Annotated in this window: 38 protein-coding genes, 12 tRNA genes, 1 pseudogene and 1 riboswitch (1 of these 52 running past the window's edge); of the genes and pseudogenes, 37 read left to right on the top strand and 14 right to left on the bottom strand. The window is 43.0% G+C overall.

The features are described 5' to 3' along the window. From ACX9YW_RS11935 to ltrA, 13 genes and pseudogenes are all read left to right on the top strand, one after another. Nucleotides 1-76 (top strand) — tRNA-Lys (locus ACX9YW_RS11935). Between the two features lie 86 nt (nt 77-162). Then, nucleotides 163-236 (top strand) — tRNA-Met (locus ACX9YW_RS11930). Between the two features lie 15 nt (nt 237-251). After that, nucleotides 252-344, top strand: a tRNA-Ser gene (locus ACX9YW_RS11925). 94 nt (nt 345-438) lie between these two features. Further along, nucleotides 439-512, top strand: a tRNA-Met gene (locus ACX9YW_RS11920). 42 nt (nt 513-554) lie between these two features. Further along, a tRNA-Asp gene (locus ACX9YW_RS11915) sits at nt 555-630 on the top strand. A 43-nt stretch (nt 631-673) separates the two neighbouring features. After that, nucleotides 674-749: transfer RNA gene (locus ACX9YW_RS11910), tRNA-Phe, on the top strand. Nucleotides 750-761: 12 nt separating this feature from the next. Continuing rightward, a tRNA-Tyr gene (locus ACX9YW_RS11905) sits at nt 762-846 on the top strand. A 41-nt stretch (nt 847-887) separates the two neighbouring features. Beyond that, nucleotides 888-963, top strand: a tRNA-His gene (locus ACX9YW_RS11900). 19 nt (nt 964-982) lie between these two features. Further along, nucleotides 983-1,057 (top strand) — tRNA-Gln (locus ACX9YW_RS11895). A 6-nt stretch (nt 1,058-1,063) separates the two neighbouring features. After that, nucleotides 1,064-1,138 (top strand) — tRNA-Gly (locus ACX9YW_RS11890). Between the two features lie 10 nt (nt 1,139-1,148). Then, nucleotides 1,149-1,222, top strand: a tRNA-Gly gene (locus ACX9YW_RS11885). Nucleotides 1,223-1,226: 4 nt separating this feature from the next. Further along, nucleotides 1,227-1,300, top strand: a tRNA-Ile gene (locus ACX9YW_RS11880). Nucleotides 1,301-1,912: 612 nt separating this feature from the next. After that, nucleotides 1,913-3,174: pseudogene (ltrA, locus tag ACX9YW_RS11875) on the top strand (group II intron reverse transcriptase/maturase). A gap of 135 nt (nt 3,175-3,309) precedes the next feature. On the opposite strand, the gene ACX9YW_RS11870 reads toward ltrA, so the two are convergent. The 4 genes from ACX9YW_RS11870 to ACX9YW_RS11855 all read right to left on the bottom strand — a co-directional run bounded on the left by ACX9YW_RS11870 (nt 3,310) and on the right by ACX9YW_RS11855 (nt 7,822). Continuing rightward, on the bottom strand, nt 3,310-4,668 hold the full coding sequence (locus tag ACX9YW_RS11870) for an Ig-like domain-containing protein (RefSeq protein ID WP_460346574.1): 1,359 nt from the start codon (nt 4,666-4,668) through the stop codon (nt 3,310-3,312). A 242-nt stretch (nt 4,669-4,910) separates the two neighbouring features. Beyond that, nucleotides 4,911-5,774: a 3D domain-containing protein gene (locus ACX9YW_RS11865; RefSeq protein WP_460346572.1), complete on the bottom strand. Its 864-nt coding sequence runs from the start codon at nt 5,772-5,774 to the stop codon at nt 4,911-4,913. A gap of 254 nt (nt 5,775-6,028) precedes the next feature. After that, nucleotides 6,029-7,135 (bottom strand): plasmid pRiA4b ORF-3 family protein, encoded by a 1,107-nt coding sequence (locus tag ACX9YW_RS11860; protein ID WP_460346570.1) that lies wholly within the window; start codon nt 7,133-7,135, stop codon nt 6,029-6,031. Nucleotides 7,136-7,225: 90 nt separating this feature from the next. Then, nucleotides 7,226-7,822 (bottom strand): TetR/AcrR family transcriptional regulator, encoded by a 597-nt coding sequence (locus ACX9YW_RS11855; RefSeq protein ID WP_460346568.1) that lies wholly within the window; start codon nt 7,820-7,822, stop codon nt 7,226-7,228. 86 nt (nt 7,823-7,908) lie between these two features. Between ACX9YW_RS11855 and ACX9YW_RS11850 the strand changes: the two genes are divergently transcribed. From ACX9YW_RS11850 to ACX9YW_RS11830, 5 genes are all read left to right on the top strand, one after another. Further along, complete coding sequence (locus tag ACX9YW_RS11850) at nt 7,909-8,460, top strand: 2TM domain-containing protein (RefSeq protein WP_460346566.1); 552 nt, start codon at nt 7,909-7,911, stop codon at nt 8,458-8,460. Between the two features lie 2 nt (nt 8,461-8,462). After that, nucleotides 8,463-8,999, top strand: coding sequence for an HXXEE domain-containing protein (locus ACX9YW_RS11845; RefSeq protein WP_460346564.1), 537 nt, complete (start codon nt 8,463-8,465; stop codon nt 8,997-8,999). Nucleotides 9,000-9,099: 100 nt separating this feature from the next. Then, on the top strand, nt 9,100-9,690 hold the full coding sequence (locus ACX9YW_RS11840; protein WP_460346562.1) for a YitT family protein: 591 nt from the start codon (nt 9,100-9,102) through the stop codon (nt 9,688-9,690). A gap of 145 nt (nt 9,691-9,835) precedes the next feature. Then, on the top strand, nt 9,836-10,492 hold the full coding sequence (locus tag ACX9YW_RS11835) for a hypothetical protein (RefSeq protein WP_460346560.1): 657 nt from the start codon (nt 9,836-9,838) through the stop codon (nt 10,490-10,492). Between the two features lie 180 nt (nt 10,493-10,672). Further along, entirely contained in the window at nt 10,673-11,881 is a 1,209-nt protein-coding gene (locus ACX9YW_RS11830; protein WP_460346557.1) for an AimR family lysis-lysogeny pheromone receptor, read from the top strand. An 87-nt stretch (nt 11,882-11,968) separates the two neighbouring features. Here ACX9YW_RS11830 and ACX9YW_RS11825 read toward each other — a convergent pair whose 3' ends face one another. Both ACX9YW_RS11825 and ACX9YW_RS11820 read right to left on the bottom strand, forming a co-directional pair. Next, nucleotides 11,969-12,133 (bottom strand): hypothetical protein, encoded by a 165-nt coding sequence (locus ACX9YW_RS11825; RefSeq protein ID WP_460346555.1) that lies wholly within the window; start codon nt 12,131-12,133, stop codon nt 11,969-11,971. A gap of 18 nt (nt 12,134-12,151) precedes the next feature. Then, on the bottom strand, nt 12,152-12,799 hold the full coding sequence (locus tag ACX9YW_RS11820; protein ID WP_460346553.1) for a two-component system sensor histidine kinase NtrB: 648 nt from the start codon (nt 12,797-12,799) through the stop codon (nt 12,152-12,154). A 293-nt stretch (nt 12,800-13,092) separates the two neighbouring features. On the opposite strand from ACX9YW_RS11820, the gene ACX9YW_RS11815 reads away from it, so the two are divergent. Continuing rightward, nucleotides 13,093-13,662, top strand: coding sequence for a sigma-70 family RNA polymerase sigma factor (locus tag ACX9YW_RS11815; protein WP_460346582.1), 570 nt, complete (start codon nt 13,093-13,095; stop codon nt 13,660-13,662). Beyond that, the gene (locus tag ACX9YW_RS11810; protein ID WP_460346551.1) at nt 13,659-14,855 is read left to right on the top strand and encodes a hypothetical protein; all 1,197 of its coding nucleotides are present in this window, start codon (nt 13,659-13,661) and stop codon (nt 14,853-14,855) included. The genes ACX9YW_RS11815 and ACX9YW_RS11810 overlap by 4 nt, the downstream gene beginning before the upstream one ends. A 63-nt stretch (nt 14,856-14,918) precedes the next feature. On the opposite strand, the gene ACX9YW_RS11805 is transcribed toward ACX9YW_RS11810, so the two are convergent. After that, entirely contained in the window at nt 14,919-15,695 is a 777-nt protein-coding gene (locus ACX9YW_RS11805) for a DUF1385 domain-containing protein (protein WP_460346549.1), read from the bottom strand. A gap of 255 nt (nt 15,696-15,950) precedes the next feature. Here ACX9YW_RS11805 and ACX9YW_RS11800 point away from each other — a divergent pair, with 255 nt between their 5' ends. The 7 genes from ACX9YW_RS11800 to ACX9YW_RS11770 all read left to right on the top strand — a co-directional run bounded on the left by ACX9YW_RS11800 (nt 15,951) and on the right by ACX9YW_RS11770 (nt 22,247). After that, complete coding sequence (locus ACX9YW_RS11800; RefSeq protein ID WP_460346547.1) at nt 15,951-16,292, top strand: PadR family transcriptional regulator; 342 nt, start codon at nt 15,951-15,953, stop codon at nt 16,290-16,292. Next, complete coding sequence (locus ACX9YW_RS11795; RefSeq protein ID WP_460346545.1) at nt 16,289-16,801, top strand: DUF2812 domain-containing protein; 513 nt, start codon at nt 16,289-16,291, stop codon at nt 16,799-16,801. The genes ACX9YW_RS11800 and ACX9YW_RS11795 overlap by 4 nt, the downstream gene beginning before the upstream one ends. A gap of 115 nt (nt 16,802-16,916) precedes the next feature. Further along, nucleotides 16,917-17,789, top strand: coding sequence for a YitT family protein (locus ACX9YW_RS11790; RefSeq protein ID WP_460346543.1), 873 nt, complete (start codon nt 16,917-16,919; stop codon nt 17,787-17,789). A gap of 61 nt (nt 17,790-17,850) precedes the next feature. Next, nucleotides 17,851-18,474 carry a GNAT family N-acetyltransferase gene (locus ACX9YW_RS11785; protein ID WP_460346541.1) on the top strand — a complete coding sequence of 208 codons (624 nt, stop codon included), beginning with the start codon at nt 17,851-17,853 and terminating at the stop codon, nt 18,472-18,474. A 556-nt stretch (nt 18,475-19,030) separates the two neighbouring features. Continuing rightward, a complete protein-coding gene (locus ACX9YW_RS11780; RefSeq protein ID WP_460346539.1) occupies nt 19,031-19,642 on the top strand; it encodes a transposase in 612 nt (203 codons plus the stop codon). A 39-nt stretch (nt 19,643-19,681) separates the two neighbouring features. Continuing rightward, entirely contained in the window at nt 19,682-20,518 is an 837-nt protein-coding gene (locus ACX9YW_RS11775; RefSeq protein WP_460346537.1) for an arginase family protein, read from the top strand. Nucleotides 20,519-20,588: 70 nt separating this feature from the next. Beyond that, on the top strand, nt 20,589-22,247 hold the full coding sequence (locus tag ACX9YW_RS11770; protein ID WP_460346535.1) for a M20/M25/M40 family metallo-hydrolase: 1,659 nt from the start codon (nt 20,589-20,591) through the stop codon (nt 22,245-22,247). 149 nt (nt 22,248-22,396) lie between these two features. On the opposite strand, the gene ACX9YW_RS11765 is transcribed toward ACX9YW_RS11770, so the two are convergent. Continuing rightward, a complete protein-coding gene (locus ACX9YW_RS11765) occupies nt 22,397-23,593 on the bottom strand; it encodes a CynX/NimT family MFS transporter (RefSeq protein ID WP_460346533.1) in 1,197 nt (398 codons plus the stop codon). 254 nt (nt 23,594-23,847) lie between these two features. On the opposite strand from ACX9YW_RS11765, the gene ACX9YW_RS11760 reads away from it, so the two are divergent. Further along, nucleotides 23,848-24,300 carry a VOC family protein gene (locus ACX9YW_RS11760; RefSeq protein WP_460346531.1) on the top strand — a complete coding sequence of 151 codons (453 nt, stop codon included), beginning with the start codon at nt 23,848-23,850 and terminating at the stop codon, nt 24,298-24,300. 135 nt (nt 24,301-24,435) lie between these two features. Here the strand turns inward: ACX9YW_RS11760 and ACX9YW_RS11755 are convergent, their stop codons facing one another. Both ACX9YW_RS11755 and ACX9YW_RS11750 read right to left on the bottom strand, forming a co-directional pair. Beyond that, nucleotides 24,436-25,818: a DUF4179 domain-containing protein gene (locus tag ACX9YW_RS11755; protein ID WP_460346529.1), complete on the bottom strand. Its 1,383-nt coding sequence runs from the start codon at nt 25,816-25,818 to the stop codon at nt 24,436-24,438. Further along, nucleotides 25,815-26,336 (bottom strand): sigma-70 family RNA polymerase sigma factor, encoded by a 522-nt coding sequence (locus ACX9YW_RS11750; protein ID WP_460346527.1) that lies wholly within the window; start codon nt 26,334-26,336, stop codon nt 25,815-25,817. Before ACX9YW_RS11750 ends, ACX9YW_RS11755 begins: the two co-directional genes overlap by 4 nt. A gap of 527 nt (nt 26,337-26,863) precedes the next feature. On the opposite strand from ACX9YW_RS11750, the gene ACX9YW_RS11745 reads away from it, so the two are divergent. Both ACX9YW_RS11745 and ACX9YW_RS11740 read left to right on the top strand, forming a co-directional pair. Then, nucleotides 26,864-33,817, top strand: a complete 6,954-nt coding sequence (locus ACX9YW_RS11745; RefSeq protein WP_460346525.1) for an InlB B-repeat-containing protein — start codon at nt 26,864-26,866, stop codon at nt 33,815-33,817. Nucleotides 33,818-34,082: 265 nt separating this feature from the next. After that, nucleotides 34,083-34,334 (top strand): hypothetical protein, encoded by a 252-nt coding sequence (locus ACX9YW_RS11740; RefSeq protein WP_460346523.1) that lies wholly within the window; start codon nt 34,083-34,085, stop codon nt 34,332-34,334. A gap of 109 nt (nt 34,335-34,443) precedes the next feature. Here the strand turns inward: ACX9YW_RS11740 and ACX9YW_RS11735 are convergent, their stop codons facing one another. Beyond that, nucleotides 34,444-34,848: a cupredoxin domain-containing protein gene (locus ACX9YW_RS11735; RefSeq protein ID WP_460346521.1), complete on the bottom strand. Its 405-nt coding sequence runs from the start codon at nt 34,846-34,848 to the stop codon at nt 34,444-34,446. Nucleotides 34,849-35,093: 245 nt separating this feature from the next. Here ACX9YW_RS11735 and ACX9YW_RS11730 point away from each other — a divergent pair, with 245 nt between their 5' ends. The 5 genes from ACX9YW_RS11730 (at nt 35,094) to ACX9YW_RS11710 (ending at nt 40,319) form a co-directional block, all read left to right on the top strand. Then, nucleotides 35,094-36,182 carry a DUF7847 domain-containing protein gene (locus tag ACX9YW_RS11730; protein WP_460346519.1) on the top strand — a complete coding sequence of 363 codons (1,089 nt, stop codon included), beginning with the start codon at nt 35,094-35,096 and terminating at the stop codon, nt 36,180-36,182. Between the two features lie 6 nt (nt 36,183-36,188). Then, complete coding sequence (locus ACX9YW_RS11725) at nt 36,189-36,836, top strand: DUF4129 domain-containing protein (protein ID WP_460346517.1); 648 nt, start codon at nt 36,189-36,191, stop codon at nt 36,834-36,836. Then, complete coding sequence (locus tag ACX9YW_RS11720; RefSeq protein ID WP_460346515.1) at nt 36,829-37,953, top strand: DUF4350 domain-containing protein; 1,125 nt, start codon at nt 36,829-36,831, stop codon at nt 37,951-37,953. The genes ACX9YW_RS11725 and ACX9YW_RS11720 overlap by 8 nt, the downstream gene beginning before the upstream one ends. 112 nt (nt 37,954-38,065) lie before the next feature. Then, a complete protein-coding gene (locus ACX9YW_RS11715; RefSeq protein ID WP_460346513.1) occupies nt 38,066-39,007 on the top strand; it encodes an AAA family ATPase in 942 nt (313 codons plus the stop codon). Nucleotides 39,008-39,050: 43 nt separating this feature from the next. After that, nucleotides 39,051-40,319 carry a DUF58 domain-containing protein gene (locus ACX9YW_RS11710; RefSeq protein ID WP_460346511.1) on the top strand — a complete coding sequence of 423 codons (1,269 nt, stop codon included), beginning with the start codon at nt 39,051-39,053 and terminating at the stop codon, nt 40,317-40,319. A gap of 139 nt (nt 40,320-40,458) precedes the next feature. On the opposite strand, the gene ACX9YW_RS11705 is transcribed toward ACX9YW_RS11710, so the two are convergent. Further along, nucleotides 40,459-41,439 (bottom strand): stage II sporulation protein M, encoded by a 981-nt coding sequence (locus tag ACX9YW_RS11705; RefSeq protein ID WP_460346509.1) that lies wholly within the window; start codon nt 41,437-41,439, stop codon nt 40,459-40,461. 74 nt (nt 41,440-41,513) lie between these two features. Between ACX9YW_RS11705 and ACX9YW_RS11700 the strand changes: the two genes are divergently transcribed. After that, entirely contained in the window at nt 41,514-42,287 is a 774-nt protein-coding gene (locus tag ACX9YW_RS11700; RefSeq protein ID WP_460346507.1) for an RDD family protein, read from the top strand. A gap of 52 nt (nt 42,288-42,339) precedes the next feature. Here the strand turns inward: ACX9YW_RS11700 and ACX9YW_RS11695 are convergent, their stop codons facing one another. Next, the gene (locus ACX9YW_RS11695; protein ID WP_460346505.1) at nt 42,340-42,504 is read right to left on the bottom strand and encodes a hypothetical protein; all 165 of its coding nucleotides are present in this window, start codon (nt 42,502-42,504) and stop codon (nt 42,340-42,342) included. A gap of 45 nt (nt 42,505-42,549) precedes the next feature. Continuing rightward, nucleotides 42,550-42,639: riboswitch (cyclic di-GMP riboswitch) on the bottom strand. 295 nt (nt 42,640-42,934) lie between these two features. Between ACX9YW_RS11695 and ACX9YW_RS11690 the strand changes: the two genes are divergently transcribed. Then, nucleotides 42,935-44,920: an Ig-like domain-containing protein gene (locus tag ACX9YW_RS11690; protein WP_460346503.1), complete on the top strand. Its 1,986-nt coding sequence runs from the start codon at nt 42,935-42,937 to the stop codon at nt 44,918-44,920. A gap of 129 nt (nt 44,921-45,049) precedes the next feature. Here the strand turns inward: ACX9YW_RS11690 and ACX9YW_RS11685 are convergent, their stop codons facing one another. Then, nucleotides 45,050-45,397, bottom strand: the 3' portion of a protein-coding gene (locus tag ACX9YW_RS11685; RefSeq protein WP_460346501.1) for a GNAT family N-acetyltransferase. Its footprint extends 159 nt past the window's final position; the window shows 348 of its 507 coding nt (coding positions 160-507); the start codon falls outside the window, past its right edge; it ends in the stop codon at nt 45,050-45,052.

Here is a 45,397-nt window from a genome sequence, read left to right as displayed (position 1 = left end):
GAGCCATTAGCTCAGTCGGTAGAGCATCTGACTTTTAATCAGAGGGTCGAAGGTTCGAGTCCTTCATGGCTCACCATTTATTTTTAATATACGCGATGTGTTGGATCTAGTAGAAACATAAAGAATTTTCACGTTGCAGTGTATTTACTATTTTAGAATTATGGCGGTGTAGCTCAGCTGGCTAGAGCGTACGGTTCATACCCGTAAGGTCGGGGGTTCGATCCCCTCCGCCGCTACTTTCATTATTACACGGAGGAATACCCAAGTCCGGCTGAAGGGATCGGTCTTGAAAACCGACAGGCGGGTTAAACCGCGCGGGGGTTCGAATCCCTCTTCCTCCGCCATATTTTTTATAAATATGTGCTTGTTCTAAATTAGCTTTTCTGAAATCGGTACAGTTTTGAAAATGTATGGCATAATTTCTTTGTTTTTTATCGTCGCGGGGTGGAGCAGTCCGGTAGCTCGTCGGGCTCATAACCCGAAGGTCGCAGGTTCAAATCCTGCCTCCGCAATTAATGTAAGTTATTTTCAATAAATACACTTGAAATAACTCTGGTTCCGTGGTGTAGCGGTTAACATGCCTGCCTGTCACGCAGGAGATCGCGGGTTCGATTCCCGTCGGGACCGCCATTTATCCCAGCAGGTTGCTGCTGTTGATATATATTTTTTGTGTGGCTCAGTAGCTCAGTCGGTAGAGCAAAGGACTGAAAATCCTTGTGTCGGCGGTTCGATTCCGTCCTGAGCCACCATTTGTTTGTTTTGGTGGGGTAGCGAAGTGGCTAAACGCGGCGGACTGTAAATCCGCTCCCTGTGGGTTCGGCGGTTCGAATCCGTCCCCCACCACCATTTTTGGATAGAATCCATTTTATGAATAATTATTCATTATGGCGGTCGTGGTGAAGTGGTTAACACGCCAGATTGTGGCTCTGGTATTCGGGGGTTCGATTCCCCTCGATCGCCCCATTAAATTTTATACTATGATTGGGCTATAGCCAAGCGGTAAGGCATCGCACTTTGACTGCGACATGCGTTGGTTCAAATCCAGCTAGCCCAGCCATTTTTCGCGGAAGTAGTTCAGTGGTAGAACACCACCTTGCCAAGGTGGGGGTCGCGGGTTCGAATCCCGTCTTCCGCTCCAATTATATTATGCGGGTGTAGTTTAGTGGTAAAACCTCAGCCTTCCAAGCTGATGTTGTGAGTTCGATTCTCATCACCCGCTCCATATTGGGCCTATAGCTCAGCTGGTTAGAGCGCACGCCTGATAAGCGTGAGGTCGATGGTTCAAGTCCATTTAGGCCCACTACCTATAAGAAAATAAATAAAAATCCGCCTTGTCGCAAAACAAGGCGGATTTTTTGTTGTGCGCCCAGCATGGGTGCAATCTATAGGGTGTAAGTCCCGAACTGTGAAGGCAGAAGTAGCAGTAGCTTAACGCAAGGGTGTCCGTGGTGACGCGGAATCTGAAGGAAGCGAGCGGCAAACCTCCGGTCTGAGGAACACGAACTTCATATAAGGCTAGATACCATTGGATGAGTTTGCAACACAAAACAAAGTCCTTTCTGCCGAAGGTGGTATAAAGTAAATGAAGCAGATAGATGGAGGGAAAGATTGCACTCTTACCTGGGGAGGTCTGATTGACATGCCAAGTACACTTGGTAACCTATCTAGTGATAGATAGCTGAACAATCAGAAGTCAGCAGAGGTCATAGTACCTTACCTACTCGAGATGGTGAGGGAAGGACTGAACAATTAGGAAGAACGGGAACTAGGCGTACAATTCCTGTGAAGAAGCAGACAATCCGTATAGGACTTACTTAAAGGAGGACGTGGTGAATCCCACTGGGGACTTTAAGAGGGTGGAGCAGGAATAACACAAACAGAATTCTACGTTCACGTCGAAAGGAAATATCAAATGTTAATGGATAAGATTCTGTCACGGGAAAACTTAATAGAAGCACTTAAACGTGTGGAGAGAAACAAACGGAAGTCACGGCGTAGATGGAATGTCCGTTAAAAGCCTACGAAGACATCTCTACGATAATTGGGATTCACTTTGTAATTCTTTAAAGGATGGTACCTTTGAACCGTTCCCTGTCCGTCGAGTCGAAATCCCGAAACCGAACGGCGGGGTACGATTACTAGGGATACCTACCGTGACAGACCGATTCATTCAACAAGCCATTGCCCAAGTGCTAACCCCATTATTTGACCCATCCTTTTCGGAGCATAGTTATGGTTTCAGACCAAATCGAAGAGGACATGACGCTGTACGCAAGGCAAAGGGATATATAATGGAAGGCTACAGATGGGTAATAGATATGGACTTAGAGAAATTCTTTGACAAGGTAAACCATGATAAACTAATGGGGATATTGGCTAATAGAATTGAAGACCGCATGGTCTTAAAACTCATTAGAAAATATCTCCAAGCTGGGGTCATGATAAACGGTGTGAAATATGATGTCGAGGAAGGAACACCGCAAGGTGGTCCATTAAGCCCTTTACTCTCTAATATCCTGTTGGACAAACTCGATAAAGAGTTGGAACAGTGAGGTCACAAATTTGTTCGGTACGCGGACGACTGCAACATCTACACGAAGTCCAAGAAAGCGGGCGAACGAGTAATGAACTCAATAACACACTTTATAGAAGAAAGGTTAAAACTTAAAGTGAATAGGGAGAAATCGGCAGTTGACCGTCCGTGGAAAAAGGAAATTTCTGGGTTTTAGTTTCACTTTCAATAAGAACCCGAAGGTTCGTATTGCAAAAGAAAGTATTAATAGACTAAAATCTAAAATTCGTGACCTAACCTCGCGCTCTTTCTCAATCCCTATGGAACTGAGAATAGAGAAACTAAACCAATACCTTACTGGCTGGTGTGGTTACTTTGCATTAGCAGACACACCAAGCAAGTTCAAAGAATTCGATGAGTGGATAAGAAGACGACTTCGTATGATTGTTTGGAAACAATGGAAAACACCAAAGACAAGGGTAAGAAAACTCAAAGGTTTGGGTGTTCCAGAAAACAAAGCATATGAATGGGGAAACTCTAGAAAGAAATACTGGAGGATATCTTGTAGTCCTATTCTACACAAAACCCTTGATAACTCATATTGGAGTAATCAAGGGTTGAAAAGTTTATATCAAAGATATGAATTTCTGCGTCAAACTTAATTGAACCGCCCTATACCGAACGGTATGTAGGGTGGTGTGAGAAGTCGGAGGTTAGTCACCCCCTCCTACTCGATTGATTGTCGAGTATGAAATAGATTTGGATATTTTTAGGTGATTGGTGACAGGCACCAGCTTTTATTTATACCCTTCCGAAGAAAAAATCCAGATTTTTGATCCATCTGTGTAGGTTCCTTTGCTGTCCCACATGAGTTTGATGTAGCCTTTTTTGCTGTCGTGGAAGGTGACGGCGATGTCGTGGCCGTCTTCGGAGGCTTTAGGCAAGATAATCGAAATAGGGTGATTATAGACTTCTCCTGCTTTTGCTACTCGCCACTTTTCTTTTTTCCCATTCAACAGGTATGTGCCATCCTTATTAATCGTAAGCGCTCCATTTGAGGCACCCTTTGTGTACTCACCACCTGCATATTTACCTGTATCTTTATAAAAGTATTCTAGCATGGAACCAGGGATCCATAGTTTCCATTTCCCATGGAGTTTTGCGTACTCTTTTGTTTGGTCTTGTTTTAGAGATACCGTCGTTTTAAAACTAGCAGTTGTTCCTTGATACGATGCAGTGATGGTAACAGTTCCGTTCTGGCCGGTAAAGGTAACAATCCCTGTTGAGGTGACCTTTGCCACAGCAGTGTTGCTAGATTTCCAAACAACCCCCGTTTGTACGGTTTGTTTTTTACCATCCGCATAGGTGGCGGTAAGGACAATCTTCACTGGTTTATTACTATAGGCTAGCTTTGTCGCGGTTGTTAGTGATTTTACTACATTCCCGACGGTTGTAGTGACGCTAGCCGTTTTGCCTTGATAGGTGGCTGTGATCGTTACCTTTCCAGGTTTTCCAGTAAAGGTTACAACGCCTTTAGAGCTAATATTTGCGACATTGGTGTTGCTGGACTTCCAAGTGACAGCATCAGACTTTATTTCTGCCGTCTTTTTATTGCTAAAAGTGGCCACTACCTTCAAGGCAACTGGGTTTGCATTGTATTTTAGTGTTTGGCCAATTTTAATAGACGATAAAGTGGCTGTATCGGAAGACGGTGATCCGACCAAGGCATATTCGAGCGAAATTATCGAGTTGGAATACTGAATCATCTTCAATTTTGCCAGGGAGCCGTTCGCCCGCTTGATTAGGTAAACATGTCCAGGTACGGCATCAACCATTGTGAGGTAGCCAATTTCCTGGTTCCCATCGACATTTGTAAAATCCACTTCACCAAGGTCAACAATCGCGTTCGCTCCCATATTGTTTCCATCAAGGGAAAACGCAATATCTGCATCTTTGCCACGAGTCATCTTACCAGTCGACAGGTTCATGCCTCCCTGTCCAAGGGGATCAGACCAGAAAATACCTGTCCCTGGGATTGAGGTATCATAGTTTGCTTGTTTCGTGTCGCCCCAGGAAACTGCTGCTGTTACCAAACCGCCGAAACTAAAACACTGAAAAAACAATAAAAAAATTAATAAGCGACTTATAGACCTCATATTTTTCCTCCTTAAGCCATAGTAATATTGGCTTGTAAAAATGATCCTTACCCATATCTTAATGTCCTTTTTAGCCCGTAGCTAGTGTGAAATTCACATTTCACGAAAAGAAAAGATCAATACGGAAAGAAACTCCAAAACTCCAATAGAAAAAGGGACACGGATTACTTCCGTGTCCCAATTATTAGGAGATTGGTGACAGGCACCAGTCTACTATTTTTTAGGAGATGAGTGACAGGCACCTAATCGATTATTGTTACTTTCAAATTTTTTACTCCAAATTTGATGGCGCGTTTTTTGTTTGGGATGAAGACGTCGATTCGTTTTCCTTTGATGGCACTGCCGATGTCTGCGGCGACGGCTGTACCAAAGCCTTCGACGTGTACTTTGGTTCCTAGTGGGATGACTTTAGGGTCAACGGCGATGACTTTTTTCTTCGGATTTTTTTTCAAATTAATTCCCGTTTTGGTGATACCGGAGCATCCTTTGCAGTAGGCAGTATAGGCTGTGGCTTTTACGGTAATAACCTTTGATTTTTTCTTCTTGTTTGATAAATCGGATTTATCATTTTTGGTTTTTGACTCAATTTCTTTATTATCTTGAGTTTCCTTATTTGGTGAGTTATTTTCTGCGGCTTGTGCATCCGAATTGTCTTTGGTGCTTTTCTCTTCTACCCCTAGAATTGATGAACTGGATTCCTCTTTTGGTGGTGGATTAGATTCAGCATCTGACTTGGAATTTTCTGAAATAGATGCCGCAATTGATTCTTCCTTCTGGGATAGGACTGCTTGGTTCTGAACGAATAGTTCTACCCCCGGGTGGATCAAATCAGTGCTTAAGTTGTTCCATTTCATGATTTGTTCCACACTAACTTTGTACTTTTTTGCGATGATCCACAGTGTATCACCTTCTTTTATCATGTGCCTGGGTGTCGTTGCTAACACTTCACCCTTATTGATGACGTCTATTGGCTTTCCGTTGGTTTCTGTTTGCTCCAATAGGGCACTTTCCGTTGGTGCTGTTACAGATGCCGCTTGGACATTAGCACTTACAGTTCCTGAGAGTACAGCAACTGCTAACAATGATGTTAATTTCTTCTTAAGCATTTCTTTTACCCTCCATGTTCCTTGGCTGCTAATTCTTCAAGCATTTGCTTAATGATTAATGCCAGTGTTTACCCTACAAAATTCGACAAAGGGAGGCTTTTTATGTCGGTATTTTGGTGACAGGCACCGTTCGTGGACAATTTAGGTTAATTTGTCCACGAGTCGTGGACATTTTTTAAGGTGTATGCCAAATCCTCAATATGAAGAAAAAGCAGAAGGACTAAGCCTCCTGCTTTAAACTAGCTCGTGGAATATTATACGCGCTGAAGTCTTCTATTTACGGATTCAATATCAAACTCTTCGTAGAACTGTCTGGTTCCCCAAGATTTCATAAATTCATGTTCCGGATGGCTTGGGTCGGCCAGGATGGCGAGAAATTCTTCATATCCGCCTTCTCCACCGACATCTTCTGGTGGGGTATTACCTTCTCCGCCAAGACATATGGGATGATTCATTTCAAAATTGTCGATCATTTTTTCAAGTGTAATATGGTGCTGCCAATCATCGCTTAAGTCATATCTATAGATGATTTCAGCAGGAAAATAGTCAATGAGATTCTCGCCAGTTTCAAGTTTCATCGGGATTCCAAAGTCATAACTCAATGCCTCCTCATTACAGACTAAATTCAGAATTGGCATTCGGTTTTCCCATTTGCCTATTTCATCGAGGGGAATGGGTGGTCCGTCATAAATACTAAACTCATGGAGGTGATAATCCTTCCAACCGAAAGCAATTTGCAAGGTTTCATGTAGCCCCGGAAAAGTTATCCTTTTTGGGACGGCAATTTTTCGCGATACTTGATGATTTTCTAAGAGTAATTTTACATGAAGAATAAAGCCCTCTGAATTAAAAATTGGTCCACCAACCAAGGCCTCTAACTCACGATATAATTTTTCATTTGGATTAATGTAGTTCTTTCCATCCCCCACCATTAAGCGGCTAGCCTTTTTGGCGATAGCAGGTTGATGAATGGAATGTGGGTTAATGTCATTTTCGAAAAAATAAACATGGTCACAAGCTTTATTCAGTCTGGCAACTAGTGATTTATTTTTCGTTGTGGTGAATGAGATTTCCTTGGACTGAGAAATATATGCCTCAATCACCTCATCCTTGATTTCCTCTAGACGAAAGGTTTCCGTTATGGCTTGTAAAATGAGCTCATTTATATTTTTAAAATCCTTCGCTTTTAAGCTATAAAGAACAAGGATGTACCGATTGCTATCATTCATAAGGACAACCGTTTTTCTTCGATTCATCGTCATTATATTAGCATGCCAAGAAAACAGCTCCGCTTCCTCTGAAACAGCTGATGGTGCTATCTTTAACTCAATTAAAAGCTTTTTTGTACATTGAATTATCATGAATATGACTCCTAAGGCATAGTGGTAAAATGTTAAACACAAAATCCATTAATAAATTTTCAACTTAATCATGTAGATGATTCCCTTATTTTAGGAGAATGGTGACAGGCACCGGATATGGTGCAAAATAGTATTCTTTATGATTTCTGGTGTGACTTGTTGTGGTCTCATGATGGCTTGTAGTGTTAGGCCGTCGATTAGGGCGTATAGGGTTTGAATTTCTGTTTCTCTGTTTATGTTGTTTTTGGTTAAACCTTGGTTAATGAATGTGTCGATAATGTAGGTTATTGCTTGTTTTGTTTCAAGGTACAATTGTTCTACAAGGTTTTGAAGAGAGGAGTCAGAGAGTGCTTTGATGTTAAATATGAGCCAAACCTCCATTTCCACACTTTTCTCTTCATCAATTGGCAATAATTCAAATAAGAGCAACTGGGCGTCATGAACCGGATCTCCTGTAAATTCGATTCTCTGTACCCTTTTCTTTACACGTTCGGTGACCAGGTTCATTGAATAGAGTAGTAAATCGGATTGGGTCGGGAAATAGTGTCGCATCGATCCAGGTGAGATTCCAGCCTCTTCGGCTATTTTCCTTACCGATGCACCTTCGAGACCCTCTCTTCGAATCACTCTCCAGGCAGCTTCAGCTACTTTTTCCTTTTGTTTATCGTGATTAACTATTTTTGGCATATTTTTATTATAACCTGCATTGTCTTTTTTAATACAGTCGTGTTAAATTGTTTTTAGTACATTTGTATTAAAAAGGAGATTACAAAATGATTGGTTGGCTCATTGTTGCTTGCGAAATTGGATTTTGGCTCTTTGTCATCGCTGGTTTGGTTACTCGGTATATTTTTAAACAAAAGAAACCAGGGGCAATTCTTCTATGGTGTACACCTATCATTGACCTGTTATTAATTATTGCAACTATCCTCGATTTAAGGAATGGTGGGGAAGCTACCATATTACACGGATTAGCAGCCTATTATATTGGGATGACGATTGCTTTTGGAAAGCGTATGATTCATTGGGCCGACGAAAGATTTGCCTATAAATTTTCAGATGGACCTAAACCAACGAAAAGAGTCACATTTGGGGTGGAGCATGCGCGAATGGAGCGAAAAGGTTGGTATCGTCATCTGCAGGGATGGGCGATTGGCAATGGGATGCTTGGAATCATGATTCTTCTAGTCGGTGATAAAAGTCGTACGGAGGCACTCCTAAACATTCTCTTTCTATGGACGGTTATTCTAGTCATCGATTTTCTGGTGAGCTTTAGTTATACGATCTTTCCTAAAAAAGAATCCGTTAAAGAAGGACGGATGTGAAAATGATTGATTGGTTGAATGCAAACACCAGCTTCGCGACACTGTTGTGGCTCTTTCCAATTACGTTTATGATTCATGACTTTGAGGAAATAATTTTTGTTGAGGCGTGGTTTAAGAGGAACTTTCATAAGGTGCATCACCGTGTTCCGGCTAGACTGAAGCAGACGTTTCAAGATATGTCTAAAATAACCGCTGCACAGTATTCAATTCCAGTGTTCTTTCAGTTGGTAATTTATATCGTAGCTACATACATAGCGGTTGATTACGATTTCTACGGACCTTTTGTTGAATTTAATGCTCTAATTTTTCTACATGTATTCATGCATATTGGTCAATCACTTGTGCTTGGCACATACGCACTTGGGGTAGGGAGTGCCATTTTTGTTACCCTTCCATATTCCATATATTTGTTTATTCGACTCATTACAGAAAACGTAATTCAATTTAGTGACATCCTCACCTCCTTACCCTATGGAATATTAACCGTACTCGTCCTCTACCTTGGACATAAAATTGCACCGAAAATCGTGCAGAGATGATTTTTTTCCTTATTTTAGGAGGTTGGTGACAGGCACCATATTTTTAGACAGCTAATCATATACATAAAACATGTCCAACGAAATGTGGAGTGTGGTTTCTATGTATTTGGTGAAGAAAGTGATAGCTATTATTGTTGGGAGTTTTCTTGTTTCAATTGGTATTAATCTCTTTTTAGTCCCGTATGAGCTACTTGATGGAGGTATTATTGGATTAGGTCTTATCCTGAAGTATTTACTAGGGATTAAGGTAGGTTTAGCAATCATTTTAATGAGTATTCCTATTTTTGTGATTGCATGGTTTTATAATAGAGACTATTTTTTAAATAGCTTAAATGGAATGCTGTTTTTATCGTTTAATATTGATTTTTTGGTGCCAGGCCATTCTCGAATGTTGTCTTTCATAAGATTTGAGCCATTCCTAAGTTCTATTATTGGCGGAATTTTGGTCGGACTGGGGATTGGGATTATGCTGCGTCAGGGCACAAGTACAGGAGGAACGGACCTACTGGCGCAATTTCTGTCAAACATCGTCCATATTAATGAATGTGGGAATCCTTATCTTCCTATTAGATGCTATAGTCATCTGCCTTGGTGGCCTGCTCATATCAAAAGAAACCTTCTTCCTTTCCCTAATCACCATCCTATTCGTCGGCGTCTCCACCACCATCTGCACCTGGAACACACCAAATAAACGTATCCCACTTTAACACTTTAAAGCATGTGGGGACTGTCCCCACATGCTTTAAAGTGTTAAAGTAAGTATAGTTACATATTACGTTGCTGTTGTTTTGTAAAATAAAAATATCGATAATGCTTTATTAAAGGAGAGGACTAGAGTGGAAATGACTGATAAGCTTGTGCAAAGGGCGTATCATTTATACCTTGAACAAAAAAATGATGAGAGGGACTCTTTAGCCTTAAAGACGATTAATGATTTTCATCGGAAAATAGCTAGATGGGATGAGAGTATTCCGGGTTTTAAAAGGCTTGGATTTTTTCAACATTATTTGGTTGGGCCTCATATGGAGGCAATTGCGTCAAGTGGATCTGCTGCTGCCAAACATGACAATTTCAAGTCACTGATGATTAAGCCTTCAACGTTAGCAAAGATTAGAAGTTTATTTGTCTTGAGAAAAGCTGGTCCTGTGGAAGAAAACATGATTAGTCAGCTGGCCGAGATTGATTTGATTAATCACGTCACGGAACATCCAAATCGGACGGGAAATCGGCCAAGTGCCTATATCAATCGGTTTCTCATTTGTATGTTTATCGAAATCATGACGACGATTGCAGATAAGGGTCAATTAAGTAAAACGGCAAGATTGCTTGGTAAAAATCCAGATAACGTCTCATTTGAACGACTGCAGGTTCAAGTACGGGAAAGTGTGGATGAGGCTCTAGACAGGCTTGGCATCGGTCAGGAATTAAACCTGTTCACGCGAGCAACAATTGCCTATTTTATAGAGGCAGCAGGAAAAGAAATGGCAGGCTAAGCCTATCGAAAACGGCTACCGCCCGCCTCCTAAAATATTAAGCACCAAAGCGCTTTAACGCTTTAACGCTTTAAAAAACTCGGGGACTGTCCCCACATGCTTTAAAGTGTTAAAGGATGGAGTTTTGGGTAATACTTATGGTAATTTATTGGAAAATGCATTTAGCAGGAGTGTGTGGTTATGGATAGGGAGCTGTTGTCGCGGTTAAATCAGGAGATAGGGAAGAAGGATTTGTCGATTAGTCAGTTGAGTGAGGTATTGGGGATTGATCGGAGTATTTTTAATAAGTTTATTAATGGGCAGCGGGTGCCGAATTTTGAGGATGTTTATCGGATTCTAAACTATTTCTTTCCTCATAATCTTGAATCCTACGAATGGCTGAAACGGTTAATTCCTAGCTTTAAATCAATCCAATCCATCAAGGGAATGCTGGAACTCGCGACCTTGCAGCGGGATAATCAAACCATCTGTACAATCGCGAATATGTTGAAAACAACGTCATCGACGAAACATAAGGAATGGGCGGATTGTTTTATCCTATGGAATGATTATCGGCTCCGAAAAATCGATCATGATTCCTATTTGCACGCACTTTTGACCGCACCGGTGCAAACAGATGAACTAAAGGCGATTCGTGATATCCGGTTGATGCATTATTATTATACGACGGCTAGTCGTTTCGACCTGGCCCAGCAATACGGTGCTAAGGCGAAAGAGATTCTCGACGCCCTTCCCAATGGGGCTATTAAAAGTAGTTACCTATCCAAATATTACCTATATTGTGGACATATCACGTTGTTAGGCAATTATCAGTTCATTGATTCCTGTGTGGAACATTTCCACCAATCGATGGAACACGCGATTTCGCCCATTGTTATAGGGATTAACCTGTATAATTTGGGGGTTACCTTTCAATATCACAATCACGAGAAGGCTTGCCACTATTTTACCCAAGCCGAAAACATCCTTAGACATTGCGCTACCTATGATGACAGTTTGCGGTATATTGCTGATTTTATTTTGGACCCGATCATTCCGAGGAGCAAGTTAATTGGCAATGACCTAGAGGGAATACGGGAAGAGGACTTGAAACATCCCCAGGTGAAAGTGCTGTATTATATTAAAATAAATAATTTAGCCATGGCAAAGGAAATTCTTAATAACCTCAGCCCCGAGGAACGCGAAGACGAAATTCTGCTTTGGTGTCGTGGTGTGATCGAGAATAGCATCCCAATCCTTATGAAATCGCTGTTAAAATGTATTGAATTGAACCAGATCAATGAAGGATACTTGGCTATTAAGGATTTGACCCGGCTCGGCTTTGATCAGTCAATGATTGATTTGATGCTAAGGATTAGGGAAAATTCCCCGTTGCCTGTTTATACATAAAGATGATTCCGAAGGTGGCAAGGGGTTTATTTTAGTAAAATAAACCCTCTTAGCCATTCGGAAAAAGCATTAACAAAATGTAAACGCTTACGTTTGACCAAATAGTTTAGTTAATTTTTCAATCATGATGCCCCGTTCACCGGAAACGATATGAAACAGCTGGTTATCGATAAAAAAGGCCACCGTTAAAGTCTCCTCCGTTTCGGATATGACTTGATAAGATACTTCCACTTTCTCATCATGATTATCCAAAAAACATCTCTCCCATTTCTAAGTTGTTAAAGGTAAACAAATATGAAAAGTGGTGCCTTTTCCGATTTCGCTCTGGACAGATATCCGGCCATTATGGTGATGGACGACGGAAAAAACCTGGCTTAAGCCCATTCCAGTCCCATCCCGTTTCATAGTGAAGAAGGGCGTGCCCAACTTGGTTAGGTTCTCCTTGGCAATCCCTATTCCGGAATCGGTAATTTTCAGATTGATTCGGTCATCTTTTACAAACTGTTCAATGACGATTTTGCCGTTATGACTAATCGCTTCGATGGCGTTTTTCATCAGGTTGAAAATCGCTTTGATGAGTGCATTTCTTTTCCCGACGACCATGACTCCAGGGTTTTGATAGAGTTTAACAATTTCAATGTTATAAAGTTTCTCTTGAAAAAGGTAGGCGATGGAGTCGAGTTCCTTGCATAGATCAATCGGGGTCGACGGTTCATCGTGGATATCTGGTTTTGTAACATGGAGTAGATTGGTTAATGTGCTTAATGCCTTGTCTAACTCCTGCTCCATGGTCGTTAAGTATGGATGATTCATCTCTTCCTTTAAAAGCTGAAGGAATCCTCGCACCACCGTTAGCGGATTACGCACCTCATGAGCAATACCGGCAGCCAGAATTTGAACAGAATCTCTAGAAGGCATCCCAGCCTCCTCATTTTCTCTACTATACATATCATATGACCTCAGTATCAAATAATTTCATTGATTTTCATTATACCAACATAATATACTCAAAAACTGAAAATATAATAAATTGTGCCAACCTTTCATCCAATCAAAAAGTTGGCACAATGTTGCTTTAGTTGACAATAACGGTGTTAGTTAACCATAACGGTGACAGGCACCGTTATGGTTAACTAAATTTCCTCCCTTATTTTTGAAACTTCCTCTCGTTGGGTGTCGTCAAAGGGGTAGGAAAAGGAGGGTTGGTTTTGGTGGGTTACCAGGCTGATTATAGGTTTAGTAAGGAAATGGATGTTTTGGCGATGGAGCCGGCGAGGGCTTTGGAGTGGATGATGGATGAATATGGTGAAGGGGTAAAGCGATTTATTTTTACATATACGAAAAATGCCACGCTTGCAGAGGACCTAACGCAAGAGGTTTTTGTCAATGTCTACTTGAAGATAGACACATTTAGCGGGAAATCTTCACTCAGGACTTGGATTTATTCCATTGCGGTTAATAAATGTAAGGACTATTTCAAGAGCTGGCATTACCGGAAAATCCGTTTAATGGGGAGTTTTTTAGAAACGAATATGATTACCCTTCGTTCGCCTGAAAAAATGGTGGCCATGGAAGAGGATCGTGTCGAGTTGATCGAACAAATCCTAGCATTGCCACTTAAATATCGCGAGGTTTTGCTGCTCTTTTACTATAAAGAATTTTCTATAGAAGAGATTGGGGAACTGCTAGGAATCGGAGAGGCAACAGTCAAGACAAGATTGCGACGGGCACGGCAGAAACTAAAAACGGTCTTAGATCATGAAAATGGGGGGACGGTATGATGGAGAAAAATTTGGAGAATTTAAAGCTGGATATCAATGCTTATATTTCGGATGATAAAATTTTTACCGAACGTGATCGGAAGAATATTCGGGTTAAGATGTTGGAAGCTCAATTCCAGAAGCCTAATTCAAAGGCCAAGGGTAAGCTATTACCATTCGCAGCAACTTGTACAGCTGGATTACTATTTTTTATTCTATTTCATACGTTTTTGGGTGATTCTTTTAGCCGTTTTTTTGAAAAGGGTTCGGGAACCTCCCAGCAGCAGGCGATGGTAGATTCGGAGTCCCCGAAGAGGAATGGTGGTTCAGGCTCAGCTCCTGTCAAGGAGATTTCACGATTCGTCATTGATCCAGCAACGGTAAAAGTTGGTGATCTAGTGAATAGTTTTAAAGTAGCATTTGTACCGGAAAATGTCGCTGCGGAAGATGTGCAGAGTAAGAGGTTCGGTATAGTCCTTGAAGGGGATGTGAAACTTTCCGGAACGATTGAAATATTGACGGAAGAAAATCAGCAGTTTGCCGTTTTTTTACCCGATAAAGGATCACTATCGGCATTGCCACTTGTCGCAGGAGTCGAGCGGGATACTCCGCTGATTAAGTTAATGAGTGACAGTAAGGCGATAACAGAGATGTTAGGGCTTATGGAAGGTGAACAAAGGAAGGTCGAAATTCGGATTGATATGTATGCGATTTTCCATCATACTTATCCCGCCCAAGCGGGGCTAGAGCAGTATGACCAGGCTAGAGTGTTTGAAATCAATGGTGTTTCACTTGAAGGAACGATTTCCGGGCAGCCTTCCCAGCAGAAAGAGTACCATATGGTGGAGGAAACGTTAATTCTTACTTACGATAAATTGGTGGCCACGCTGTCGGAAAACGAGCTGAAAGGTTTGAAGCCGCTTGAAGTGTTCCGACTCTATTGGCAGGCATTTGAATTCGGAAACATCGAATTAAGGCATTTCCTACTTGGTGGGCCGGATGTACCAGACCTAGCGACCTTTGCTAACGAAGTGGTAGAGAAACAGCTGGCAAGGGAGCAGGAACTCTACGAAAAAATACGAGAAAAGGGACTAGACAACTTAGTTGCCCATGAAAACGGCAACACAGCCTACATCGACATCACCGGCGACAAATTCAACATGATCAAAACCGAAAGTGGGGTTTGGAAAGTGAAGTTTTCTAGTTTACCATAACGGTGCCAGGCACCATAAGAAAGCCCATCTGCTTTTAGAAGCAAATGGGCTTTTTTGGCGAAGTTAGGCGGTTTGGCCCTTCTTAACTAGGGCTTGTTCTTTTTCTAGTAATCTTTGGAACGCTTGGCGTGATACTTCTAAGTGTTCCTCTTTTGGCTTGCTTGTTGTAAGTAGCTGGAAGGCATATCCTGTCAGTTTGAATGGCATAAAGATGGTTCGCACAAATTTGTTTTCGTTCATGATGACTTCACCGTAGAACGGGAACCAAATGAGGATCTTCAGCCAGACGGGAATCGGGACGAATGCCATTAATGCTGTATAAACTATGAGAATAGCCATACAACTTGTGCCACACCACTCGTGGATTCTGGATGCTTTTGTTCCTTCTTCTACTGTGATTGGTCGACCCTGCAGGTAGAGGTTGTGCATCACATGTTCAGCGGCGTGATATTTTCCCATTGGCGTCACTTTTAGCATGATCGTCACCATTAATAGCCCGGTTAACAAGCCGAAAATGAACCCATTTCTGTCAGTTCCAGCTTCCTTGATGTTTTCCATAACAGCCTGAATCCGATAATTCATCAAAATCGGAGCCACCATGAATAGAAATCCGATGAACCATTTCATGTAGAAACCATAAATAGTGTCGGCAAACCCGCGGACTAAAGGGATTCTTAGTGCTCGATTTAACCATTGAGGTAAGGCTTTGATGGGTTCAACAACAACTTCGATTTCCCCCTTTTTTTTGCGAATGGCCTTTGATTGATAATTTTTCCCGTAAAATGAGACTGCATTGCTATGCGCCATTCCTCCATTGATCAATAACTCATTATTATTCACAATCGTTCCCCCCTCTGATTTCATGCTATTTTTATACTTGTTATTTTTATATCACAATCCGATGTATCGTTATGCGATATATCCTCAATCGATATAATAATCGTAATATATATAATTTGCAACCTTTTTTTTACATAAAATAAAATCTTTGCCTAAAAGCTTTCCATTGCCACGTCTGACAGCCTACGACACCACCTTCATTATGCTATAATCAAACAGAAAAAACTTTGTGAATCAAAGAATTGGAGGCACACAATGAAAAAGACCTCACCTACGCAGTACTTACCGCTTACACATACAACCTATTATATATTGATTTCGCTCATCACCCCGCTTCATGGCTATGGCATCATGCAGAAGGTGGAAGAGATGAGTAAGGGCGAAGTGAAGCTTGGTCCGGGGACCCTATATGGGGCCTTAAGTAAATTGGAAAAGGACCAAATCATTAACAAGACTGGGGAGGATGAGGAGCGGAGGAAGTGCTATGTCCTAACCGATCTTGGGAGGCAAATCGTGAAATTGGAGTGGAAGCGGCTGGAGGCCCTAGTGGAAATTAGTCGAAATCTGGTCGAAAGCATGGAGGGGAAGAATGAATGAAAACGAAGAAAAGCAAGAAGGTTTTCAAGTTTTTCTTAGCTTGGCAGGATAGCAATGAGGAAGTATGGCTGAATGAGATGGCCAGGAAAGGCTGGGCTTTAAAGACCTATAAGTACCTTTATCATTTTGAAAAAATGGAGCCAACCAACTATATATATAAGCTTGACTACAAGGCGAACCGTGACGAGGACTTGGATGAATATAAAATGATTTTTGAAGAAGCGGGCTGGGAATATGTAACTCGCTACGGTGATTGGCACTACTTCCGTACGGTCGCTGAAGGAGAGACAGCCCCGGAAATCTACACCGAAAATGAGTACCAAATTGAAAAATACAAAGGACTGCTCCAGCAACTCATCTCGGCCTTAATAACCATAATCATCCTAGCCGTCATCCTTACAATCAGCATCAACTCCCCATTCCTAAGCGGCTTCCTCCTCTCATTCCTAGGAATCGTCGGCCTATGTATAGTTAAAGTTAGACAGAAAATTAATAGATTGAGAGAGTGAATGTTTTGGAAGAAAATAGGCGATTGGTGACAGGCACCATTTGAATGCGCCATTTTGAAAAATAGCAAATTAAGAATATAATTACATTAAAACTTAGAAGAAATGGGGATGTTAGATGGATTTACATAAAAGGCAAAAAAGTAGTAAATCGAAAATGGTATTGCGTGCGGTGATGGTTATTATTGGGGGATTTATCACCGCTTATGGACTGGAAAGTGTTTTAATTCCGAACAATGTGTCCGACGGTGGCGTGACAGGGTTGAGTATTGTTGGATCAAAATTATTGGGATTGCCGTTGGGATTACTCATTGCCATTCTGAATATCCCGTTCGTGTACCTGGGATATAAACAAATCGGGAAAAGTTTTGCGATTTTTTCGGTCATCGGTATTGCGTCGCTATCGATTGGGACGATTTTAATGCATCATACTGAGACGATTATTCAAGGGGATACGCTGCTAATTACTGTCGTCGGGGGAATTATCATCGGTTTTGGGATGGGACTTGCCTTGAGAAATGGTGGTGCCTTGGATGGAATTGATATGTTGGCCGTGCTGCTTTCGCGTAAATTGCCTTTTGGCACAAGCGATTTGATTTTATTTTTAAACTTGTTTGTTTTTATTGTTGTCTCAACGATTTTCGGTCTGACAGGGGCATTGCTATCGGCTATCGCTTACTATATTGCCTCAAAGGTCATACATATTGTAGAAGAAGGTTTAAGCGGTTTGAAAACGTTTAAAATCATTACGAGTCAATCAGAAGTAATGGTCGAAACGATTCGGGACCGCTTAGGGCGTGGAGCAACCCTTAATTTAGTACAAGGCGCCTATTCCAACGAACAATTCAAAGAAATTACCTGCGTGATTAACCGCTTAGAAGAAAGCAAGATTAAAGAAATTATCCGAGAAATCGACGAAAACGCCTTCGTCATCGTTTACGACGTCGCCGAAGTAAAAGGCGGAAACTTCAAGAAACGAGATATTCATTAAGTTGACATTAACGGTGACAGGCACCATAAGTGGACATTTGTCCACCATAGGAGGACGTAGGATGAATCCGATTGATACGATTAGGTTTATTGAGGGATCTTTATCGCAGTTTAAGGACGTGTACCAATGTCTTTTGGAGGATTTCCCGGTTGAAGAGGTTAAGGGTTTTGGGCATATGGAGGAGTTGCTGTCTAGCGGTCGTTACAAGCTCCTCCTAGCAATGGAGCCCAATCACAATGTAATCGCTGGGTATGTCTTTATTTATGTATTTGAAGGGCTGCCTGCAATTTGGTTAGATTATTTGGCGATTAATCAAAAAATACGAGGTTCTGGTATTGGGACCCAGTTTTTTAATGAACTGGTCAAATTCAAGGAAGGTGTGTCAGGCATGTTTATCGAGGTGGAAAAACCCGATGACCATCCAGGAAATAAGAGGGAAGATCAACTTCGACGCATTCGTTTTTATGAAAGGCTAGGTGCTAAGAAACTGCCTATTTCATATGAACTACCAACTAAGTCTGGCGGTTTCCCAATGTATCTTTACTATAAGTCAGCTTACGGGGATCAAGCCCCTTTATCGAAGGAACAAATAGAGAGCGCAATCAACGAGGTTTTTCATGTCATACATTCAGATGTCGCGAAAAAGGAGGCTATATTGAAAAAGATTCTAGCCTCAATAGAATAGAGGAGGTTGCAGTCCAACTTCCTTTGTTACCATTGGGAGTGGGAATGCATCCTCCTTCGTGCGATTGTAAGGGCATAAACTTCTACTTAAGGATATTTAAAAATCCCCGGAAACCTTGTCCTCCAAGCCAATTCATTATGAAAGGCTCCTTCAAAAATTTCAAATAACCCACCAAAAATAGCCTACCAAATGCAGACCCAATCAAACATTTTTTTGAAAAACACTATCTTGGAAAAAATATGACCTTGGTGACAAACACTCGTAGAAGAGAAGGAAATTTTGTGTGGAAATATTCCATAAGCAACATCAACACTTCATATAGATTTTTGTGATTATCCCCCATTTTTTAGGAGATTGGTGACAGGCACCGCTCAAATTTTTTCCGAAAAGGTGAAGGGATTTCGAGGTTTTGTGGCGAATTGTGTTGTTGTGAATTCGATTATATTTTCCTCGTTTTTTGTAGATACCTCTTGTTTGTTAGTCGATCCTTTCTGATTTTTCCCTAAATATATTGAATTCAATAAAGATGAAACTTAATTCAATAGGGGTGATGCGTATGTCACGTAAACTTCGTATTTGGTATCCTGGGGCTCAGTATCATGTTACGGTAAGGGGAGTGAGGCGTACAGATCTTTTTTATGATGAGAACGATCGCTTTTTTTATCTATTTCTATTAGAAAAGGCCAAAAGCCGATACACCTTTCATCTCCTTTCCTTTTGTTTGATGTCAAACCATGTTCATCTGCAGTTGCAAACAGAGGAAATTCCATTAAGTACGATTATGCACTGGGTCAATACAAAATACGCCAAGTATTTTAACAAAAAGTACGATACTTGTGGTCATGTTTTTGAAAAGAGATATGGAGATGAACTTGTAGAAACTTCGGAGTATGAGCTAGATTTAAGCAAATACATTCATCTTAACCCGGTAAGGGCTAAAATTGTCGAGCGGCTGGAGGATTATCCTTGGAGCAGCTACCATATTTATGTCCGACAACTTAACTCCTCGCTGGTCGACACGAAGCGAATTCTTTCGTATTTCCTCGAACCTCAAGTTGAAAATTATGATGCCTTTTTGCGTCAGCCTGGCTATACCAACCTATGGTTTTCATACGATGGAAAATTACTTGGGCACAGAGATAGAGCAGAAAAAGAGTCTTCGCGATAATGACAGTCATTTTAACCTTACGGAAGGAGCAGGATTTCATTGAAGATTCAATTATTTGGCATACCAAGTTTTGCTGGTGCCTTGTATCCTGGAACAGAATTGGCTCCCGATGCGATTAGGAAAGCGGGTTTAGTCGAAAGTCTTCAGGAAACAGGCCGAATCACCCTGGATTATGGAAATATCATAGATGGCAGCGACCTTCCAAGACATAATGTCGGGCCGGTCCGCAATTGGCCGGCACCGCGGATGGTGTGGGAGGCCATTCAGGAAAAAGCCGAAATGCTATTCAGCCCGGAGGCTTTTTCCATCATACTAGGTGGAGACTGCAGCATTGAGGTAGGGACATTTTCCGCCTTTAGAAAGGTTTTCGGAGAGCAGAGCCACCTTTTAGTACTAGATGGCCATATCGATACGATTGAGCCAAGTGGCGACCGTTGTTTTGGCGCGGCCGGGATGGGGCTTTGGTTTCTGACTCAGGACCAAAAGGTTTGGTGGAAAGAGGAGCCTATTTCGGTTGAGTCCATTTCTGTTTTGGGACCGCATGGGTCAATCGATGAAAACCATGACGGAATCAAGGTAGTTCCATTCGAGGGATTAACGTTCGAGCGGGCGGCCCAACATTTAAAGGAAATTCCAAGTGATGCTAACATTCTCGTCCATTTTGATGTGGATGTTTTACATGAATCAGTGATGCCTGCAGCCTATTCCCTAAGCAAAGAAGGGCTGGGCTATGACCAAGCAGCAAGCCTGTTAAAACTAATCCTAAACGACCCGCGAGTAAAAGGCATCGAAATCACCGAATTCTCCGCGGACAAAGACCAAGATGGGGCATGTGCAAAAACAATAGTAGAGTTGCTGCGGTTTAGTTTACCATAACGGTGACAGGCACCAATCTCCTAATTTTTTCAAATCAATAGAATAATAACTTCATCCTGGAGGGGACTTAATGCTGTTAAATTGTCATGAAGAAGTTTTGGCGGTAACGAAAAAGTTGGCGAGGATTGAAAGTATTGTTAATACTGCTGGGGAAAAGCAGATGGCTTACGCGTTGCTGAATATGATTGGGGAGATTCCTTATTTTAAGGCTAATCCCTCCCATTTCACAATCCAGCAAACGATTCACGATGACAGTGAACGTTACAACGTTCTGGCTTTTATTAAGGGGACGAAATCTCCGACGCCAAGCAACCGAACGGTCATTCTAATGGGCCATATGGACACGGTGGGGATTGATGATTTTAATCACCTCAAGGGTCTTGCCTGCCAACCCGAAGAATTAATGAGCGCCCTACAAACGGAGGATCTGCCACCCGCTGTGAAAGACCATTTGGAATCCGGCGATTGGCTGTTCGGCCGTGGTATTCTCGATATGAAGGCTGGAGTTGCTAGCCATCTTTATCTACTAAACTATTACGCCGAGCACCCAGAAGAGCTAGATGGCAACCTGGTGTTTTTATCGGAATGTGATGAAGAGGATGGTTCGCATGGAATTCTCTCAGCCCTGAAGATTTTGAAAAAGTGGCGCGAGGAGCATGGTTTTGATTATGTAGCTGCGATTAATGCGGATTTCGTGTCACCACGTTATGAGGGGGATACAAACCGTTATATTTATAAGGGCACGGTCGGGAAGCTGCTGCCATCGTTTTTCATCACTGGTGCCGAGACTCACGTTGGCTCCTGTTTTGAAGGGCTCGACCCGAACTTTATTGCGGCTGAGTTGACAAGGCAGATTAACTATAATCCGGAGCTTTGTAATGAGGCCAATGGCGAAACGACGGTACCACCCGTTTCGTTAAAACAAACCGATTTGAAGCCATCTTACACGGTTCAAACCGCCCTATCCGCGTATGTATATTACAATTTTTTCATCCATTCCTGGTCGCCAAAAGATGTACTGGCGAAATTGAAGGATCAAGCGGAGATTGCCTTCCAGCGGGCTTTAGATTCTTTCCAAGACCGGTATCAGCAGTATTGCCAAATGAGTGGTGAGCCATATCAAGCGATTCCGTGGGCGCCACGCGTTATTACCTATGAGGAAATGGAAGAAATGCTTATTAATAAAAATGGCCCTGCCTATGTGAGTCATATGGATGCTTTCAAGAAGGAATTGCTGAATGATACGAGTTTAGACACGCGGATGTTTGCGGCAAAAGTAGTGGAGGAAGTTTGGAAATGGATGGACGATAAGAGCCCGGCAATGATTCTGTTCTACTCATCACTCTATTCCCCAAGAATCGAATTGAACGGGAAAACGGATCATGAGCGGGTGTTAATTGAAGCGTTAGAAAGCGCCGTGGAGGCGATTCAACCTGAGTACCCATACCCGATTGTCACACGGAATTTTTTCCCGTACATATCGGATATGAGTTTCGTTGCGTTAAGTGACGACCAAGAGGGCCTAGACGCCGTCTCCAAAAACAACCCTGGTTGGGGCACCAAACACCACGTCGAATACCAAGACATCCGCGACCTCAACATCCCAGTCATCAACATCGGACCATACGGGATCGACGCCCACAAAAAACTCGAACGCGCCGAAGCCCAATACTCATTCCAAATCGTACCAAACTTAACCAGGTTAGTAATTTGGAATATTTTAGGGTAATGGTGACAGGCACCGAAAATGAAACAGCACTTTAGCATTTTTAAGCAAATGTATTTTTTAAAACACTAAAGCACTTTAGTGCTTTAGTGCTTTAAAAAACTTGGGGACAGTCCCCACATGCTTTAAAGCGCTAAAGTGCCATTTTTGTTTTAGACGAACCGATTTCGCCCAGCTAGCATCCCAAAGATCAAGGTGATGAAGGAGACGCCGATTAGAGCCATCAGTGGGGTAGTCCATGAATGGGTCTTGTCGAAAAGATAGCCGATGAATAACGGTCCTATGGCCGCCAGGATGTACCCCGATGATTGGGTCATGCCGGATAAGGCGGCAGCTTGTGCTCCATTTTGGGCACGCAGGCCAATATAGCTTAAGGCTAATGGAAAAGCTCCTCCCAGTGCGATACCGATTAAGCTAATGCTAATGATTAAAACAGGATAGGAAGAACCAAGCCACAATCCGCTAAAGCCAATAATGGAAAATACCCCCATAGCGAAAGCTAACCAAATTTGTGATTTGAATCGCACAGCAAGCATGGGAATGATAAAGCTAGCAGGTAACCCCTCTAATTGCGTAAACGAAAGAAGCCAGCCGGCCTTCTCTAGGCTCAAACCACGACTGTGTAAAATTTCTGGCAACCAAGAGACTGTGACGTAAAATAAAAGAGATTGAAATCCCATGAAAATGGCGATTTGCCAAGCAAGTGGGCTACCCCAAATACTTTTTGATCCCACTTGAAATTTCTTCAGTTCCTTCTGTTCACCTGTTTGGAATTTAAGGAGGAATAGCCAAACGACAATGGCGACAATCGCCAGGATCCCCCAGGCGATTTGTGCTCCTTGCCAGCCAAGATGTAAGTTAACTGCCAACGGAACGCTGACCCCGGAAGCCAGAGAGGCCATTAACCCCATCGAGGTAGAATAAACACTCGTCATCAAACCGAATTTACGCGGAAATTTTTCCTTAACAACCGCGGGTAAAAGCACATTTCCAATCGCGATGCCGAATCCGACAAGAATAGTTCCCGCAAATAGGAAAAAAGTAGTTGGGATCGTCCGAATGACAATTCCAATTAACAGTGCCGTTAAGCCTAACAGTAAGGTCCGCTCATTTGCCAACTTCGATGCAAGTTTTGGGACAAGCGGGGACATGATGGCGAAAATAATTAACGGCAGACTCATCAGTAAACCAGCACTCCAGTGGGTCAGGCCGACATCCTCCTGAATCATACCCACCAACGGCCCCAATGAAGTTAACGCTGGCCGTAAATTAAATGCCACTAATAAAATTCCAGCAATAAATAAATAGATATAAGTTGATTGAAACGTTGATTTTGTCTTTGGATTCATAAAAGAACCTCACCTCTAGATGTAAACTTTCTAAAGTATAACATAATTAATAAACAAGTCACCCCAGATACTTTACTAACCACCAATCTGAATATGTGTGGTTGGAAAATTGTAGGAGATTGGTGACAGGCACCAAACCAAGTATCTAAAATATCATCCAAAAGTCGTAGTAATACTTCATTCAAGATAATGATTTTTTCATTTTACCCATGCTTTATGATGGATGTATAGATAAGGAAAGGGGTTCGTTCAAAATGAAGAACATGAATTTATTCGAAGCACATTTAACCACTGGCAATCTGGAAGAGGCCATCCACTTTTATGAAAAGCTGGGCCTAACAATGGTTCATAAAATTGAGGAGAGAAGAGTCGCGTTTTTTCGGTTTGGACAAGAGCCAAAGATGGAACAAATGCTGGGGATTTGGGAAACGAAAGGTGCTGTCACACGTAAACATATCGCCTTTGGGATCACTAATGAGGAAATGCAAAATGCCATCAGCTGGTTAAAAGATAGAGACATTGAAGCGCTAGAGGACTTTGGTTTGGCTCCTACTGAGCCAATCGTACACACCTGGATGCCGGCAGCATCTGTCTATTTCAATGATCCAGATGGAAATTCACTCGAATTTATTACCATGTTAAATCAGGAAGCCCGGCCTGAATTGGGCGTCATTTATTTGAGCGAGTGGCTGAAAATAAATAAATAACCATCAAAAAAGGAAGCACGGGATTTCCCAGTGCTTCCTTTTTTGCTAGGATGAAGAAAAGATTCTTTGTTTGGTGAAAAATAGGAGATTAGTGCCTGGCACCAATCTCTGAGGCACCAATCTCTGTCACAATCCTTATTTCAGATTCACTTCGATAAATGTGGATTCGCGACTCCAATTTTCTTCGATTTGCGTGATTAGTTGGAGCGGGGTTCCTGGTGTGACTGCTGTGAATTCTTTGGCGAATTCCATTGAACTGCCAGTTCCGCCGATTCTTACTGGGCTAGGGCCAAGTGGCTCCAGTCTGCTGTTTTCGGATTCAAGGGTCATCCATTGCGTTTGCAAGATTGGTTCGCCTTCCACGACAAATTTCAATAGAGTTTTATCTTTCTTGTATTCGACACCCGTCACAATAATGGCATTGTCCCCACCAACTGGAAGCGTAATCGGGAAATGGTCATTTGAAAGCGCGATGTTATAACCTTTTGATTCAACTGTTTTACCGGTCAAGTCTCTTAGCTTAAACATTTCGATATATAGTTTCTCAGGAACATCCTCCATTTTTGGCAAGGTAATCGTGCGTTTCATTGTGGCCTGGCCATTGTCTAATTCCTCAATCACCCCACCGAATCCACTCATGCCACCGATTAACGTTTTCGCCTCATCATAAATCATGAAATCAACATCGTTAATCACCTCTTTTGGTGCGGTAATGGTAATCGTCACATCACTTGAAGCCGGGGTGAAATTGATCTCATCAACAACCGCCTGAATGTCTTCCAAACTTGCCGTGGTCCCTGGAGTGAACTTTGTTGTGCTTGCAACTACCTTTTGATTTTCAATCGGAATCTGGAACACCCAGTTCCCTTCATGTCCATGGACTTCATTGATAACAAGGTTTAACGTCAACGGACCAGTCAATTTCGATTCTGCAAAAACATCCATCGAAATCATCCCAGCATATTCCCCGTTACCGCCATCGACCGGCTTTTCCTCAGCCCCCGCCATAAAGCTAATATCTTCATTATTCATTTTCGCTTTTAATGTGAATGGGAAACCTTTGTCTTTTTCAATTGCCCCATGCTTCGGTAGGTCTTCAGCCATATCCAAATGGTATGCTAGTGCCAATTTTGTACCATCATAGAAAATGTCGGTAAACGTCAACGTTATTCCTTTGTCAGTTGCCGATTTTTCGACGGCGCTGACAAGTCCTTTATCTTTCACTTCAACTAAAATGGGATCGGCTGACTTTTCAAAGAATGAGCCAATCAAAGGAACCTCACTTAGAACCGATGCCATCGTCGGCGAAACAAAGCCTGACCCAATGACAAGGGAGGAGGCGGCAGCGATGGAACCAACTGACATAAGGATTCGTTTTTTATAGGAAGACTTTCGGTCCACATTTGCAGGTAAATTTTTCAATAAATCATCAATGCCATTACGGAACATTTCTGGCACTTCTTCTTCTTGTTTCCCTGTGCCCCACTGTTTTAATTGTTGTGTTAATTTTTCACTCATACTCGAACTCTCCCTTCGTTTTGCTCCACTTGTAATAGTGAACTTAATTTCGCACGGGCGCGATTGAGCCGGGACTTGACGGTGCCCTCCGGTATCTCAAGTATGGCCGCCATTTCCGCGACGGACAGATCATTTATGTAATGAAGGTGAATCACTACTCGATGATCTTCTTCTAAAAATTTCAACGCATTTTCCAGGTCGACAAACTCAGCCATTGGCTGTTCCGCCGCCTGCTCTATTAACTCATCAATCATGACCAGTTTCGAATTTTTCCGAATGATGGCATGACACTCGTTGATTAGGATTCTCGTAATCCACGTTTTAAAGTATTTTGGCTCCTTCAAGGTCGGGAGCGACTGATAAGCTTTTAAAATGGCCTCCTGGGCCGCATCTAAACAATCGGCGTCGGTCCGCAGCATCGATCTTGCAACATGAAACAACGACTTCTCAACAGACTTAATGATTCGGGTGAACGCTTTTTTATCACCCCGTTGAGCAAGTAAAACATCATTTTCCATTGGTTTAGCACCCCTTTCTATCACTTAGATGGTTGGGTTGGGGATTAGGTTCCATTGTTTGGAAACTTTTTTAGTTCATTATAGCTGAATAGTAGGAAAATATGGTCAATAATGGGAATTGAACAGCTTTTCGAAGTGAAAGTCTTATATATTAAAAAAATAGTAAAATTGTCTCATATGTCCAAATGTGGAAAATACCACATTTTTTTGATAAACTGAATGTTGGAAAGATTCTTTTTTACCAGATTGGGGGTTTTCAATGTAGCTTTGGTCACAATTTCAAGCAAATGAGTTGATCACACTTTAAGTAGAGAATAATCCCCACCCCAGACTTTTCACCCACCTAGTGATCTCACTTATTCCTTTTCTCGCTTCAACTGGGAAAGGAACTGTCCCTTGTGCTGATATATTATTCCTATATTTCATCAGTAATATAGCCAGGGTAAGGTATCCCATCCTATAAAAGTAAAATTCTATAACAATCAAGTTCTTTGAAAGTTTTATACAGAAAGGTGTGGAGAAAAACCTTGAGGGAGAAAAAAATATCCTATTGGTTTTCGCAGTTTTTAATATTATTGTTACTGATCAGTTCCCTAAGTCCCTTACCGGCCAAAGCAGCAGATGAGATTAAGAAAACGACGGTGCATACGTTTGGTTCCAATACCTGGGCCTATAGTTCATTGGCCAAAGGTCCTAATGATGAACTGTATTTAGCACATGTCATCAGCGGCAGTGAAATAGCGATCAAACGTTGGAATGGGGCGACATGGGATTCTATGTCAAGCGTGGCGACGACAGCAACTGGCGATTCAGGTATCGGCGGTCCATTACATTTGATTACTGATAAGAGTGGCAATTTGCACTTGGGTTTTCAATTTTTTAAAGGTAGTGGGGTCACGAGTTATCGAGGAATTAAGTATGGTTTTTTTAACAACCAAACCAAAAGCTGGTCTTTCCAGGAAATAGAAGCTTACAGTGACTCGAATGGTTGGAAGAATTTCGATGATCCCTCTGTTGCGGTAGATTCAACTGGCGCCGTACATATGGTATATATGTTCGATGATGCCAACAACCGCAACCACTATGTAAAATATGCAACGAACAAGTCTGGAACGTGGACAAAAGACACCATTGTGACCTCTAATGGCGCTATTGATGAGATGTTTGATCCTCAGATTGTCGTGGATGATAAAAATGATCAGGTCCATGCCACCTATATCAGGGAGGACCAGCAAAATACGTATTACGGAAATGTCTATTACACGACTAAAAAAGCGTCTGATGCTACCTTTCCTACAGCCACGAAATTGATCAATTCTACCGGAGATCAGAAAAACTATTGGAGTTACCCGCTTACACTTGATCGTAATGGTGCTGTTTATATTGCCTACTCAGATCCAAGTACTTCATATATCCTTTCCGATGCAACCGGGAGCTGGAAAAGGGAACAAATCTATGTGGATGGTAGTCGGACAACTGGACCATTTTCTGTCCAATTTGTTGGTTCAGATCTATACCTATTAATGGAGTCTTGGAAACCTGACTGGTCAGACGTTCACTATTTTGTGATGAGAAAAACAACAAGTGGATGGGAGAATGGAACGAAAACGATCGCCCCAGCTGAACCTGGTCCAACAAGTGAAATGACCTATTCAGTAGATTCACAAGGTAATTTTATGCTCGTTATGTTGGATGATAATTTAAGAATCATTAGTAGTTTAAGTGGAAGTAGCTCCGCATTTGGGCTAATTCCGGTAGGACCGCCTGAGCCAACCTATACGGTTAGTTATGATGGAAACGGTCACTCTGGCGGGAATGCCCCTTTTGACGGAAAACAATATAAACAAGGAGATACGGTAACAGTCTTAGGAAACACTGGCAATCTGCAAAAAACAGGCTACTCTTTTACCAATTGGAATAGTGTAGCGAATGGAACCGGAACCACCTACCCAGCAACTGGCAGTGGTACGCTTACGATGCCAGGCAGTAATATCACCTTGTATGCGCAGTGGAAACCGAATACTTATACCGTAACGTACAATCCGGATGGCGGTGTTGTTGGGAAAACCACACAGGTTAAGCTGTTTGATTCTACGTATGGAAAAGGAGCGGATGGAGTAACAGCTGATCCGATGCCGATACCGACGAAAACGGGAAGTACATTTGCCGGTTGGTACACCCAACTAAATGGGGCTGGTAGTCAAGTAATCGATTCTACGAAGGTGATGACGGCAGGAAATCATACTTTATATGCGAAATGGCTTTTGAGTCAGTACACGGTTAGTTTTCATGTCGATGGTGGAAGTGCTGTGCCAAACCAACTGGTTAATCATGGTGGGAATGCCGTAGAACCAACGCCGCCGACGAAACAAGGTCATACGTTTGCAGGGTGGTACACGGATAACACATTCAAGACTGTTTTTGATTTTAAAAATAATGCCATCACAAGCAACACAACGATTTATGCGAAGTGGAATATTAACCAGTACACAGTCAACTTTGACTCGAATGGTGGAAGCCCTGTCGCACCGATAACAGCTAATTACAACACGACAATCGCCCAACCACCCCAACCAACCAAAATTGGTTATACGTTTAACGGTTGGTTTAAAGAAACTGGATTCATAACAGAGTGGAATTTTGCGTCCGATAAAGTTACGGGGAACACGACTCTTTATGCGAAATGGACAATTAACAAACACACGGTTAGTTTCGATGTCGATGGCGGAAGTGCCGTGCCGCCTCAAACAGTCAATCATTTTGAGAAAGCGGTAGAGCCGACAGCACCAACGAAGACTGGCCATACATTTGCCGGTTGGTTTACGGATAAAACTTATACAACAGCATTTGATTTTAACAATATGACTATTACGGGTCCAACAACGATTTATGCGAAATGGACAATTAATCAGTACACAGTTACCTTTAACTCGAATGGCGGAAGTACTGTAGCACCGGTAATAACCAACTACAACACAACGATCGCTACTCCAACACCACCGACCAGAACAGGTTACACATTTAATGGCTGGTTTAAGGAAGCAGGGCTAAATACTGCGTGGGATTTTGCGTCCGACAAAGTCACGGATAACACTACCCTTTACGCAAAGTGGACGATTAACTCTTATACGGTTAGTTTCGATGTCGATGGCGGAAGTGCCGTGCCGCCTCAAACAGTCAATCATTTTGAGAAAGCGGTAGAGCCGACTGCACCAACGAAGACTGGCCATACATTTGCTGGTTGGTTTACGGATAAAACTTATACAACGGCATTTGATTTTAATAATATGACCATTACTGGTCCAACAACGATTTATGCGAAATGGACAATTAATCAGTATATTGTAAGTTTTATTACGGATGGCGGAAGTATTGTTTTACCAATTTCAGCAACCTATAACACAACCATCACGCCTCCTGCAGCACCGACAAAAACGGGCTATACGTTCGACGGTTGGTATAAGGATGCCGAATTGAAAACCTCTTGGAATTTTGCGACAGATAAAGTTACCGAAAATACTACCCTTTATGCGAAGTGGACGATTAATTCTTATACGGTCAGCTTCGATGTCGATGGTGGAAGTGTAGTTCCTCCTCAAACAGTCAATCATTTTGAGAAAGCGGTTGAACCGCCAGCGCCAACGAAGACGGGTCATACATTTGCTGGTTGGTTTACGGATAAAACTTATACAACGGCATTTGATTTTAATAATATGACCATTACTGGTCCAACAACGATTTATGCGAAATGGACAATTAATCAGTACACAGTGAGTTTCGACACGAATGGTGGAAGTGCTGTAGCTCCAGTGACAACCAACTACAACACAACGATCGCTACTCCAACACCACCGACCAGAACAGGTTACACATTTAATGGCTGGTTTAAGGAAGCAGGGCTAAATACTGCGTGGGATTTTGCGTCCGACAAAGTCACGGATAACACAACCCTTTACGCGAAGTGGACGATTAACTCTTATACGGTCAGCTTCGATGTCGATGGTGGAAGTGTAGTTCCTCCTCAAACAGTCAATCATTTTGAGAAAGCGATTGAACCGCCAGCACCAACGAAGACAGGTCATACATTTGCTGGCTGGTTTACGGATAAAACTTATACTACAGGCTTTGATTTTAACAATATGACCATTACTGGTCCAACGACGATTTATGCAAAATGGACAATTAATCAGTATATTGTAAGTTTTATTACGGATGGCGGAAGTATTGTTTTACCAATTTCAGCAACCTATAACACAACCATCACGCCTCCTGCAGCACCGACAAAAACGGGCTATACGTTCGACGGTTGGTATAAGGATGCCGAATTGAAAACGGCTTGGAATTTTGCGACTGATAAAGTTTCCGAAAATACTACGCTTTATGCGAAGTGGACGATTAATTCTTATACGGTCAGCTTTGATGTGGATGGCGGAAGTGTAGTGCCTGCGCAAACAATTAACCATTTTGATAAAGTAGTAGAGCCGCCAGTACCAACGAAGACTGGTCATACGTTTGCCGGTTGGTTTACGGATAAAACTTATACAACGGCATTTGATTTTAACAATATGACCATTACTGGTCCAACGACGATTTATGCAAAATGGACGATTAATCAGTACACAGTGAGTTTCGACACGAATGGTGGAAGTGCTGTAGCTCCAGTGACAACCAACTACAACACAACGATCGCTACTCCAACACCACCGACCAGAACAGGTTACACATTTAATGGCTGGTTTAAGGAAGCAGGGCTAAATACTGCGTGGGATTTTGCGTCCGACAAAGTCACGGATAACACTACCCTTTACGCAAAGTGGACGATTAACTCTTATACGGTTAGCTTCGATATCGATGGTGGAAGTGCCGTGCCTCCTCAAACAGTCAATCATTTTGAGAAAGCGGTGGAACCGACAGCACCAACGAAGACTGGTCATACGTTTGCCGGTTGGTTTACGGATAAAACTTATACAACGGCATTTGATTTTAACAATATGACCATTACTGGTCCAACGACGATTTATGCGAAATGGACAATTAATCAGTATATTGTAAGTTTTATTACGGATGGCGGAAGTATTGTTTTACCAATTTCAGCAACCTATAACACAACCATCACGCCTCCTGCAGCACCGACAAAAACGGGCTATACGTTCGACGGTTGGTATAAGGATGCCGAATTGAAAACCTCTTGGAATTTTGCGACAGATAAAGTTACCGAAAATACTACCCTTTATGCGAAGTGGACGATTAATTCTTATACGGTCAGCTTCGATGTCGATGGTGGAAGTGTAGTTCCTCCTCAAACAGTCAATCATTTTGAGAAAGCGATTGAACCGCCAGCACCAACGAAGACAGGTCATACATTTGCTGGCTGGTTTACGGATAAAACTTATACTACAGGCTTTGATTTTAACAATATGACCATTACTGGTCCAACGACGATTTATGCAAAATGGACGATTAATCAGTACACAGTTACCTTTGACTCGAATGGTGGAAGTGCAGTAGCACCGGTAACAACCAACTACAACACAACGATCACTGCTCCAGCAGCGCCAACAAGAATTGGTTACACGTTCGATGGTTGGTACAGTGATACCGGACTAAATACTGCGTGGGATTTTGCGTCCGACAAAGTCACGGATAACACAACCCTTTACGCGAAGTGGATAATTAACTCTTATACTATCAATTTTGATGTCGTTGGTGGAAGTGCCGTGGCAACGCAAACGATAAATCACTTCGATAAAGTAGTAGAACCGACACCACCGAGGAAGGCGGGGCATACGTTTGCTGGCTGGTATAAAGATCAGGACTATACAAAAGTGTGGGATTTCCAAACCGATCTAGTGACAGGCACCATGACACTCTATGCGAAGTGGGACGTTAGATACTATCAAGTTATTTTCCATACAAACAGTGACGCTACCATAAGCCCAATTTTGGCAGAATACAGCACGACGATTTCAGCACCAGTTATTCCTGATAAACCCGGGTACACATTTGCCGGATGGTTTAAGGATCAAGGGTTTCAGACGGCTTGGGATTTTTTAACGGATCGAGTGAATAGTTCGACCAATCTTTATGCAAAGTGGATTGTAAAAGATCAACCTGGTAATGACCCTATTATTGAAGATAGACTGGTAGATGTCGAGACAGGTAGTGTAGAAGATGGTAAGAAAATAACGCAGATAAAGATAAAGAGAACTACCCAACCAAGTGGAACGGTAAAAGATGAAATCACCCTTACCGAGGAAATGGTAAAAACGTTAATGGAGCAAGGTTTAAGTTCCGCCCGAATCATGCTACCAGATCGCGAAGAAAAGATAGATGAGGTGTTTATTCATCTGCCGAAATCGGTTGCGGAGCGTCTAGCAGTAAGTAAAATTCATGTAGAATTGTATTTAGAAGGTGTTCGACTTGCCATCCCAAGCACATCGATTCAGAATGTGAAGGAAGATTTATTTTTCCGTATTGTTCCGATTAGGGGTGAAAAAGACCGACTTGCCTTATTGAATCGAGTGAAGGCGGAAGAGGCTATTAAAAAAGCAGCAGGAAATCGAAGTGTTGAAGTGCTGGGAAGCCCAATGGAAATCCAGACGAATATGCAAGGTCGACCTGTTACGATTAGAATGCCTTTAGAATCAACGAAATTATCGCAAAAGATGCTCGATAATCTAGTAGTATTTATTGAGCATAGCGATGGAACGAAGGAATTGATTCAAGGGAAACTGATTACGCTAAAAGATGGCTCTCTTGAGGTTGAATTTAGTGTTAGCAAGTTTAGTACTTTTGTACTCATGTATGTGGATGGCTGGAAGGATTATATGAATGCTAAAACGCATACAGCCTACATTAACGGCTATTCCGATAACACATTTAGGCCGAACCAGAACGTCACAAGAGCGCAAATGGCCGCGATGTTGATGAGAAACTTAGGGGTGAAGGATGTTGCAGGCTTGGGCCATTACGATGATGTCCAAGAAACTCACTGGGCGTATAAGGAAATCATGTTAGCCAAACAGAGTGGAATCATGATGGGAACGGGAGATTCGTTCAATCCAAATGCCAGCATTACCCGTGCCCAAATGGCAACCATCATTTATCGCTGGCTGAAAAATGAATGTGCAAAAGATGCGAATGCCTTTGAACAATGTTCGACTCTTGGCCAAAAAGGTGGCCATTCCTATAGCGATGTAGGGAACGACCATTGGGCATACGAGGCCATCCTTGCTATTAAACAGTTTGGAATTATGGAAGGCTATGAAGATGGAACCTTTAAACCGAACGCGCTTTTGACGCGGGCACAGGCAGTAAAAGTCTTAAATCGCCTGTTTAAACGCGGTCCTTTAGAAGGGGACATTACCCCAACCTTTACAGATGTACCAAACGACCATTGGGCATTTAAGGAAATCGAAGAAGCCGTAAGAAATCACCGATATATCCAAGTGGATAATAGCGAAATTTTTGTTAGTGAATAAGATTTAGAGAGTGCCTGACATGTGTCAGGCACTCTCTTTAAATTATGGAAACAAATAGGAGATTGGTGACAGGCACCGTCCGTGGACAATTTCAATTGTTCCAATTTCATAAAATGGTTGGATTATAGGTTTATTTTGACGAAAACGAGGTTCTATAAACAAATAAGCAATTAAGCAGGAACTTACCTAGGGTATGTAGAATTTTGTAATTATCTGTAAATATGTATTTGTTTAGATAGGTTTTTTTATTGAGAGGGAGAGTGTTATGGAAGCTTTTAGTTGGTTAATAAATATTGCTATTGCGGTTTATCTTGCTATTGATGCGCCGAAGCAAGGGAAAAGCCCAGTTCTTTGGGCCATTTTTGGATTGGTGTTTGGAGCAATCACATTAGGGATCTATTTTATCAGGACACAAAGAAAGTTAATCGGTTGGATCGTACTTATCCTTTCTATCATTGGTTATATTGTGCTATTTATCATATCGTTCATTGCTGCGGTTTTAATGCTTGGATTTTAGACCAAGCAACATCAGCGCATTAAAATTTGGATAATATTTAAACACTTTATCACTTTAAAGCGTGTGGGGACTGTCCCCACACGCTTTAAAGTGATAAAGTGCTTTTTAATTAATCTACGATTTTTAGGGAGATTTTCATGCCCTCATGATCTTCGGTTCCGCCACAAATGGTTGAGCAGTTTAATTCATAATCGCCAACTGTGTCAGCGGTAAATTCGACTGGAGAACCTGCCTTTAGATCAATGCCTAGTTCTTCATTGGCGATGGTATGTAAACCTTCTTTATTGACTAGGTTTAGTTTTACAGTTGAGCCTTTTTTGATCACAAGTTCTTTATCGGAAGTGAACTCCCAGTTTGTTGCGGTAATGGTATATTCATTTTCACCTGATGAAGAAGCAGTGTTGGAAGATTCATTCGATGTTCCCTTTGAAGTGGAAGCTTTTTCGTTTCCTCCGCAAGCTGCTAAGCCCAATGTTAAAGCACCAGTTAATAATAAAAATCCAAATTTCTTCATAATCATTTCGTCCCCTTTAATCATTTTCTTATCAACAACCTTATTGTAAGTGGCAATAGTAATAACTTCCTTGACCTAAATCAAGAAAAATACTTTAGCACTTTAAAGCATGTGGGGACTGTCCCCACATGCTTTAAAGTGCTAAAGGGCTATTTTGTTTTAGGGGGTGCTTTTTTTGCGTAAATATTGATAAAATTAGGTAAATTACCTATATGTGGTTATATAAAGGGGGATGTTTTGAGGTTATGGAGAAGAAGTGGGTGGAGAAGCCACGCGATTTTGGTGAGATTCTCGATTTGACGTTTTTGGTTTTACGAAAGCAATTTTCAAAAATATTTTTAATTATGTTGATCTTGATTGGGCCGGTTCTGTTGGTACAGATGGTCGCCATGCTTTCCGGTGGGATTCCGTTCTTACCAGGAGGCGGAGGACGGGAAGGCCTATCAACATTGGACCGCCTCCTTAACGGCATTAGTTCTACGGGCTTTGAGAACATCCTTTTGAACTTAGGTGGAATCGAATTAGTGATCCTCATTATCACTCTTGCACTATTAGGGTTGGTGCTGTTGCCAACAGCATTGGCGGCAACCGCCATTCTAACAAAAAGGGTTAAGGACGAAGCACCGATTGACATCGGTTCGATTATCAAGGAGGCGTTTTCTCGTTACTGGGCACTCATCGGTGGCTCGATTGTGTACTTCCTGATTGTTCTTGGGCTCATTATCGTTCCTACGCTCGGAATCACCTTTCTCTTTGCATTCGGCCAACCTAATGTCGGTGCCGGGCTTATCGTTGGCACCGTCCTTTTCGGTCTTGCTTACATATGCGGGCTCATTTACCTATTTACCCGCTGGGGCTTTTATTTTGTCGCGATTGTTTTTGAAAACGTTTCGCCAGGATTGTCACGAAGCTGGCAGCTAACACGCGGTCATTTTTGGCGTTTAGTCGGTCTTTACATCATTCTCAACATTATCATATCCATCATTACCTATGCGCTTGAAATCGTGAGCAGTTTATTGTTGGCCAATAGTATTATCGGAACTCTTTTTTACACATTGGTAACAGGACTAACCTATATCATTATGAATATCGCTTATGCGGTCATTTATTTTGACCTTCGCGTCCGCAACGAAGGGACTGATTTGGAGGAAATGCTCGACAATTATTACAGTACAAACGACGGGTCTCAGACTCATAGGGATCATCATCCTACGGGTAAAATTGCCACCAATGAAGATGTGGTTTCCGCTGAGGAACTAGAAATGGTAAGCAAGGAATATCCGCCTGAACCACCACGAGAAACCAATCCAGAATCAAAAGAAACCGAAAAGTAGGGGTTCATGTTGAAAACAATTGACCCAAATCAAGCAAAAGATGAATTGGAAAAAATTTTAGCAGAAAAACAATATCAAATCTATTACAGGCAGGACCAACATACATTGGCCGACCTTTTGGAACGCTTGCAGGCATGGATTAATCGTCATTTAGCGAAACTTCTGCCCGAGCAAAATTTTCGCGACGATGTGTCCGAATGGATTTCGTACGGAATGGTCGGGGCGGGGATTTTCGTGGTGCTATTCCTTTTAATCCTCTTTTCCTCCCGTGTGGTAAGGGAGAAACGGTTTTACGCGAAGCCGGTCGGCACCGAGCAGGAACTGGAATTATCAACGAAATCTCATTTGAACGAGGCCGAGCAGCATTATGCGGCCGGCGATTCGCGAACGGCACTGCGACATCTTTTTCTTGCCTATCTCCTCTATTTAGATGAGAAACAATGGATAGTGGCACGCGCTTGGAAAACGAATGGCGAGTATATCGAGGAACTGGAGATATTGCAGCGGGACCGGGCGGCCGAATTTCGCAAGCTTGCGCATACATTTGAAGCTACCTGGTACGGCGGGCGTCAGGTAACGGCCGAATCCTATCTTGACTATCGGAACCAAGTACTGGAACTGGTAGCGGGCGAGGAGGGCAATAGCGATGATTAAGAAACTCAAACGCAATCAAACGTGGGTCAGCATCGTCCTCTTACTCGTAGTCTTTTTCGGACTCGGTAGTTTACTGATTCCGCAAGGGAAGACCGAATATCCGGAGTTTGTCACGAAATCACCATCACCAACGGGGACAAAGGCGTTTTACACGTTTTTAAAAGATGAGCAAGGGAGCGTTCAAGTATGGCAACGACCAGTTGACCTGCTACCGAACAATGCCGGCCAATTAATGATCCTGATTGAACCTGACTATATGTTTAACCAGGAGGAGCAGGACAAATGGATCAAGTGGCTGGAGCGAGGGAATCGCATTTTTCTGATTTCGCGAGCACCTGATGGTTTTTTTAACATTAAGACAGTAATAAAAGGACCAAGCGATAGCGAGAATTCCATTCAATCGGCAAGCGGTCAAACGTATCAGGCAAGCGTCGAAACGCAATTTCGTCTTCAGCTCGGCTTAGGGGACGAAGCTATTCTTCAGGATAAACAGGGAACAATTGCACTCAAACGCGTGATTGGCCAGGGTGAGCTAACCGTCCTCGTCACGCCGGAATGGCTGCAAAATGAAAATATATTAAATAATGACCATTTGAAACTAGTATTGCCTTTACTTGGCGGAGCAAACGCGGTTTGGTTTAACGAGTATATCCACGGCTCCGAGAGCAAGCTTACGCTCATTGAGGCCTACCCGCAGTGGTTCTTGCTCCTATTTGCTCAGCTGGCCTTGGTAATATTGCTATGGCTTTGGTCAAAAGGGATGCGTTTTGGACCGGTCGAGACACCACGTGAGTCGGTTGTTCGCTTCGGAGATGAACGAATCAAGGCACAGGCCGCATGGTACCAAAAGGGCGAATTTTACAAGGAAACGCTTCTCCACCAAATCGATTATGTAAAAATGATCATCCAGGAGCGCTGGGGCATCTCTGCCAACACGGTAGAAACGGATTATATCGAATTAACAAAACGACGTTTGCCAAAAAATAAACAAGGTCAATGGGAGCAGAATTGGGCAGAAATCGCTGCAATTACCAACACCGCCAAGGTCACTCATAAACAATTTCTAGCTTGGTCGAAGCTGATAGATGAAGTGCGGAAACAGGTTCAGGAGGGCTGACGCTCCCTTGAATCTCTACCTATGAGGCACGGGTAAGCTGAGGTGAGACGCCAATCAATTGGCAAAAAACACGCCCTCCTTAACCGATGAAACGAGAAAAGAGGTACATGGAATGAATCCAACGATAGAAAAATTGATCAACTCCTACGAGGCGCATATTTTCGGGCAACGACAAAACATTAAACTGCTTTTGACAGCCATTTTAGCAGGCGGAAATGTGCTGCTCGAGGGGGTGCCAGGCACCGGGAAAACGAAAATGGTTCGCACGCTCGCCAGTTTGATTGGTGGTGACTTTAAGCGAGTCCAGTTCACGCCCGACCTGCTCCCAAGTGACATCACCGGAAGTGCGATTTTCAACCTGAAAGAAGGGCAATTTGAAACGTTAAAAGGACCGATTTTTACCAATATCCTTCTAGCTGATGAAATTAACCGAACCCCGGCAAAAACGCAGGCAGCTTTGCTTGAGGCGATGGAAGAGAAGCAGGTCACGATTCATGGGGAAACTTACCCGTTACCGGATCCGTTTTTCGTAGCGGCGACGCAAAATCCAGTCGAGTTCGAAGGAACCTATCCGTTGCCAGAGGCGCAGCAGGATCGTTTCTTGTTTAAAATTTTGATTGATTATCCTAGTATGGAGGCGGAAAAGGACGTATTAAAGCAAGCGACGACCGATAGACGCAGTTCAGCAGCTGTTATGGAGGAAAATCAAACCACCCTTAAGCTACCGCAATTCCATGAGCTCCGCGCCGGAGTGGCTGCCGTCAAGGTTGACGATGGCATCATTGATTACATCGCACAAATCGTCCGGAAAACGCGTGAATCCGATATGGTTCGCCTCGGGGCCAGTCCGCGTGCCGGGATGGCGATTGTTGAAGCAAGCAAGGCGTGGGCGTTCCTGCATGACCGCGATTATGTGACACCGGACGATGTGAAAATCGTCGTACGGCCAGCCCTTCGTCACCGAATCATTCCGTCACCTCACATAGAATTGGAGGGAGGAACGAGTGACCAAATCATCCAAGACGTCGTTGCGCAGACGCCGGTTCCACGCTAGAGGGATACTACCAACGAAACGGCTAATGGGGCTGTTTCTACTGATGGTTGTCCCTGTTGGAATCGCCTCGATTTGGGGGCACGGATTTCGCGCCTTTTTCATTCTAAACAGCTTGCTGCTGTTGGTAAGCCTTGTCGATTGGTGGATCCTGCCGCGCCGTAGGCAACTGGTTGGCCGACGTGTCGTACCGGAAGAAGTTGAACGCGGTTTGCCATTTGCAGTCGAATTTTATTTGAAAAATTCAGCGACGGTGCCGATTCGGTTTCGCTTTGTTGATGAACTACCGGTTTCGTTTGAGCGGGAGGGGTTCCCGTTTTACGGCTCGGTTGGTGCCGGAGAGGCTAGAGGTATTTTTTATAAAACGTCAGCCAATGTGCGCGGTGATTATCAGTTGAATCGGATTTATTTCCGCTACCAATCACCCATTGGGCTCTGGGAAAAGCAGATGTCGTTTGAGACGGTCAGTCGGGTCAGCGTGATTCCAAATATGAGTGCCGTCCGCGGTACGCTTGTTTCCATGCAGCAGCTGCTGCTCCATGAGGGGACAAAGATCCGCAAGAGCCGGGTCGGCGGCGGTGAGTTTGCGCAAATCCGTAATTATGTTGTCGGGGATGACCCGCGTAAAATCAATTGGCGGCAAACCGGAAAAATGGCCGAATTGATGACGAATGTCTATGAACCGGAGCATGGCAAATATATTACGATTTTGATTGACTGTGGGCGGCCGATGGGGGTCGAACTGACAGAGGTCAATCGGCTGGAGCGGGCGATGGAGGCGGCACTAACCTTGGCGGCTGTTGCCTTACGCCAGGGGGACTATGTGTCGGTGCTTGCTTTTTCCAATCGGGTAAAAGCGTATGTGCCATCAGGAAAAGGGATGGCCCATCTGCAAACGATTATTCGCACGGTTTACGCGATACAGGCTGACCCGTTCGAGTCAAACTATTTGCAGGCGTTGGATTATATCGAACGCGTCCAAAAACGCCGCAGTTTCATGGTATTATTTAGCGACTTGGCACCGTTTTTATTTGAAGAGACTTCGTTGTTCTCGGTCCAGCGGGTTCGCCGCAAACATCTGTTCATGCTATTGGGAATCACCGATCCGAGTGTTGAACGTTGGAGTCGGGCGGAACCGAGCGACACCCGAACCATCATGATCAAAAGCGCCGCCCAACGTGAAGAAATCCGAAAACGGGCAGAAATCAAACGCTGGAACAAAAACGGCCTAGAAATCATCGAAGTACCCGAACACCAACTCGCCGCCAAAGCCATCTCACGCTACATCGAAATAATCAATCGCGGAGCGCTGTAGAGCGTTGCATCGCGCTGTAGTGCTATGCTGTAGTTAGTTTACAATAACGGTGCCAGGCACCAATAACCTAAAATATGTAAAATGAACAATCCATAAAAAAATCCCTCTCAACAGAGGGATTTTCAGCAAAATAGTTCTTTTACCCGCGCCCGGTGGCGATGGCTTTTCTTTTACCGATCAAAATATAGAAAATTAATGCAAAAACGGTGACTAATGCAAATGTATATTTCATTTCCAGTGAAATCGGTGCGGGTGTGATGTAGCCCTCGATGATGCCGGCAACAACAAACAACGGGACAGTACCGAGCAACAGCTGGACCGAACGCAAGGCTTGGTGTTTCAATTGAAACGCCCGTGAATACGGTCCTGGAACGATCATTTTGTAGCCCATTAACAGTCCGGCTCCACCAGCAATGAAAATCGCAGTCAGTTCAATCATCCCGTGGGGCACGATATAGGCCCAAAACTCGTAAAACTTGCCGTGCTGCCAAAAAACGGCGGCCAACGCACCTACGAGAATGCCATTAGTAATCAGCACGTAAACGGTAAACAAACCAAGCGTGATGCCCCCTGCAAACGCTAAAATGGCCACTTGAATATTATTGGTCATAATTGCAGTCGACATTAGGGGTGAATTAATACCAACACCATCATCATTATCATGCTTGCCGATTTGTTCGGGGTCAATTCCTGCCGCCATTTCCGGGCCAAGCAGTGTATAAACATGAAGAGGGTCACTGAGTACCGACAAATAGCCGCCAACGGCACCAATGGTAAACAGTAGCATGGCAATTAGAATAAATGCTCGCTGTTCCCAAAATAGTCTAATAAACGTTCCACCGAAAAAACGTCGCAACTGGTATAGGCTGGTCGCCTGGTCGCGATACAACAAGTTGTGGGCCTTCGAGACAAGACCGTTCAAATAATAGGTTACTTCATCACGTGGAAAATACGTTTGTGCGACGGACAGATGATGAGCGCTTTTTTGATAGAGATGTTGGAACTCGTCAACTTTCTCCGGAGAAAGCTGTTTTCTGCGGCGTTTCGAAACAACTTTGATGCTTTGTTCCAGTCGGTCCCAGTCATCACGGTGCTGTTTGATAAAAACTTTTAAATCCATTTGGCGGTCACCTGCCTTGTAATATAGTTTTTGGATCAGAAAATGAATTTATGATAGGAAGGAATTTTACAAAAATGAACCTTCAAGAAATCGATATTACTACCCCTGAACATGTTCAGTTGCGGTTTAAAATTGCCGGCATTGGTAGCCGGGCGACGGCCCAGGTCATCGATTGGTTTATCCTCGGTTTAATAAATTTTACCATATTTTTTATTGCAATAAAGCTACAAGATAGTTTTATTGGCGATATTACCTATTTTTCTGAGTATATGTGGGCCATTATTATCGTTGTCTTTTTTGTATTAACATGGGGCTATTTTGCGTTTCTCGAGTTTTTTAACGCAGGGCGGACGATTGGCAAGTGGTTGATGGGTATTCGGGTGATTCAGGATAATGGTCAGTCGATTACGTTCCTGTCAGCATTTTTGCGGAATGTCCTGCGGATTGTTGATTTTTTACCAGGGATGTATTTGCTTGGCATGATCATGATTTTCGTTCATCCAAAACATAAACGAATCGGCGACCTGGTGGGCGGCACGATTGTGATTTATGAACGTAAGCGCAAGAAATCGAAAATGAAAAAGGATTTAGAGAGCGTTGATGCGACACGGATTACCATTGATGACTGGGCAAGGACAAAAATCACCACGCGTGAGTGGGAGCTACTGAAAACGTACATTTCGCGGCGCCAGACATTAGGTGAACTCGACCGGGAACAAACAACGATGAAGGTCGCGGGCATTCTCTTTCCGATAATCGGTCATGACTATGGTGGGAAACCAGCCACAGAAGTTGAGCTAGATCTAATGGCCATGTACATGATCATAAGGAAAGACTGGGAATTTTAATAATTATATTAAAAACAGGGCAACCACATCTGGTCGCCCTGTTTCTATTATTTTAGTTTCGAAACAATAAGGAGATCGCCTTTTGCTCATGGAATCTAGCTTTTTCACCGAGCTTTTCACGTAGATCGCTGTGAAGGCAATCATTCCAGAGAATAGTATGGTAGCGAAAGTTAATAAAGTGCCAATAATACTTCATTTTTGTGGTAACTTTAGTCATATTTACCCCTCCAATTTAGACTTTTCATAAACCGTCGGGTCCGTATTCGGAAGCTGGCTGGCGTAGCAAAATGCAAATACCTTAGCCCCTTTAGCTTTGCGTCATCACTTTTCAATGATTTTGCCTTTCTCGTACGATTTATGTATATACACTGTGAATTATATGAAAACATTACCAATAATAAAATCGTACTTTCTACCCAAATTAAGGGAAAATTGACGAAAAATGACGAAATCCTTAACACGAAGAAAGCCCATCAACCCTTTAGCCCCTTAAAGCATGTATCCTTTAGCGCTTTAAAGAACTAGGGGACTGTCCCCACATGCTTTAAAGCGCTAAAGATTTTTTGTTTTGGGGGCTGGTTGTTTTTTGGGTCTTTTTGCATATATTTTTGTTGATGTTCATTTTCAAACGGGGGAAGGGGAGTAGCATGAGAAAGCTACGTATTTTTTTTGTGTTTTTGCTGATTTTTCAGTGTTTTAGCTTAGTGGGGACGGCAGCACCTGCGTCGGTTTCGTGGGGGGCAACGAAACAGGCCAGCTATGATGTTTCGGTGCCAGGCACCACGCTGATTTGGACGGATCCGCTCAGTCAAGGTGGGATGAATTTGACGACGGGGAAGATGACGCGTGGACGCGATGCGGATATTGTTTTTTCGTCGAATGGTAGTGACATCGGGGCACATGGAATTTATGACTTAGGGACGGTTGACTTTAATCGTGTAGAGGAAATCGAGGATAGCGGCTATGAACAGTTAATTAAAGCGGTCCCGGGCCATGTCTATGTGATAAAACGTGCCGACGGGTCGGTAGCCAAGCTAAAGATTATCCGTAATCTGAACTCAGTGATTACCATTCAATATGCACTGGGCGAAGCGGAGCAAGAGCTTCCAGATGGGGAACAGGTCACTTACAATATGGCGGTTCCCGGGGTAATCCTCATTAATAACGACCCGACAAGTCAAGGTGGCTTAAATTTTACAACCGGAAAGATGACGAAGACGAAGGCGGAAACGGATATCGCTGTTTACAAAGATGACATCGGTTCGCGTGGGATTATTGACCTCGGTGTCATTGATATGAATGAGGTTGATGCGTTGTCCATACCGGATTCCGGATTTGCCAAGTTTGCTAAGCTCAAGACTGGTCACGTCTATATCACGCTCACCCATGATGGTGGGTTTGTAAAGTTTTATGTGGCCGGTGTGTATGCCACCACGGTTGAATTGGTTTATCAGTTTATCGATGAGGATGTGCCGGGTGGTGGAAATGGTGATAATCCTGACCCAGACTTCGTTGTCCTTGAATCGATTGAATTACTTGGCCCCGAGTCAATCGGGATGAAACCTGTGACTTTAAAGGTCATTGGAATTTCCGAAGATGGAGAGGAATACGAAATTCCGAATGATGAGGTCAAGTGGAAAACAAGTGATAAAACGGTAGGCACCATTACGGCGAAAGGAGTCTTTCAAATCACTGGGAAGGCTGGAGAGGTTACGATCACAGCGACCTACGAAGGATTGAAAAGTGAGCTCACCTATGAAATTGTTGCATTAACTTCGATTAAATTTAAGCAAACGTTAAAATATAGCCCAACTCCCGTAACATTGACGGTTCAGTCCGTTTATAGTGACAAAAACACCGGAACGGTCAATGCAAGCAATGTGAGTTGGAAATCAAGCAACACAAAGGTCGCGACGGTCAGTTCGAAAGGTATCGTGACGTTTACCGGAAATTCCGGAAAGGTGACAATTACGGCCACCTACCAGGGTAAAACGGCAAGCGCCACGGTGACAGTTGGAAATGTAGTGAAATCTTTGACGACCACAACGAAGCTTGCCTATAGTAAAAAACCAGTCACAATCGCCCTGACGGCGATTTATTCCGATGGTAAAAAAGTAAAACTCACAAAAGGCGTCGTTTGGAAATCAAGCGATACAAAAGTGGCAAAGGTGAGTTCCACAGGAGTCGTTACTTTCACAGGGCAAAATGGGACTGTGACCATCACGGCAACGTATCAAGGAAAAACGCTTAACCTCAAAACAACTGTATCCTTGAAGGAAAATCAGCAAAAGGCGTATGAGGAGTTTTACGGTAAATGGAAACTGTGGATTCCGGGTTCTGTCAGTATGGTAGACGGAAAATTTGCTCCAGGGGCAAGTAATGGGACGTTAACCATTAACAAAGATGGAACCTATCAACTTAATAATAAAAAGGGGAAATGGCGTGCTGCCAAATCGACTGAGGTGTTTGACAATCCAGTTGCGATTATTCTGACTGGAGCCGGAGGCGACTACGACATTGCCGTTACCCCACACAGCAGCAAAAAAGGCTACATCAAACTCCTAACCGACAGCAAAGGGACCTACACAGACGGCTCAAAAATCTGGATCTTCTGGTCCGAAGGCAGCAAATAAAAAAGATGGTGGGTAGCTCTAACAGCACTAGCTGCAAAAGTACCCACCCTTTAGCGCTTTAAAGCATGTGGTGACTGTCCCCGCATGCTTTAAAGCACTAAAGCGTTCACTTGGTCTCCCATCCGTTCTTTAAGATAATACCATTTCGTAGTAAGGTTCTTCTTGCTGGGTGTCGTCAAACCATTTTAGGCCGCAGTTTAGGAAACCTATTTTTTCGAGAATTTTTAAGGATCCGGCGTTGTTAGGGTCAGCGGATGCGTAGATCATCTTTACGTCACTGTTCCCTTTGGCGAGCTGTACACAGGCAGCAGCTGCTTCAGTTGCATACCCTTTCCCCCATGAATCCTTGGCGAAATGATAGATAAGTTCGATAGAATCTAGTGAATCCCGCACATTAAATCCTGCAGCTCCAATCACAGTTCCTGTTTCCTTCTCCTCAACGGCATAGACAGACAAGCCTTTAACGTGATGGCAGCG

This window comes from Pseudoneobacillus rhizolycopersici, assembly GCF_054786815.1.
This window is presented reverse-complemented; position numbering and strand designations above follow the sequence as displayed.

What these genes read in the sequence shown, in the direction of transcription:
- ACX9YW_RS11870 (WP_460346574.1), bottom strand. Translation starts at nt 4,668, where the DNA reads ATGAGGTCTATAAGTCGCTTATTAATTTTTTTATTGTTTTTTCAGTGT.
- ACX9YW_RS11865 (WP_460346572.1), bottom strand. Translation starts at nt 5,774, where the DNA reads ATGCTTAAGAAGAAATTAACATCATTGTTAGCAGTTGCTGTACTCTCA.
- ACX9YW_RS11860 (WP_460346570.1), bottom strand. Translation starts at nt 7,135, where the DNA reads ATGATAATTCAATGTACAAAAAAGCTTTTAATTGAGTTAAAGATAGCA.
- ACX9YW_RS11855 (WP_460346568.1), bottom strand. Translation starts at nt 7,822, where the DNA reads ATGCCAAAAATAGTTAATCACGATAAACAAAAGGAAAAAGTAGCTGAA.
- ACX9YW_RS11850 (WP_460346566.1), top strand. Translation starts at nt 7,909, where the DNA reads ATGATTGGTTGGCTCATTGTTGCTTGCGAAATTGGATTTTGGCTCTTT.
- ACX9YW_RS11845 (WP_460346564.1), top strand. Translation starts at nt 8,463, where the DNA reads ATGATTGATTGGTTGAATGCAAACACCAGCTTCGCGACACTGTTGTGG.
- ACX9YW_RS11840 (WP_460346562.1), top strand. Translation starts at nt 9,100, where the DNA reads ATGTATTTGGTGAAGAAAGTGATAGCTATTATTGTTGGGAGTTTTCTT.
- ACX9YW_RS11830 (WP_460346557.1), top strand. Translation starts at nt 10,673, where the DNA reads ATGGATAGGGAGCTGTTGTCGCGGTTAAATCAGGAGATAGGGAAGAAG.
- ACX9YW_RS11820 (WP_460346553.1), bottom strand. Translation starts at nt 12,799, where the DNA reads ATGCCTTCTAGAGATTCTGTTCAAATTCTGGCTGCCGGTATTGCTCAT.
- ACX9YW_RS11810 (WP_460346551.1), top strand. Translation starts at nt 13,659, where the DNA reads ATGATGGAGAAAAATTTGGAGAATTTAAAGCTGGATATCAATGCTTAT.
- ACX9YW_RS11800 (WP_460346547.1), top strand. Translation starts at nt 15,951, where the DNA reads ATGAAAAAGACCTCACCTACGCAGTACTTACCGCTTACACATACAACC.
- ACX9YW_RS11795 (WP_460346545.1), top strand. Translation starts at nt 16,289, where the DNA reads ATGAAAACGAAGAAAAGCAAGAAGGTTTTCAAGTTTTTCTTAGCTTGG.
- ACX9YW_RS11790 (WP_460346543.1), top strand. Translation starts at nt 16,917, where the DNA reads ATGGATTTACATAAAAGGCAAAAAAGTAGTAAATCGAAAATGGTATTG.
- ACX9YW_RS11785 (WP_460346541.1), top strand. Translation starts at nt 17,851, where the DNA reads ATGAATCCGATTGATACGATTAGGTTTATTGAGGGATCTTTATCGCAG.
- ACX9YW_RS11780 (WP_460346539.1), top strand. Translation starts at nt 19,031, where the DNA reads ATGTCACGTAAACTTCGTATTTGGTATCCTGGGGCTCAGTATCATGTT.
- ACX9YW_RS11770 (WP_460346535.1), top strand. Translation starts at nt 20,589, where the DNA reads ATGCTGTTAAATTGTCATGAAGAAGTTTTGGCGGTAACGAAAAAGTTG.
- ACX9YW_RS11765 (WP_460346533.1), bottom strand. Translation starts at nt 23,593, where the DNA reads ATGAATCCAAAGACAAAATCAACGTTTCAATCAACTTATATCTATTTA.
- ACX9YW_RS11760 (WP_460346531.1), top strand. Translation starts at nt 23,848, where the DNA reads ATGAAGAACATGAATTTATTCGAAGCACATTTAACCACTGGCAATCTG.
- ACX9YW_RS11755 (WP_460346529.1), bottom strand. Translation starts at nt 25,818, where the DNA reads ATGAGTGAAAAATTAACACAACAATTAAAACAGTGGGGCACAGGGAAA.
- ACX9YW_RS11750 (WP_460346527.1), bottom strand. Translation starts at nt 26,336, where the DNA reads ATGGAAAATGATGTTTTACTTGCTCAACGGGGTGATAAAAAAGCGTTC.
- ACX9YW_RS11740 (WP_460346523.1), top strand. Translation starts at nt 34,083, where the DNA reads ATGGAAGCTTTTAGTTGGTTAATAAATATTGCTATTGCGGTTTATCTT.
- ACX9YW_RS11735 (WP_460346521.1), bottom strand. Translation starts at nt 34,848, where the DNA reads ATGAAGAAATTTGGATTTTTATTATTAACTGGTGCTTTAACATTGGGC.
- ACX9YW_RS11730 (WP_460346519.1), top strand. Translation starts at nt 35,094, where the DNA reads ATGGAGAAGAAGTGGGTGGAGAAGCCACGCGATTTTGGTGAGATTCTC.
- ACX9YW_RS11725 (WP_460346517.1), top strand. Translation starts at nt 36,189, where the DNA reads ATGTTGAAAACAATTGACCCAAATCAAGCAAAAGATGAATTGGAAAAA.
- ACX9YW_RS11720 (WP_460346515.1), top strand. Translation starts at nt 36,829, where the DNA reads ATGATTAAGAAACTCAAACGCAATCAAACGTGGGTCAGCATCGTCCTC.
- ACX9YW_RS11715 (WP_460346513.1), top strand. Translation starts at nt 38,066, where the DNA reads ATGAATCCAACGATAGAAAAATTGATCAACTCCTACGAGGCGCATATT.
- ACX9YW_RS11710 (WP_460346511.1), top strand. Translation starts at nt 39,051, where the DNA reads ATGGTTGTCCCTGTTGGAATCGCCTCGATTTGGGGGCACGGATTTCGC.
- ACX9YW_RS11705 (WP_460346509.1), bottom strand. Translation starts at nt 41,439, where the DNA reads ATGGATTTAAAAGTTTTTATCAAACAGCACCGTGATGACTGGGACCGA.
- ACX9YW_RS11700 (WP_460346507.1), top strand. Translation starts at nt 41,514, where the DNA reads ATGAACCTTCAAGAAATCGATATTACTACCCCTGAACATGTTCAGTTG.
- ACX9YW_RS11695 (WP_460346505.1), bottom strand. Translation starts at nt 42,504, where the DNA reads ATGACTAAAGTTACCACAAAAATGAAGTATTATTGGCACTTTATTAAC.
- ACX9YW_RS11690 (WP_460346503.1), top strand. Translation starts at nt 42,935, where the DNA reads ATGAGAAAGCTACGTATTTTTTTTGTGTTTTTGCTGATTTTTCAGTGT.